Source organism: Bradyrhizobium sp. IC3123, assembly GCF_020193625.1.
Classification (GTDB): domain Bacteria; phylum Pseudomonadota; class Alphaproteobacteria; order Rhizobiales; family Xanthobacteraceae; genus Bradyrhizobium; species Bradyrhizobium yuanmingense.
On the sequence record NZ_JADYVF010000002.1, the window covers coordinates 228,225 to 280,724 of the forward strand.

The 52,500-nt window shown below is 64.2% G+C and carries 65 protein-coding genes, 1 tRNA gene and 1 pseudogene (1 of these 67 cut by a window edge); 29 read left to right on the forward strand and 38 right to left on the reverse strand.

From position 1 onward, the window contains the following. Positions 1–578 precede the first annotated feature (578 nt). Positions 579–791 (reverse strand): DUF2934 domain-containing protein, encoded by a 213-nt coding sequence (locus I6F20_RS06445; protein WP_225125486.1) that lies wholly within the window; start codon positions 789–791, stop codon positions 579–581. A gap of 129 nt (positions 792–920) precedes the next feature. Continuing rightward, entirely contained in the window at positions 921–1,490 is a 570-nt protein-coding gene (locus I6F20_RS06450; protein WP_225125488.1) for a DUF1236 domain-containing protein, read from the reverse strand. A 138-nt stretch (positions 1,491–1,628) separates the two neighbouring features. Between I6F20_RS06450 and I6F20_RS06455 the strand changes: the two genes are divergently transcribed. Then, on the forward strand, positions 1,629–1,889 hold the full coding sequence (locus I6F20_RS06455) for a hypothetical protein (RefSeq protein ID WP_036022977.1): 261 nt from the start codon (positions 1,629–1,631) through the stop codon (positions 1,887–1,889). Between the two features lie 111 nt (positions 1,890–2,000). Here I6F20_RS06455 and I6F20_RS06460 read toward each other — a convergent pair whose 3' ends face one another. After that, positions 2,001–2,225, reverse strand: a complete 225-nt coding sequence (locus I6F20_RS06460; protein WP_085974320.1) for a hypothetical protein — start codon at positions 2,223–2,225, stop codon at positions 2,001–2,003. Continuing rightward, the gene (locus I6F20_RS06465; protein ID WP_225125489.1) at positions 2,222–2,455 is read right to left on the reverse strand and encodes a hypothetical protein; all 234 of its coding nucleotides are present in this window, start codon (positions 2,453–2,455) and stop codon (positions 2,222–2,224) included. The genes I6F20_RS06460 and I6F20_RS06465 overlap by 4 nt, the downstream gene beginning before the upstream one ends. Positions 2,456–2,553: 98 nt before the next feature. Between I6F20_RS06465 and I6F20_RS06470 the strand changes: the two genes are divergently transcribed. Beyond that, the gene (locus I6F20_RS06470) at positions 2,554–2,745 is read left to right on the forward strand and encodes a DUF3072 domain-containing protein (RefSeq protein ID WP_225125490.1); all 192 of its coding nucleotides are present in this window, start codon (positions 2,554–2,556) and stop codon (positions 2,743–2,745) included. 58 nt (positions 2,746–2,803) lie between these two features. Then, a complete protein-coding gene (locus I6F20_RS06475; RefSeq protein WP_225125491.1) occupies positions 2,804–2,956 on the forward strand; it encodes a hypothetical protein in 153 nt (50 codons plus the stop codon). Positions 2,957–2,960: 4 nt separating this feature from the next. Here the strand turns inward: I6F20_RS06475 and I6F20_RS06480 are convergent, their stop codons facing one another. Beyond that, entirely contained in the window at positions 2,961–3,224 is a 264-nt protein-coding gene (locus tag I6F20_RS06480) for a hypothetical protein (RefSeq protein ID WP_225125492.1), read from the reverse strand. After that, a complete protein-coding gene (locus tag I6F20_RS06485; protein WP_036033381.1) occupies positions 3,224–3,424 on the reverse strand; it encodes a hypothetical protein in 201 nt (66 codons plus the stop codon). Before I6F20_RS06485 ends, I6F20_RS06480 begins: the two co-directional genes overlap by 1 nt. 187 nt (positions 3,425–3,611) lie before the next feature. On the opposite strand from I6F20_RS06485, the gene I6F20_RS06490 reads away from it, so the two are divergent. From I6F20_RS06490 to I6F20_RS06510, 5 genes and pseudogenes are all read left to right on the forward strand, one after another. Beyond that, complete coding sequence (locus I6F20_RS06490) at positions 3,612–3,920, forward strand: type II toxin-antitoxin system RelB/DinJ family antitoxin (protein ID WP_225113584.1); 309 nt, start codon at positions 3,612–3,614, stop codon at positions 3,918–3,920. Continuing rightward, positions 3,917–4,203 (forward strand): annotated as a pseudogene (locus I6F20_RS06495) (type II toxin-antitoxin system RelE/ParE family toxin). Before I6F20_RS06490 ends, I6F20_RS06495 begins: the two are co-directional and overlap by 4 nt. Positions 4,204–4,405: 202 nt before the next feature. Then, positions 4,406–5,353 (forward strand): NAD-dependent epimerase/dehydratase family protein, encoded by a 948-nt coding sequence (locus I6F20_RS06500; RefSeq protein ID WP_225125493.1) that lies wholly within the window; start codon positions 4,406–4,408, stop codon positions 5,351–5,353. A 275-nt stretch (positions 5,354–5,628) separates the two neighbouring features. Continuing rightward, positions 5,629–5,916 (forward strand): hypothetical protein, encoded by a 288-nt coding sequence (locus I6F20_RS06505; protein WP_225125494.1) that lies wholly within the window; start codon positions 5,629–5,631, stop codon positions 5,914–5,916. Further along, positions 5,807–6,607, forward strand: a complete 801-nt coding sequence (locus I6F20_RS06510) for an abortive infection family protein (RefSeq protein WP_225125495.1) — start codon at positions 5,807–5,809, stop codon at positions 6,605–6,607. The genes I6F20_RS06505 and I6F20_RS06510 overlap by 110 nt, the downstream gene beginning before the upstream one ends. A gap of 40 nt (positions 6,608–6,647) precedes the next feature. Here I6F20_RS06510 and I6F20_RS06515 read toward each other — a convergent pair whose 3' ends face one another. Then, entirely contained in the window at positions 6,648–6,794 is a 147-nt protein-coding gene (locus I6F20_RS06515) for a hypothetical protein (RefSeq protein ID WP_225125497.1), read from the reverse strand. A 600-nt stretch (positions 6,795–7,394) separates the two neighbouring features. Between I6F20_RS06515 and I6F20_RS06520 the strand changes: the two genes are divergently transcribed. Both I6F20_RS06520 and I6F20_RS06525 read left to right on the forward strand, forming a co-directional pair. Further along, the gene (locus tag I6F20_RS06520; RefSeq protein WP_225113580.1) at positions 7,395–7,847 is read left to right on the forward strand and encodes a VOC family protein; all 453 of its coding nucleotides are present in this window, start codon (positions 7,395–7,397) and stop codon (positions 7,845–7,847) included. A 377-nt stretch (positions 7,848–8,224) separates the two neighbouring features. After that, positions 8,225–8,863 carry a glutathione S-transferase family protein gene (locus I6F20_RS06525; RefSeq protein WP_225125498.1) on the forward strand — a complete coding sequence of 213 codons (639 nt, stop codon included), beginning with the start codon at positions 8,225–8,227 and terminating at the stop codon, positions 8,861–8,863. Between the two features lie 128 nt (positions 8,864–8,991). Here the strand turns inward: I6F20_RS06525 and I6F20_RS06530 are convergent, their stop codons facing one another. The 3 genes from I6F20_RS06530 to I6F20_RS06540 are packed head-to-tail and all read right to left on the reverse strand — an operon-like array spanning position 8,992 to position 9,718. Beyond that, positions 8,992–9,159, reverse strand: coding sequence for a hypothetical protein (locus tag I6F20_RS06530; RefSeq protein ID WP_036022969.1), 168 nt, complete (start codon positions 9,157–9,159; stop codon positions 8,992–8,994). A 5-nt stretch (positions 9,160–9,164) separates the two neighbouring features. Beyond that, positions 9,165–9,413, reverse strand: coding sequence for a hypothetical protein (locus tag I6F20_RS06535; protein ID WP_225126000.1), 249 nt, complete (start codon positions 9,411–9,413; stop codon positions 9,165–9,167). 50 nt (positions 9,414–9,463) lie between these two features. Beyond that, positions 9,464–9,718, reverse strand: coding sequence for a PilZ domain-containing protein (locus I6F20_RS06540; RefSeq protein ID WP_057029117.1), 255 nt, complete (start codon positions 9,716–9,718; stop codon positions 9,464–9,466). Between the two features lie 224 nt (positions 9,719–9,942). On the opposite strand from I6F20_RS06540, the gene I6F20_RS06545 reads away from it, so the two are divergent. Further along, positions 9,943–10,017, forward strand: a tRNA-Glu gene (locus tag I6F20_RS06545). Positions 10,018–10,668: 651 nt separating this feature from the next. Here the strand turns inward: I6F20_RS06545 and I6F20_RS06550 are convergent. Further along, positions 10,669–11,118, reverse strand: a complete 450-nt coding sequence (locus I6F20_RS06550) for a hypothetical protein (protein WP_225125499.1) — start codon at positions 11,116–11,118, stop codon at positions 10,669–10,671. A gap of 117 nt (positions 11,119–11,235) precedes the next feature. On the opposite strand from I6F20_RS06550, the gene I6F20_RS06555 reads away from it, so the two are divergent. From I6F20_RS06555 to I6F20_RS06580, 6 genes are all read left to right on the forward strand, one after another. Then, positions 11,236–11,892 carry a hypothetical protein gene (locus I6F20_RS06555; protein WP_225125500.1) on the forward strand — a complete coding sequence of 219 codons (657 nt, stop codon included), beginning with the start codon at positions 11,236–11,238 and terminating at the stop codon, positions 11,890–11,892. Between the two features lie 149 nt (positions 11,893–12,041). Then, positions 12,042–12,668: a PilZ domain-containing protein gene (locus tag I6F20_RS06560; RefSeq protein ID WP_225125501.1), complete on the forward strand. Its 627-nt coding sequence runs from the start codon at positions 12,042–12,044 to the stop codon at positions 12,666–12,668. A gap of 98 nt (positions 12,669–12,766) precedes the next feature. Further along, the gene (locus tag I6F20_RS06565) at positions 12,767–13,009 is read left to right on the forward strand and encodes a hypothetical protein (protein ID WP_036022964.1); all 243 of its coding nucleotides are present in this window, start codon (positions 12,767–12,769) and stop codon (positions 13,007–13,009) included. Positions 13,010–13,303: 294 nt separating this feature from the next. After that, positions 13,304–14,344, forward strand: a complete 1,041-nt coding sequence (locus tag I6F20_RS06570) for a PrsW family glutamic-type intramembrane protease (protein WP_035999770.1) — start codon at positions 13,304–13,306, stop codon at positions 14,342–14,344. 70 nt (positions 14,345–14,414) lie between these two features. After that, positions 14,415–14,993, forward strand: a complete 579-nt coding sequence (locus I6F20_RS06575; protein ID WP_035999772.1) for an HdeD family acid-resistance protein — start codon at positions 14,415–14,417, stop codon at positions 14,991–14,993. A 234-nt stretch (positions 14,994–15,227) separates the two neighbouring features. Beyond that, positions 15,228–16,313, forward strand: a complete 1,086-nt coding sequence (locus tag I6F20_RS06580; RefSeq protein WP_035999789.1) for a 3-deoxy-7-phosphoheptulonate synthase — start codon at positions 15,228–15,230, stop codon at positions 16,311–16,313. A gap of 62 nt (positions 16,314–16,375) precedes the next feature. Here I6F20_RS06580 and I6F20_RS06585 read toward each other — a convergent pair whose 3' ends face one another. The 3 genes from I6F20_RS06585 to epmA all read right to left on the reverse strand — a co-directional run bounded on the left by I6F20_RS06585 (position 16,376) and on the right by epmA (position 18,842). Continuing rightward, on the reverse strand, positions 16,376–16,630 hold the full coding sequence (locus I6F20_RS06585) for a hypothetical protein (RefSeq protein WP_035999808.1): 255 nt from the start codon (positions 16,628–16,630) through the stop codon (positions 16,376–16,378). A 68-nt stretch (positions 16,631–16,698) separates the two neighbouring features. Continuing rightward, complete coding sequence (locus I6F20_RS06590; RefSeq protein WP_035999791.1) at positions 16,699–17,793, reverse strand: lysine-2,3-aminomutase-like protein; 1,095 nt, start codon at positions 17,791–17,793, stop codon at positions 16,699–16,701. Next, positions 17,790–18,842: an EF-P lysine aminoacylase EpmA gene (gene epmA / locus I6F20_RS06595; RefSeq protein WP_109143874.1), complete on the reverse strand. Its 1,053-nt coding sequence runs from the start codon at positions 18,840–18,842 to the stop codon at positions 17,790–17,792. The genes I6F20_RS06590 and epmA overlap by 4 nt, the downstream gene beginning before the upstream one ends. A gap of 162 nt (positions 18,843–19,004) precedes the next feature. Here epmA and efp point away from each other — a divergent pair, with 162 nt between their 5' ends. From efp to I6F20_RS06610, 3 genes are all read left to right on the forward strand, one after another. Continuing rightward, positions 19,005–19,571, forward strand: a complete 567-nt coding sequence (efp, locus tag I6F20_RS06600) for an elongation factor P (RefSeq protein ID WP_028136595.1) — start codon at positions 19,005–19,007, stop codon at positions 19,569–19,571. A gap of 45 nt (positions 19,572–19,616) precedes the next feature. Further along, positions 19,617–21,218, forward strand: a complete 1,602-nt coding sequence (locus I6F20_RS06605) for a M23 family peptidase (protein WP_225113574.1) — start codon at positions 19,617–19,619, stop codon at positions 21,216–21,218. Positions 21,219–21,298: 80 nt separating this feature from the next. Beyond that, entirely contained in the window at positions 21,299–22,285 is a 987-nt protein-coding gene (locus tag I6F20_RS06610) for a DUF808 domain-containing protein (RefSeq protein ID WP_035999800.1), read from the forward strand. Between the two features lie 29 nt (positions 22,286–22,314). Here I6F20_RS06610 and I6F20_RS06615 read toward each other — a convergent pair whose 3' ends face one another. Further along, entirely contained in the window at positions 22,315–22,818 is a 504-nt protein-coding gene (locus tag I6F20_RS06615; protein ID WP_036022958.1) for a cupin domain-containing protein, read from the reverse strand. A gap of 21 nt (positions 22,819–22,839) precedes the next feature. Then, positions 22,840–23,325: a carboxymuconolactone decarboxylase family protein gene (locus I6F20_RS06620; protein ID WP_225113573.1), complete on the reverse strand. Its 486-nt coding sequence runs from the start codon at positions 23,323–23,325 to the stop codon at positions 22,840–22,842. 54 nt (positions 23,326–23,379) lie between these two features. Between I6F20_RS06620 and I6F20_RS06625 the strand changes: the two genes are divergently transcribed. Beyond that, complete coding sequence (locus I6F20_RS06625) at positions 23,380–23,898, forward strand: MarR family winged helix-turn-helix transcriptional regulator (RefSeq protein WP_109143878.1); 519 nt, start codon at positions 23,380–23,382, stop codon at positions 23,896–23,898. Positions 23,899–23,933: 35 nt separating this feature from the next. Here the strand turns inward: I6F20_RS06625 and I6F20_RS06630 are convergent, their stop codons facing one another. Continuing rightward, complete coding sequence (locus I6F20_RS06630) at positions 23,934–24,185, reverse strand: hypothetical protein (protein ID WP_128261814.1); 252 nt, start codon at positions 24,183–24,185, stop codon at positions 23,934–23,936. Between the two features lie 192 nt (positions 24,186–24,377). Here I6F20_RS06630 and I6F20_RS06635 point away from each other — a divergent pair, with 192 nt between their 5' ends. Further along, on the forward strand, positions 24,378–25,607 hold the full coding sequence (locus tag I6F20_RS06635) for a lytic murein transglycosylase (protein WP_225125502.1): 1,230 nt from the start codon (positions 24,378–24,380) through the stop codon (positions 25,605–25,607). Between the two features lie 50 nt (positions 25,608–25,657). On the opposite strand, the gene I6F20_RS06640 is transcribed toward I6F20_RS06635, so the two are convergent. Beyond that, entirely contained in the window at positions 25,658–26,347 is a 690-nt protein-coding gene (locus tag I6F20_RS06640) for an FMN-dependent NADH-azoreductase (protein ID WP_225125503.1), read from the reverse strand. Between the two features lie 106 nt (positions 26,348–26,453). On the opposite strand from I6F20_RS06640, the gene I6F20_RS06650 reads away from it, so the two are divergent. Continuing rightward, positions 26,454–27,338: a LysR substrate-binding domain-containing protein gene (locus tag I6F20_RS06650; protein ID WP_275945374.1), complete on the forward strand. Its 885-nt coding sequence runs from the start codon at positions 26,454–26,456 to the stop codon at positions 27,336–27,338. A 39-nt stretch (positions 27,339–27,377) separates the two neighbouring features. On the opposite strand, the gene I6F20_RS06655 is transcribed toward I6F20_RS06650, so the two are convergent. The 3 genes from I6F20_RS06655 to recJ all read right to left on the reverse strand — a co-directional run bounded on the left by I6F20_RS06655 (position 27,378) and on the right by recJ (position 31,005). After that, positions 27,378–28,175 (reverse strand): aldolase, encoded by a 798-nt coding sequence (locus tag I6F20_RS06655; protein WP_225125504.1) that lies wholly within the window; start codon positions 28,173–28,175, stop codon positions 27,378–27,380. Positions 28,176–28,271: 96 nt separating this feature from the next. Then, a complete protein-coding gene (locus I6F20_RS06660; protein ID WP_225125505.1) occupies positions 28,272–29,081 on the reverse strand; it encodes an SDR family NAD(P)-dependent oxidoreductase in 810 nt (269 codons plus the stop codon). Positions 29,082–29,163: 82 nt separating this feature from the next. Continuing rightward, on the reverse strand, positions 29,164–31,005 hold the full coding sequence (recJ, locus tag I6F20_RS06665; protein ID WP_225125506.1) for a single-stranded-DNA-specific exonuclease RecJ: 1,842 nt from the start codon (positions 31,003–31,005) through the stop codon (positions 29,164–29,166). 286 nt (positions 31,006–31,291) lie between these two features. Here recJ and I6F20_RS06670 point away from each other — a divergent pair, with 286 nt between their 5' ends. Next, entirely contained in the window at positions 31,292–32,368 is a 1,077-nt protein-coding gene (locus I6F20_RS06670; RefSeq protein WP_035999854.1) for a methyl-accepting chemotaxis protein, read from the forward strand. Between the two features lie 188 nt (positions 32,369–32,556). Here I6F20_RS06670 and I6F20_RS06675 read toward each other — a convergent pair whose 3' ends face one another. From I6F20_RS06675 to I6F20_RS06710, 8 genes are all read right to left on the reverse strand, one after another. Beyond that, positions 32,557–33,618 carry a glycosyltransferase family 4 protein gene (locus I6F20_RS06675; protein ID WP_225125508.1) on the reverse strand — a complete coding sequence of 354 codons (1,062 nt, stop codon included), beginning with the start codon at positions 33,616–33,618 and terminating at the stop codon, positions 32,557–32,559. A gap of 131 nt (positions 33,619–33,749) precedes the next feature. Continuing rightward, positions 33,750–33,965 carry a hypothetical protein gene (locus I6F20_RS06680; protein WP_074447910.1) on the reverse strand — a complete coding sequence of 72 codons (216 nt, stop codon included), beginning with the start codon at positions 33,963–33,965 and terminating at the stop codon, positions 33,750–33,752. Positions 33,966–34,101: 136 nt separating this feature from the next. Next, on the reverse strand, positions 34,102–35,106 hold the full coding sequence (locus tag I6F20_RS06685; protein ID WP_225125509.1) for a 4-hydroxythreonine-4-phosphate dehydrogenase PdxA: 1,005 nt from the start codon (positions 35,104–35,106) through the stop codon (positions 34,102–34,104). Next, the gene (locus tag I6F20_RS06690) at positions 35,103–36,641 is read right to left on the reverse strand and encodes a tripartite tricarboxylate transporter permease (protein ID WP_225125511.1); all 1,539 of its coding nucleotides are present in this window, start codon (positions 36,639–36,641) and stop codon (positions 35,103–35,105) included. Before I6F20_RS06690 ends, I6F20_RS06685 begins: the two co-directional genes overlap by 4 nt. 12 nt (positions 36,642–36,653) lie before the next feature. Then, positions 36,654–37,136, reverse strand: a complete 483-nt coding sequence (locus I6F20_RS06695; RefSeq protein WP_225125514.1) for a tripartite tricarboxylate transporter TctB family protein — start codon at positions 37,134–37,136, stop codon at positions 36,654–36,656. A 177-nt stretch (positions 37,137–37,313) separates the two neighbouring features. Then, the gene (locus I6F20_RS06700; protein ID WP_225125516.1) at positions 37,314–38,306 is read right to left on the reverse strand and encodes a tripartite tricarboxylate transporter substrate binding protein; all 993 of its coding nucleotides are present in this window, start codon (positions 38,304–38,306) and stop codon (positions 37,314–37,316) included. Positions 38,307–38,357: 51 nt separating this feature from the next. Beyond that, on the reverse strand, positions 38,358–39,617 hold the full coding sequence (locus I6F20_RS06705) for a CaiB/BaiF CoA transferase family protein (RefSeq protein WP_074447908.1): 1,260 nt from the start codon (positions 39,615–39,617) through the stop codon (positions 38,358–38,360). A gap of 9 nt (positions 39,618–39,626) precedes the next feature. After that, complete coding sequence (locus tag I6F20_RS06710) at positions 39,627–40,421, reverse strand: enoyl-CoA hydratase/isomerase family protein (RefSeq protein ID WP_225125518.1); 795 nt, start codon at positions 40,419–40,421, stop codon at positions 39,627–39,629. A 117-nt stretch (positions 40,422–40,538) separates the two neighbouring features. On the opposite strand from I6F20_RS06710, the gene I6F20_RS06715 reads away from it, so the two are divergent. Beyond that, on the forward strand, positions 40,539–41,204 hold the full coding sequence (locus I6F20_RS06715) for a GntR family transcriptional regulator (protein ID WP_036022947.1): 666 nt from the start codon (positions 40,539–40,541) through the stop codon (positions 41,202–41,204). Between the two features lie 218 nt (positions 41,205–41,422). Beyond that, positions 41,423–42,394 (forward strand): MBL fold metallo-hydrolase, encoded by a 972-nt coding sequence (locus I6F20_RS06720; protein ID WP_225125520.1) that lies wholly within the window; start codon positions 41,423–41,425, stop codon positions 42,392–42,394. A gap of 62 nt (positions 42,395–42,456) precedes the next feature. On the opposite strand, the gene I6F20_RS06725 is transcribed toward I6F20_RS06720, so the two are convergent. From I6F20_RS06725 to I6F20_RS06735, 3 genes are read right to left on the reverse strand one after another with little or no spacing between them, the layout of a single operon-like run. Next, positions 42,457–42,981: a DUF4269 domain-containing protein gene (locus tag I6F20_RS06725; RefSeq protein WP_225125521.1), complete on the reverse strand. Its 525-nt coding sequence runs from the start codon at positions 42,979–42,981 to the stop codon at positions 42,457–42,459. After that, on the reverse strand, positions 42,962–43,375 hold the full coding sequence (locus I6F20_RS06730; RefSeq protein ID WP_225125523.1) for an ASCH domain-containing protein: 414 nt from the start codon (positions 43,373–43,375) through the stop codon (positions 42,962–42,964). The genes I6F20_RS06725 and I6F20_RS06730 overlap by 20 nt, the downstream gene beginning before the upstream one ends. Then, on the reverse strand, positions 43,376–44,104 hold the full coding sequence (locus I6F20_RS06735; RefSeq protein ID WP_225125525.1) for a haloacid dehalogenase type II: 729 nt from the start codon (positions 44,102–44,104) through the stop codon (positions 43,376–43,378). 337 nt (positions 44,105–44,441) lie between these two features. Between I6F20_RS06735 and I6F20_RS06740 the strand changes: the two genes are divergently transcribed. Continuing rightward, complete coding sequence (locus I6F20_RS06740; RefSeq protein ID WP_225113557.1) at positions 44,442–45,464, forward strand: hypothetical protein; 1,023 nt, start codon at positions 44,442–44,444, stop codon at positions 45,462–45,464. A 64-nt stretch (positions 45,465–45,528) separates the two neighbouring features. Here I6F20_RS06740 and glpX read toward each other — a convergent pair whose 3' ends face one another. From glpX to I6F20_RS06765, 5 genes are all read right to left on the reverse strand, one after another. Beyond that, positions 45,529–46,530 (reverse strand): class II fructose-bisphosphatase, encoded by a 1,002-nt coding sequence (gene glpX, locus I6F20_RS06745; RefSeq protein ID WP_036022942.1) that lies wholly within the window; start codon positions 46,528–46,530, stop codon positions 45,529–45,531. Positions 46,531–46,617: 87 nt separating this feature from the next. Further along, positions 46,618–47,934, reverse strand: a complete 1,317-nt coding sequence (locus I6F20_RS06750) for a homoserine dehydrogenase (protein ID WP_036022941.1) — start codon at positions 47,932–47,934, stop codon at positions 46,618–46,620. A 28-nt stretch (positions 47,935–47,962) separates the two neighbouring features. After that, entirely contained in the window at positions 47,963–49,183 is a 1,221-nt protein-coding gene (locus I6F20_RS06755) for an LL-diaminopimelate aminotransferase (RefSeq protein ID WP_035999902.1), read from the reverse strand. 228 nt (positions 49,184–49,411) lie between these two features. Next, positions 49,412–49,687: a hypothetical protein gene (locus I6F20_RS06760; protein WP_036022940.1), complete on the reverse strand. Its 276-nt coding sequence runs from the start codon at positions 49,685–49,687 to the stop codon at positions 49,412–49,414. 12 nt (positions 49,688–49,699) lie between these two features. Further along, positions 49,700–49,954: a hypothetical protein gene (locus I6F20_RS06765; RefSeq protein WP_085972048.1), complete on the reverse strand. Its 255-nt coding sequence runs from the start codon at positions 49,952–49,954 to the stop codon at positions 49,700–49,702. Here I6F20_RS06765 and I6F20_RS06770 point away from each other — a divergent pair. After that, positions 49,941–51,749: a PHA/PHB synthase family protein gene (locus I6F20_RS06770; protein ID WP_225125527.1), complete on the forward strand. Its 1,809-nt coding sequence runs from the start codon at positions 49,941–49,943 to the stop codon at positions 51,747–51,749. The genes I6F20_RS06765 and I6F20_RS06770 overlap by 14 nt on opposite strands. Before the next feature lie 121 nt (positions 51,750–51,870). Further along, positions 51,871–52,269 carry an MAPEG family protein gene (locus tag I6F20_RS06775; RefSeq protein ID WP_225125529.1) on the forward strand — a complete coding sequence of 133 codons (399 nt, stop codon included), beginning with the start codon at positions 51,871–51,873 and terminating at the stop codon, positions 52,267–52,269. Between the two features lie 116 nt (positions 52,270–52,385). On the opposite strand, the gene argC is transcribed toward I6F20_RS06775, so the two are convergent. Then, on the reverse strand, positions 52,386–52,500 hold the final stretch of the coding sequence (gene argC / locus I6F20_RS06780; protein WP_036022938.1) for an N-acetyl-gamma-glutamyl-phosphate reductase. The gene runs 869 nt beyond the window's last position; only the last 115 of its 984 coding nucleotides appear in the window; its start codon lies beyond the right edge, outside the window — the gene reads right to left on this strand; its stop codon occupies positions 52,386–52,388.

The window sequence follows — 52,500 nt, forward strand, 5'->3', positions numbered from 1 at the left end:
AACCGACTTACGGATTTGTAATGGCCCGGCGCGAGCGCCTCCCCACTCCAGCGAAGCTGGCGCATGTTCTTTTGAACTTTCTTGCCGCTCGCGCGTCTTACAGTTGAAGCGTCCCTAAGCTTCACCTCGACAGAGAACCCCGCTCCTGAAAGGGCGGGGTTTTCGCTTTTGGCGCTGCATCAGCTTGCCCGGGATTTCAAGCGCTCTTTGCCGTTGACCCGGCGGCCGTCCGGCCGCACTTTTTGCGACGGGCAGGGTTTTGAGGAGCCGTGATGCCGAAAACCCTTGTGGAATTCAGAGCGCAGAACCTTCGTTTGCTCGAGCGGCTTTGTCCCGACGACCCGCGATACATCGCGGCCTGGCTGAAGCAGTTCGACGAGCAGAACGGGATCACACCAAGAACTGGTCCGAAGTCCGGCAAGAGCCGTGCGGCTGCCTCGCCGCGAAGCAGGACCGCTTCGCCCGGGCGTGCGAGGTCAGCGCCCTCCTCCGTCTCACCCCGCTAGTCCGGGGCGACGACAACGCGCGTGCTTATGGCTTGCATGCGCGCGCGTGTCACGACCGAGCGACTGCACGCGTCAGGCGGCGCGGCGCTTCTTTCGCGCACCTGCCGGCTTCGCCTTCGGCTTTTCGGCGCCGACTTTCGAGACGCGCGCGACTGCGGCAAGCGAGGCGGAAAGAACCTCGCGCTGGGCTTCGAGCCAATGCCTCTCGGCGTGGCCGTCCGCCCCACCGCTCTCCATCCAAATCTGGTATGCGCGCTCGCGGATCGCTTGTTCCAGGTCTGACATCGATGTCCCTCCAATTCGGAGCGGCATCCTGGGCGCGGTCGGTTAACAAGCTCTCAAGCGACCAACGTTCCCCGAGCCGGAACATCGCAACGAGCCTGCGGGCCCTGACGTCTTCGCGAAACGCGGACGTCATCGCACGTCGGCAATGATCGCAGCGACGCGGCGGGAATGATGATCGACGATCACGAGGGACTTCCCCGCGATCAGGTACTGATCTCCCCAGAACCCGTTGAGGATCTGCGTCACCTCCGGCGGCAGGTCCGCCGTCTCGGTCTGCCGCGGGACCGAGGTGCCGATCATCATCTCGAAATTCGGCCGATCCATTGCGGGGCTTTGCGATGTCGAAAGGACTGAGCGCAGCTGCTCGCGTTGTTGCGCGGTGAGGTTTGCCGGCTGGCTACTCTCCTTGATCTGGCGAGCGCGAGCGCCGCTCGAATCCTCATTTGCAGCGGGATCTTGTTTGGCAGCGGTGCTGACTGCGTCGCGTTGTGTTGGAACTCCCGTGCCGACCGTGGTCGCAGGCGCGCTGTTGTCCGCGCCGGTCGAGGGGCGTCCAACGTAGTCGGTCACGCCGAACATTTGGGGAGCCGCAAACCACAGCCCGAAGCCCACAAAGAGGATTGCAGCGGCCGCCGATCCCCACATCATCAGCTTGCGTGTGCCTTCTCGCTCTTCGTCCCGAGGAAGATCCTTGACCATCGTGAGATGCCTCCAGTTGCTTCGGGCCAACCCGGGCCTTGCTTCTCCGTTCCTACAGCTTCAGCGACGGCTCTGAATGGAGCACGTCCTTGAAATTGGAACGTTGCGTCCGCACCGGCGTACCGACAGCAACCGCAATTGCGCAACGGCCGGCTGAAGGGCGGTGAGTCAATCGCCCGCCTCGCGCCGCGAACGCTCGCGCTCGAACCAAGTCAGGCAGAAGCAATGCAGAGCAACTCGGAAACCAGGCTGCAGTCGATCCCGGCGGATGCCTCGGCCGAACGCAGGCCACACCCTGCCGGTCCGCACGCCACGCCGGAGCTGACCGACACGGAGAAGACACCCGGTTGCGGCGTGTTGCCTGAACCGGATGATCCGAACATCAGTCCCACGGGCTAGTCGGCACGACGCTCTGCGGCCACGTCGATCCGGCGACGGAGTGCGCATGGCTGCAGCCCAACTTGCATCGACGGCTCCGCCCGACGTCAGCAGCAGAGACCGCAGCGCCAGTCACGGAATGTCCGCGGCCTTGCGGTTGTCCCCGATCGAAACCGGCTTGTTCAGGAAATACTCGCGGTTGCCCGTCGCCGCTTCCGCGTATTGGTCGATGGCGACGATGATGGCCTGGACGTGGGCATAGCACCACCCTTCCCGCGTCGCTCTGCGGCGAACGTCCTCGAGCGCGGTCAGGAAGGGCGACAGGTCTCGCTCGTCATCGAACCACCGCCTGCTCACCACGTCCTCCCGCCGAGCACCCTGCCCTTGGTCTGGCGCGGCTCTGCCGCCTTCAGCGCGTCGCGTTCGGTGCACAGGCTCTCGACCTTCGCCTCCATCCGCGACAGCAGCGCTTGCGCCGAAGCCGTGCCGATCCCCGCCCGTTGCAGCTGGAGGATCTCCTTCCGCTGCCTGCCCATCTGGATGCGCATCCGTTCGATCTCCCGCCTGAGATAGTCCAGGTCCGGCATTGTTCCGCCTCGCGAATTCTAGAGAGGGCCCATGAGAACAAAAACGGAACGAAGAGTCGAGTCCGACGTTCTACGGAAAGCGGAATAGGAGATGTGCGATGGCTGATAACACTCAAAAGGACCCGAAGGACTGGGTTTCCGGCGACGATCCGATGACCGGAGCCCAGGAATCCTATCTCAAGACCCTCGCCGAGCAGGCGCACGAGAGCCCGCCCGCGGACGAGCTGACCAAGGCCGAGGCCTCCGAGCTGATCGACAAGATGCGGCAAAAGGCTGGGCTGGACGAGTGAGCCGTCCGGTTGCGGGAACCCGGCTCGATGCGTATGCAAACGAAATTGGGAATCGAGAATGCCTTATTTCGTTTGTGCCCGCGATGGAGCGGGCCAGATCATCCTGAAGCGAGACACAAAGGAAGCGGCCGAGAAGAAAGCCGCCGAGCTCCGCGACATGGGCTATTTCGAAGTCGAGATCGTCGCGAAGGATGACCAGGAGACGGCGTGAGGGATCATGCGTCCCTCAACACCCTAAAGGCGCTGAGAATGACGAAAGCACCGAAACCATAGGTCAGCGCATTCACGACCCAGGCAATGCCGATGCCGAGCAGGTTCGATCCTCCGACCGCTCCCCGGAAAAAATACGCTGCGCTGATGCCCGGCCACTCCAGCCAAAGCAACGCGAAGTCGGTCAGCGGCTCTAGGACGAGGAGCACCGTCGAGACGAGCGCCCCCACGGCCAATGCGATGACGAGATATGTCCTCAGCCAGGGCATCAAAGACCCAGCAGGCCAGCGATAACAGGAATGAGGAAAAAGGCGGCGATCCCGAGTAGCCCGCCCACGACAAAGCGTGCCGCGCGGCCGTGAATCTTCGTATCGAGCCACGCACAGATGGCCACCGCAGCCTGTCTCAGCCAGCTACCCACCAGGGTTCTGACGAGATCGAACAGGAGTTCTGCAACGAGTGCGGCCATGGCGTTTGGTCGGCGCCAGCTCTGGCGGGGTTCACGAGCAGTCATCGCGGTGGCTGATCGGCCGAACGCGAGCCGATAGGCGATGACACAGCACGCTTACCGCGCCGCGCTCCCGCGGGCGCCTTGCACTCGTCATTCAATTGAATTACCTTGGACGTATCGCTTCGGAGAAAGTAAAGAAAGTAACATGGCCGCAAATGCCCTTGTTCAGACCCGCATCGACGCCGAAGTCCGTGATCGCGCCTCGGCCGTCCTTGAGGAGATGGGGCTAACGGTGTCGGACGCGGTCCGCATCCTGCTCACCCGGACTGCCAATGAGGGCGCGCTACCGCTCGAGCTCCTCACGAACGGCAAGGCTCATGACGCCTGGTTTCGCGCGAAGGTTCTGGAGGCGCTGAACGATACCCGGCCCGATACCTCCGACGAACAGGCTGAAGCGCATTTCGCAAAGCGGCGGGCGGCGGCTCGGCGCAGGGCGGATGAACCAAAGTCGTGAAGCTCGTCTGGTCCGCGTTCGCGCTGTCGGACCGCGACGGCATCTTCACCCACATCGTCGCTGAAAATCCTCGGGCAGCCATAGCGCTCGACGAGAGGATCGCTGCCGCTGCGCATCGACTTGTCGAGTTTCCCGAAAGTGGGCGCCTGGCCGTGTCGCCGGCACACGCGAGCTCGTCATTGTCGGCACTCCCTACGTCGCGGCCTATACCGTAACGGAAAGCTCGATCCGGATATTGCGCGTCCTGCACGGCGCCCAGAAGTGGCCCGATGAGCTTCCCTAAGATTGAGGCTGCGGAAAGCTGTCAGGGCTCCATGAACTGACAGCGCGTAGGATGGAGCGAAACCCATCGAGCGCCTCGTTACGAAACATGATGGGTTTCGCAAGTGCTCTACCCATCCCACGAGCTAATCCAAGTTGCCTTGGGCCTCCTGATCTGCATTCATCAACTTGCATTGGTCTCTCAACGCAAACCGGTGGCTTGAATGAAAACCGCACTTGTCTTCGGCGCATCCGGCTTCATCGGCTCGCATTTGCTGCGCGATCTCTTGGACAGTCCGGACTATTCGCGGGTTGTGGCGGTGGCCCGCAAGCCGCTGGCGGTGAGCGATGCGAAGCTCACGGTGCTGATCGGCGATCTCGCTTCCCTGCCCGCACTTAAATCCCAATTGGTTGCGGACGAGATCTTCATCGCGCTGGGGACGACGCGCAAGCACACGCCTGACGAGGCCGAGTACTACAAGATCGATCATGATTATCCGGTGTTGGCAGCCGAGATTGCCAGGGCGAATGGCGCGCGGTCGGTGTTTCTGGTCACAGCCGTTGGCGCCAACGCCGCTTCCAGCGTGTTCTATCTCAGGACCAAGGGCGAAGTTGAACGGGACATTCTCTCGCTCGATTTCGAGCACACGCATATTTTCCGCCCCTCAATGATCCTCGGCGCGCGCGACGAGGATCGCCCGCGTGAACGCCTCATCGCCGCGATATGGGGCGTGCTCAATCCGCTGCTCCTCGGTCCCGCCGACCGGTATCGCGGGCTCACCGGCAACGACATCGCGCACGCCATCGCCCAAGCCGCGCGGGGCATCAAACCGGGAAGGTGCGCATCTATCATTGGAAAGAGATGGCGGAGCTGCTTCGAACGTGATGCAGATCAAGCCCAACCGGCGCGCTTTGCGCCGCAATATTCAACGCGGTCAGTGGATTCACAACGCTGCTCGGCTGCTGGCGCACGCAGTCAGCTAGGTGTTGGACTGAAGACAGTCTCAGGCGCCGTATGGATCCTTCGTAGCCAGCTGATGCCTGGATTTGGGATTCTCCACCTGCGATCAGTTCGATGTATGGGGCCCACCGCCAATGAAGCCCTCTCAGGAGGGCTTCTATTTTGGTTGCAGCTTTGGAATACTACACCCTTCCATTTGATTCATTTGTAGGTTGAACATGAACGCGCACGAGATGCCTCCAGAGGAAAATCCCGACGCACTTGAAGTTCTACAAGAACCAAGGTATCGCCGCTTGTTCACTGTCGTAAACAGTGGAGCATTCCTGGCGATAATCTCTGCCGCAATAGCCGCAGGAGGTTGGTATCTCAAATCTTATAAGGAATGCACGTTGTCAGCCACTACGCTGACAGACGGGATCGTTGATAAGGCCAACAAGATTGTGACCCAACTTACTCGTCTCAAGGTTCTTTCTCACGAGTACGACGATGTCGAAAAAATATACGCCGATGCCAGTCTACGACCTCTATTCAAAACGCAAGGCGCGCGAAAGCCGCAGCCAGCCGGACGTCTATAAATACGATCATATCCCATACGGCCTGAAAATTCAGATCAAACATATTTGGGACGATGCAATCGGTGTGCCCTACCATACACGCGGACGCCGTGGCGACGATCAGATTTTTCAATGCTATTACGGTATCGCTCAGGTCCTACGCCGCGAATTCAGCGTCATGGACACTGACCCCGAACGTCGATCGGTTTTCGAAGAGTGACTCATATCAAGACGTTCGGGATTGGTTTGAACGTGAAACCGATACAGATCGTCTTCTCGATGCGGTCGAGCTCTCCTTTCGTCTTATCGACGGCCATACGCGTAAATTCGAATACCTTAATCGGCAGAGGTCGGACCAGATCGCCACCGAGGCTATCGAAGAACTCAATATCCGCTTTAAGGAGCACGGCGTCGGCTATCAATTTGTCAATCGTCAGATCATTCGGATGGACTCTGAGTTTGTCCATGCCGAGGCAGTGGTCCCCTCGCTGGCCGTTCTGCGAGGAGCGGAATTCAGAAACGCGCAGGATGAATTTCTCAGTGCCTTCGATCATTACCGGCATGGAAAATATGAAGAAGCTTTGGTTGACTGTGCAAAGTCCTTCGAGAGCACGATGAAGGTCATCTGTCATAAGCGCGGATGGCCCTTTGACCCCAATCGCTCCACCGCGTCCGAGCTTGTTCGGACCTGTCTTGATAATGGTTTGATCCCCTCATATTGGGAGAACCATTTCACCGGCGTGAGAAACATCCTTTCATCGGGCATTCCCACCGCTCGCAACCGTCAAGGGGGCCATGGGGCGGGAACACTGCCGGATAATGAACCGCCCGAGGAGTTGGTGTCCTACGTGCTGCACATGACTGCTTCAACTATTCTCTTCCTCAGCGAGGCTGAAAAGAAATTGCCTTAGTAGCGGCGCCCTTACTTCGGACCCTGACCGAGCAAGCAGGCTAATGCCCTCCGTGGAAGATCGCTGCAATCGCCAACCCGATACGAACGATGAAATACCAAGGGCCTCGCTCGCGACCGCTGGGCGGCCGCGCCGAGGGCATTACCTCGACTTCCTCGATAATGGTGATCTTGCGGGTACGTTTCATCAGGGCACACCTTTTGGTAGCGAGAACCGATGTCTCGCGGGATTGACAGGGCGCCTGGGGGGAGCGAGAACCTCAGTTGTTCAGGCGGAGAGTCCTTCGGGATCTCCACCCCAGGCGTCAGGCGATTCACCTCGCCTGGCGCCATTTTAATGTTTTCGGATTCGGTACGAAGCCGGGCCTATACGGATGCCGGTCACGTCCCGGTGAGACAGCGCAAACTCACGGCCAACCAATATCACTGGGTTCGCGTGCGCGCGTAGCTGCGTCTGAGTTATCCGGGATATTCGTCCTGTCCACAGCTAAGGGAATGCGGTGGTTTTCCCCACTCATTCTCGACCACTCTCTTGACAGTTACCGAACGCCCCGCCTTCGGCGCCATGCCTCCCCCCGCCCGAGGGCTCAAGAGGGGTGCGGCCACAGTCAGGGGCTCGACTAACTACCGCCTCCAAACTCCGCAATAGCGCCATCAAAACAAAGCGAGTTTTACCCGCACGTCAGCGGCACGTATGGCAGTGCCCCCGCTGCATTTTCCTGCTATTTCCTACCCCCGCCGTCCCGGCCCAACACAAAACCCTCCGTCCGTTCCAGGGAGCAACAACCATGCGATACCTCCACACTATGCTGCGCGTGCGCAATCTCGATGTCGCGCTGAAGTTTTACCAGGATGCGCTGGGCTTGAAGGAGGTGCGGCGGATCGAGAACGACAAGGGGCGGTTCACGCTGGTGTTCCTGTGCTCGGCGGACGATCTCGAGGCACTGAAGAAACAGCCGCCGACGCGCGGGGCGCCGCTGGTCGAGCTCACCTACAATTGGGACGAGGAGAAGTATGGCGAGGATCGCTTCTTCGGCCATCTCGCCTACGAGGTCGACGACATCTACGCCACCTGCGAGAAGCTGATGAAGGCGGGCGTCACCATCAACCGTCCGCCGCGCGACGGCAACATGGCCTTTGTCCGCTCGCCGGACCTGCACTCGATCGAGCTGCTGCAGAAGGGCGATCCGAAGCCGCCGCAGGAGCCGTGGGCGTCGATGCCGAACACCGGCCACTGGTAACGGCGCCGGCCGGAACAAGGCCCCTCGCCCGGCGTTCTCCTTTCACGAAACCGATTTGGAGGAGGATGCGATGGCGAGAGGGCTGTTGCTTTGGATGCTTGGCGTGCCGATCCCGGTGATCATTCTGTTGTGGCTGTTCTTCGGCCGCTGAGCGTCGGTTTGAACTTTGCAAGGAAAGCTCCGCCGCGTGCGGAGCTTTTTGCATGACGGACGCGATGCAATCGCGCATCGCTCCGCGCGCCGAATTCCGCTATCACTCGCAGCGAGGTGGATCTGTAGCCCGGATGGAGCGCAAGCGTAATCCGGGACTGTCAGCCCTGGATTGCGCTTCGCTCCATCCAGGCTACGACACCGAACAATGCCGCGGGAGACGCTTCATGGCCGATACCAAGCTGACGATCTGGGGCCGCGCCAATTCGGTCAACGTGCAGAAGGTGCTGTGGTGCTGCACCGAGCTTGGCCTGGCTTACGAGCGCATCGATGCCGGCATGCAATACGGCAAGACGCGCGAGGCCGAATATCTGGCGATGAATCCGAACGCGCGGATTCCGACGCTGGTCGAGGGCGACTTCGTGCTGTGGGAATCCAATTCGATCATGCGCTACCTCTGCATGGCGCATGGCCGCGGCACGCCGATCTATCCCGAGGCGCCGAAGCAGCGCGCCTCGGTCGACCGCTGGCTCGACTGGACGCTGGCGACGGTGCAGCCGGTCGACCGCCCGGTATTCTGGGGCATCGTGCGCACCGCGCCCGCCGAGCGCGATATGATCCAGGTGCAGCGCGATGCCGATGCTGCCGCCGAGGTCTGGGCCATCGCCGACCGCCTGCTCGCCACGCGCCGCTTCATCGAGGGCGATGCGTTCACGCTCGCCGACATCGCGGTCGGATCCTATGCGCGGCGCTGGCTCGGGGTCGAAGGCATCAGCCGGCCGGCCCAGCCGCACCTGACGCGCTGGCTCGCCGAGCTCGGCAAGCGGCCCGGATTTGCGCAATTCGTCGCACCGCCGATGTCGTGAACCCCTCGCGCGCCTTAAGCTGCGGCGATCGCGCGGGGAATCCTCGTTCCGGCGCGCTTCCCGCGGCGTCACCGCCGCGCTTGACGGCTACTGTGCATGGGGTTGTTTTCGCGGTTTTGTTTCAGGCTTTAGCGCCAGCCGCGCTCGACCAGCAGCACGACGACGATCAGCACCAGAGTCACGGCAGCCGTGGCGAGCCGCGCGGTCCAGCTGAGGCCGCGGCCGACCCACCACAGCAGCGCGCAATACATCAGCACGGGAACGATGATGTCGAGCCGCACCAGATCCGCGGGCATGGGCTTCAGCGCCGGATGCCAGCGTCGACGCTGGTCGAGCCACCGAGCTTGACGCAGGTCCCGGTGCCCTCGGCCATCACGAAGCCCCGGCCGTAGGCGGCGCAGGCGCCTGCCCTCACCTTGCCGGCCGTGCTGCCGTTCAGCGGCAGCACCTTGCCCGCCTGTGGCGGCTCGGCAGGCGGCAGGCGCAGGCTCTCAGCCGCAGTCGCGGACGTGGCCAGCAAGGAGAGCAGGATGAGGAGCTGCGTGCGCATCGCCGCCTTGTAGCCCGGACCGGACCCGCGCGCCATCGGACCGTCCGCAGCTAGAGGAACTTGACGCCGGCCGACTTGCCGCGGCGCCAGACCACTTGGCAGCTCCGCCCGGTGCGCGCATCGCGTGCGAAGGCCATCCGGATCACGCCGGGAAGCTGGCTCGCGTCCTCGTCGAGGGTGATCCTGGCGCCCGAATCCGAGATGTCCTGAACCAGGCAGTGCCGCGCGGCAAAGCCGCCGTCCAGCGTGATCCAGGCGTGCTGCGACAGCAGCTTGCGGGCTGCGCGCTTCTTCGGCGGTGGCATCGGCAAAATCTCCCCGTCCAGCGCTACGTAGGGAACGCTAACAAACCGTTGAAATCGCCTCCGAATGATCCCGCGCCCCGGGGCTATCCACCGGGCCGGAAAGACCGTTCCCGAACGGCTTGCCCGGGAGCGCAAAGGCCACTATACGTTCGCCCGCTGCAAGCCGCCGGGCCCTGTTCGGCCGGCCAGCGGCCGTGCCGGGAAAACGGCAGGGCCCTGCGTTTGCTCCCTTCGTCTATCGGTTAGGACGCCACCCTTTCACGGTGGAGAGAGCGGTTCGATTCCGCTAGGGAGCGCCAGCAAAATCAATCACTCAAAGATCCACTCTGCCGCCGTGTCCAACGTGTGGCCAATAAACCCGTGCGAACACCCATGGACGTGGGGCTCGATCGCCGCCCCGCTTCGCGAGCGTGAACCGGCGGGCCATCGTGCTTACCGCCTGAGCCCGGGGCGGTGCGTCATCAGCCGCGGCCGGTCGCGCCTCCTGTGCAACCTGCGGTCGCCGCGAGGCAAGCCGCCGGCATCGCTCATTTATTTTTGTCGAAGCAGCCAGCGGCTACCCTGTTGCCGATTGAGTAGCAATCAGGAGGATTGGGCTTTGTGACCACGTGCTGGGGCGTTTCAACTCGTGGGCTCGACCACCCCCAAAGCACAGCAAGCAGGGCCAGACCCCCGAGGATCGCGAGTGCAACCATTTCAGGCGTGACGAGAGCGGGGCGCCGACAGAGCCCCTGGGGTGCAATCTGCTTCAACGAACACAACTCTGAACTGTAATAATCTAAACTGTAATAAAAATATCATATGTTAATTCCGGTTCCATTGCAAATGGCAGTTGTTCCACGCAGAAATGCCTGAAACGAACGGCCCGCCAGCGTGAACCGGCGGGCCCTGCTCAATGGTGCTTCATTGGTCGCGCTCCGCCAGGATGCGGTTGATCTCGGCCGTCACGATCAGCTGGTGCTCAGGCGTGAGCTGGGCATACCTCGCGAAAGGGCTCGCTCAGCCCTCTGGTGCCCTCGGCGTTCGTCGATCATCCTCTTGAGGCCCCTTAGATCGCCGTCGAGTATCCAGTCGACGTTGATCCCGTGCTTCCGGCAGTAGTCGCACAGCTCGGCGCCGACCTTCGGAGCTCGTTCCAATCCCCATTCGATCGCGAGCCACAACAGGCGCCGGTTGTTGTTCTGCGCTGACGACGCGCCGTCGGCGTCGAGCCGCCCCCAACGGTGTCCGGAGGCGTAGCCGCCGACGCTTGGCGGCGTTGCGGCGCCGCGTGATGCCAGCGCGGGTGATGGGCTTCTCCTTTGCCACTGCGCGCGGATCTTCCTGAGCTTCGTTTGTGCCTTGTCGATGTCTATTTTTACGGAGGTGGACGGCCATGGACCTATTCTCATCTCTTTCACGGTGGAGTGAGCGGTTCGATTCCGCTAGGGAGCGCCAGAGGCGCAAGCCGCCGCGGCAGCATGAACCTCCTCGCCCCTCGTCTCCGACCAATGTCAGGTCGAAACCGGTCGAGGCCCATGCCGCAGCTCAAAGCCGACATTGCAGACGCATCGCAGATGCCGGCGCTTCCCACATGGCTGCGCCACCCGCGCCAGCATGCGCCGGACCGGCGCGCCAAGATGCTGGCGCACATGGCCCACCTCCAATCACTGCCCGAGCGCCAAGCGGCGTTGACGCCGCCCTCGCCGGAGCGGTCAGGCCAGGCCGTCGCTGACATTCTCGGCGATGCCTTCGGCTACATCGTGCTGTTCGGTGTCATCGCCCTGCTCTTCCATTCGCGCGTTCCGCTCTACCTCGGTGCCTTTCTCTTCCTGACCGATGGCGAGCGCATCGAAAGCGCGCTGGCAAGCATCGGTATCCGCCTCGAGCCCGAAATGATCGGCCAAGACCTCGTCAAGCGCTTTGTATTCTGGTTCGGATGGTTCGCGTTGCTCGGCCCCCTGAATGCCTCGGTTCCCGCCTGGCTCGCGTCTTGGCTGCCTCCGACCCAGTCATGGTCTTCCCTGGCCGGCATTGCCATTCTGCTCGCCCTCGTCGAAGCATTGACCGGGCTCGCGCTGCGGCGCGCATTGCCGCGCCTGCGATGGGAGATCCGTCCGAACGGACTGATATGGACGATGATCCAGTTCGCCTTTGCCGCATTGGCTATCCTGGTGCTGTTCGGACCTCGCTAGCCGTCGCTTATGCCGCGCTTCCCGCTGCTCTGCCGACCCGCGCCATTTACCGAAAATTCACCCCAGCTATTAGGCAGCAGTATCATTTGCTTAGAATTTGCTCGCTACCGTGGAACTACGGCAATCACCCGAACCCCCGGTCAGCGCTCATGTCCGTCGCAGACTTCCTGAGGCAGCGAGCAGTGGACGTTGCGGTCAGCGGCAGCTACTCGCTGCCGCGCTGGTATGATTGCGAGGGCAAGCTCCGCAGCTTCGCCTGCCGGACCAAGCGCGTCTCGCCGTTCCGGATGATCGTGGATGTGCCGGTGGTCGGCAAGGTCGGCGAGCGCTTGACCTCCTACTTCGAGGATTTCGGCGAATTCCAGGGCACCATCAGCGCGACGCTGAAGGCTGGCTTCCTGATGGAGCTCGAGATGACGCGGGCGCGGCGCGTCTGGATGTCGGAAAAGCTGACATGGCTCGAGAAGAAGCAGAAGGATGCCAGCGTTCGGGAGCTGCGGCGTGACGCGCGTTTCGTTCCGCAAGTCTCGCACACCGTGCTGACCCTCGCGGACGGCAGCTGCCATCCGTGCTTCATCATCGACGTCTCGACGGCCGGCGTCGCGGTGTCCTCCGAGTATGATCCGGTGGTCGGAACCCCGCTTGCGGTCGGCGCCTGTGTCGGGCGGGTGATCCGCAAGTTCGAGCACGGCTTTGCGGTCAAATTCGCCGAAAAGCTGGACCGGGACGACCTCGTCCGCCTGATCGTCCGCGCGCCCTTGCTGAAGTCGGCCTGAATTTCGCCGCCCTATAGCGGCCCCAATGCCGGATCAGCTTTTGCAGGTCTGTGCCTCGGGCCGGACGTCATTTTGCAGACTTGCGATCGGGGGACCGAATGGCAGTCGACAAGATCACCTGGGACAGGGTCGGCCGGGTCACCGAGCCCGGACGCTACATGTACACGTTCGGTTGGCTCACCATCACCGCCGGCGATCTCGAAATCTGGAAACGATACCCGCGCGCCGCGTTCACGCTGCTGGCGCAGCGTTCCGGGTCACATGAGTCCGCTGGCGAGGAATTCCATCTCGGCGCCTTCGACGTCGCACCCGACGCGCCGCCCGCGATCACGACGCACTGACTAGACAAGGCCAGCAGCCGGCACGCTGCGCAGATGCGCCAGGAATCGAGGAATCCCGCGCATTTCCTTGAGCTCGCTTGCAAATCTCGATCCGCAGCGCACCGGGCAATCGTTGCGGTGACTGGCGAGCTTCTGCCATCATGCGATTGATTGCGCTCGTATTCTACTCCCCACAATGAGCCCGGATGAACGGCAGCTGTCGCGCACCTTCAGGGAGCCGACAGCCGGCGCATGACACATGGTCGCATCGGAGAACGTAGATAAGCGGATCAAGGGAACTTATTTTCGGCGCCAATGTACCTGATCGAAGCGCTCCCCACCGTCGTTGGAACTGCCGCTATCGCCCCGGCGCTGCTGTTGCTCTGGCTCGTCATCGCTGCCGAGGAACGCCCGGGGCCGCCGGCCCAGGTCTGGACCGCATTCCTGTTAGGGGCGGCGAGCATTTCGCTCCTGGGCCTCGCCCGCGCCCCCTTCGCCAAGATGATCGCCGCCCCCGACGATCCCTGGGCGGCGCTGGCGATGCATTCGATCTTCGGCGTCGCGCTGCCCGAGGAAGCCGTCAAGGTGCTCGCCATCGTGCTGGTCTCCTCGACCAAGCGACGCACCTTTGCCAATCCGATGGACACCGTGGTCTACGGCGCCGCGGTCGGCCTCGGCTTCGCCGCCTACGAGAATCTCGCCTATCTGGTCCAGCACGCCGACATGTGGCGCTCGCTTGCCGCGCTGCGCAGCGTCCTGACCGTGCCGTTCCACGGCGCGCTCGGCATCATCGCCGGCGCCTACCTGACCATCGCGCGCGCCGGCACGGCGCTTGGCGCAAACCGCCACCATCGCGATTGGGCCCGTCTTTCCAGCCGGCTGTTGATCTTCGGTGGCCCGCTCGCGCTTCATACGGCCTTCGACTTCCCGCTGCTGACGCTCCAGCGCATGCCCGATCTCGATCCGACACTCCGCATGTGGTTGGGCGCTGCAAGCCTGTTGATCGGCTTCGGCTCGATCGCCTTCGCCATCCGCCTGGTCCGGCGCGTCGCGCGCCACCACGCGCCGCGAACCGATGTCGCGCGCGAGCGGCTCAGCCAGCTGCGCCGGATGTGGGCGCTGCTGCTCGCCGGCGGCGGCATCGGGTTCGTCGGGCTCGCCTTCGTCCTGACCTCGATCCATCACTGGCTGATCAACCCCGAGCGCAACCTGACGCTGGCGCTGATTCCGATCGGTTTCGTCTCGATCCTGCTCGGCCTTGCGCTTCTGATTGTCACATCGGCTATCTACATTCTCGGCCGCAACCGCATTCGCACCAACGCGGAAGGCTTTTCGTCGGCGCCCGGCGGCACTTGATCCAACGCATGGCGAACGCGCGACAGGCCCACTAGATTGGGACGCAATCCTCTCGTTCCGGAGCCAGACGATGACATCGCCCGAGGAATTTGCCCGCCTCCAATCCGAGATGAACCAGGCGGTCAAGGCGCACTGGAAGGCTTTTCTGTTCGAAGGGATCCTGCTTGCCGTCCTCGGCATTGCCGCGCTCGTCCTGCCGCCGCTCGCCAGCCTTGCGACCGCGATCTTCCTCGGCTGGATGTTCCTGATCGGCGGCATCGGCGGACTGATCGCGACCTATTGGGCGCGCAGCACGCCGGGCTTCTGGTGGTCGCTGATCTCGGCTGCGCTCGCTGTGCTCACCGGCCTGCTGCTGCTGGCCCGGCCGATGCAGGCCGTGCTGACGCTGACCATCGTGCTCGGCGCCTATTTCCTCGCCGAGGGCGTCGCCACCATCATGTACGCGCTAGAGCACCGCCGTGAGCTCAGCGGCCGCTGGTCGTGGCTGCTGATCTCGGGCCTCGTCGACATCGCGATCTCGTTCATGGTGATCACGGGACTGCCGAGCTCGGCGGAGTGGGCCATTGGCGTCCTCGTCGGCATCAACCTGCTGTTCGGCGGCGCCACCCTGATCGGCATGGCGCTGGCGGCACGCAATGGCAACACCTGAGGCGCCTCGTCGCTCCACATTCTGATTGGGGGGTGACAAGGCGCCAGCGGCACGCTATATGGCCTTTCCATGATCACCGTCGCCACCAGCTATTTTTGGTACTTTAGCTACGACAGCTCGCTGGCGGTGGGAGGATCGCGCTCAATCTGAAACATTGCAGCAAACGTCCGAACAGCCGCCCGACCTGGCGGCTTTTTTATTGCCGGCAGGTTCTAGAACAGACAGGAGCCCGCCGTGCTGAGCACGACCGACGATCTTCGTATCCGCGAACTGAAAGAGCTGAGCACGCCGGAAGAGGTGATGCGGGAAGTCCCGCGCACGCTCACCGCGACGCGTGTGGTGATGGCCGCGCGCAACGCCATCCATGCCATCCTGAGCAATCAGGACGACCGCCTTCTGGTCGTCGTCGGCCCCTGCTCGGTGCATGATCCCAAGGCGGCGCTCGACTATGCCGAGCGGCTAGCAAAGCTTCGCGAGGATCTCGCCGATCAGCTCGAGCTCGTGATGCGGGTCTATTTCGAGAAGCCCCGCACCACGGTCGGGTGGAAGGGCCTCATCAACGATCCCGACCTCGACGGCAGCTTCGACATCAACAAGGGGCTGCGGCTCGCGCGCAACGTGCTCGCGGCGGTGAACAATCTCGGCCTGCCCGCCGGCACCGAGTTCCTCGACATGACGACGCCGCAATACATCGCCGACCTCGTCTCCTGGGCCGCGATCGGCGCGCGCACAACCGAGAGCCAGATCCATCGCGAGCTGGCGTCGGGGCTGTCCTGCCCGGTCGGCTTCAAGAACGGCACCGACGGCAATGTGCGGATCGCGGCCGACGCGGTGAAATCAGCCTCGCATCCCCATCATTTCATGGCTGTCACGAAGCTCGGCCGCTCGGCGATCGCCTCGACCGCCGGCAACGAGGACTGCCACATCATCCTGCGCGGCGGAGCTGAACCGAACTACGACGCGGCAAGCGTTGCGGCGGCCTGCAACGAATTGACCAAATCCGGCGTTGCCCCGCTGGTGATGGTCGATGCCAGCCATGCCAATTCGAGCAAGAAGCCGGAGAACCAGCCGCTGGTGATGGCCGATATCGCCCGTCAGATCTCGGGCGGCGAGAGCCGCATCATGGGCGTGATGATCGAGAGCAATCTCGTCGCCGGCCGGCAGGATGTCGTACCGGGCAAGCCGCTCACTTATGGGCAGAGCATCACGGACGGTTGCATTGACTGGGCAACGACGTCGAAGACGCTCGAGCAGCTCGCCGACGCGGTCGAAATCCGCCGCAACATCCGGCGCGCCGGACTGCACGAGCGATCAGCCTGACGGATGGCCGAGCTTGGGATGGCTCATTCCTCACCTCTCCCCGACGGGGAGAGGTGAAAGCCTCAGCAGCCGCGGCAGATGCTCTTGATCTTCTTGTCGAGCGCCTGGTTTTCCTTGCTGAGCGGATCGTTGGGATCGCTCAGATTCTTCTCGCTAGGCACATCGCTGGCACGCGGCTGGCGATGACCGACCGGCGCCGGCAACACCGACCCGGACGATGCGCCGCTTGAGGTCGATCCCTTGGAGCCGCCGGTCTGCGCAACAGCCGCGCCGCCAAGCAAGACCACGAGCGATACTGCCAGCATGATCTTCGTCATGTCCATTTCTCCATTCTCAAATCAGCGTCCAAGCCCAGCACTCAAGTCAGCGTCGATGCCATCGCCACTCATGCCTCGGGCGGATAGAGATGAACGTCGCCGCAATAGTCGACGATACGATAGCGCGTTTCTGATTCCGCTTCACTTGTCTCGTTTGCGGTATTTTTCACCGCCGACACGTAATTCGGACCCACCGGCGACTTGCCGGCACCGCCGGGAATGTCGATGACATAGTCCGGCTGACACAGGCCCGACACCCGCCCGCGCAACTGCCGCATCAAGGCCTGCCCCTCTGCCAACGTCGTGCGCAGATGCGCCGTTCCCGGGGCGAGATCGCCGTGGTGCAGATAATAGGGCTTGATCCGGCATTCGACGAAAGCTCGCATTAAATCCGAGAGAGCGGCGATGTCGTCATTGACGCCGCGCAAAAGCACGGACTGGCTCACCAGGGGAATTCCAGCATCGACGAGCCGCGCGCAGGCATCGCGCGCGGCCCCCGTCAGTTCGCGCGCGTGATTGGCGTGTACCGCGACCCAGGTGGCCGCGCCCGCAACCTTCAGGGCTGCAACCATCTCCGCGCTGACGCGCGCTGGTTCGGCCACCGGGACACGGGTGTGGAGACGGATGATCTTGACGTGATCGATGGCCGCAAGGTCAGCCATGATCTCGCTCATCCGCCGGGGCGACAGCATCAGGGGATCGCCGCCGGTCAGGATCACTTCCCAGATCTCGTCATGCGACCGGATGTAGTCGATCGCGGTGCGATAGGCGCTCTCCGACAGCGCATTCTCCTTGCCGGGCCCGACCATCTCGCGGCGGAAGCAGAAGCGGCAATAGACCGCGCAGACGTGCACGAGCTTGAACAACACCCGGTCGGGATAGCGGTGCACGATTCCCGCCACCGGCGAATGCGGGTGATCGCCGATCGGATCGGCATTCTCGCCCGGCTGCGCCTCGAGCTCGGCCGAAACAGGAACGAACTGCCGCGCGATGGGATCGTCGGGATCCGTCGCGTCGATCAGCCCGACCAGATCCGGCGTGATCGCCACGGCATAGCGCGCGGCGACGCGTTCGAGCGCCGGCAGCGCCGATGCGGGGACCAGGCCCTCGGCTACCAGCTCGGCAGGTTCGCGCAGAGTGCGTGCAAGGTTCGTCTTTGTCATCTCTCATCCGCAGGCGGTGTCCACACCACCTGATCAATTCGTGTGGCGCCGCTCGCCAGCATCACCAGCCGGTCGAAGCCGAGCGCGACACCGCTCGCCTCCGGCATTGCGGCGACCGCCGCCAGAAAATCCTCGTCGAGCGGATAGGCTTCGCCGTAGCGGCGCTGCTTCTCCGTCATGGATTCCGTGAAGCGTTTGCGCTGCTCCCCGGCATCGGTCAGCTCTCCAAAGCCGTTGGCGAGCTCGACGCCGCAGGCATAGACCTCGAAACGTTCGGCGACCCTCGGATCGTCCGTCTTCACCCGCGCCAGCGCCGCCTCTGGAGATGGGTATTCGAACAGGATGGTCAAACGCCCCTGCCCCAGCTGCGGCTCGACGTGTTCGACCAGCACCTTGCTGAAGATGTCGGACCAGGTGTCATCCTCGGCGACACGGACCTTCCCGGCTGCCGCCTCGGCGAGCGCCGCACGGTTACCCTCGCCGCCCGAGATTGTCGACAACAGGTCGACGCCGGCGAACTGCGCGAAGGCGCCCGCGACCGTCAGGAGCTCCGGCTCGGCGAAGGGATCGGCGGTTCGGCCGCGGAAGGAGAAGGTCCCGATCGCGGTCGCCTGCGCCGCCCGGGCGATCACGACGACGCAATCGGCCATGATGGCATCATAGGGCGCTCCCGCCCGGTACCATTCCAGCATGGTGAACTCGGGCAGATGCAGGTCGCCGCGCTCGCGGTCCCGGAACACTCGTGCGAACTCGAAAATCCGCGTCTCGCCCGCCGCCAGCAGTTTCTTGCAGGCGAACTCGGGCGAGGTGCGCAGGTATCGGCTGGCCCGGCTGCCGTCGGGCCGCATGATCTCGGTCCTGGGGGCGTGCAGATGGGTCTCGTTGCCCGGAGAGACCTGGAGAACGGAGGTTTCGACCTCCACAAACCCCTGTTCGGCGAAAAAACCCCGCAAAGCTCCGGTCACGGCGGCCCTGGCCTGGAGGAACGGCCGTCGGTCGAGGTGGCGCGCGGGCGACCAGGACGGCGACATCGGCTTGTCCCCAGCCATCAACCGACCGCCCCAGCCGGCAGCAAAATGCTGGCATCCAACGGCAAAATCAGTATGTTGCGGCCCGAAACGGGTGCCGAGGTCCGGTTTGAGGCCCCAAGTCCCCCAGCAATTCGACCACGTCCTGGCTGGTGCCGGGCCAAGCAAGCAGGAAATACAGCTTTGAGAGTCATCGCCAGTTCTATTCGCAAGGGCAACGTGATCGAGCAAGACGGCAAGCTCTATGTCGTCGTGAGCGCCGAGAACATCCATCCCGGCAAGGGAACCCCGGTCAGCCAGATCGAAATGCGCCGAATCTCGGACGGGGTAAAGATCTCGGAACGCTACAAGACCACCGACCAGGTCGAAAAGGCCACCATCGAAGAGCGCAACTACACCTTCCTTTACGAAGATGGCGATGGCTACCACTTCATGAACCCGGAGACCTACGACCAGGTTCAGGTTTCCAAGGACGTCGTCGGCGACGCGGCCGCGTATCTCCAGCCGGACATGACCGTCAAACTGTCGATGCATGACACCAATCCGGTGTCGATCGCACTGCCGCAGCGCGTGACGCTGGAAGTGGTGGAGACCGAGCCGGTGACCAAGGGCCAGACCGCCTCCTCCTCCTACAAGCCGGCGGTGCTGTCCAACGGCGTGCGCACCACCGTGCCGCCGCACATCTCGGTCGGCACGCGCATTGTGGTGATGACCGAAGACGGCTCCTACTCCGAGCGTGCTAAGGACTAAACGAGCCATCGAGGATCGGAACAGGTACCGCCGGGGGGCGAAGCAGTGGGCAGGAACAGTCTCCGCTTCGTCTCGCTTCTCCTGGCGTTGCCGTCGCTCCTCGTTGCTGCACCGATCGCTGCGGACGAGTTCCGCAGTCCCTCGCTGACGGCCCTGCGCATCGAGTGGCGCGCGGCGCTCGATCAGCTTCGCAGCGAGATCAACAGCCGTCCGCAAATTGCGGGCGACTTCATCTTCGCACCGCGCCGTTCGGTGCCGCGCTACGATCCGCGCGCGATGCCGGCACTGGTGCAGCTCAACGCGGTCTCCTCGCGCTTCTTCACCGGCATTACCCGAAGTCCCGTCCCCGTGCTGCTGCCGTTCGACGCCGCCGCGTATCTCGATGCGCAGCGCAGCGGCGCGCCGGCGACGCTCGCGCTGTCGCGCTACCAGGCCGACTTCAATCCCGTCGACATGTTCGATGCCGGTCCTGCCGGCTACAGCGCGACCTTCTCGCTCGAGCCCGGCGCCGGTGACGGCATGCCGAGCCGGGTGTACGCAAAGCCCGTCGAGGTGCAGATCACGGGCTCGGCGCTGATCTACGACATCGCCGATCCGGCCGGGGGCAAGGGCGAGCCAGTCAAGCCGCTCGCCGCAACCTACCCGGATCTGCGTAGGTTCATCCGGGAAGGCTATGTGCGCTACGCCTTCACCCGCTTCGGCGCCACCTATGTGGTCTCGATCCAGTGCCTCGACAGTGTCGCGAGGCCACGGCGGCTCGCCTGCAAGGAGGCCTATCCGGTCGCCGAGCGCTTCCTGAAGGCGCTGCGCGTCGCAGGCGGCCAGCGCATGCGGCCGCTGGCGGACGTTGCCTCCAACATCATCGATCGCCCCGCAGTGCGTTCACCGGATTTCAGCTACCGGCCGAGCGGCGACATCATTCCGAACACCGGTTACCGCAAGCAGGGCGGTCATCCCGACGCCATGGCTTATGCCCAGATCCGCTTTCCCTTGGAGAAGGCGCCCGCCTTCGTGCGCTCCCAATCCTTCGGCAAGCGCGACAAGAGCGAAGGCCCGACCGCTTATCCCTGGCGCGACAATTTCTGCGAGTCGCGTAGTTTCGAGGTGTGGCAATGCGGCGGAGGTTACGGCCACCAGGGCGAGGACATCCGCGCCGCCGACTGCCCGCCGCCCGGCGAAGGCCGCGAGCCCTGCGATTCCAAGCGGCGCGGCGTCGTCGCCGTGCGTGACGCAATCGTCATCCGTGGCGCCAAGGACCAGGCCGCAACGCTTCAGGTCAATAGCCGCACCGAGCACATCCGTTTCCGCTACATGCACATGAATCCGCATGCGATGAACGCCGATGGCGTCATCAACGGCCGCATCGTCACCGAAGGCGAGAAGATCGGCGTGATCTCGAACTACCTCGACCGTCCCGCCGGCACCTCGATGCACCTGCATTTCGACGTCCAGGTGTTCACCCGCGATGGCTGGATCTGGGTCAGCCCCTACGCGACGCTGGTCTCGGCCTATGAACGGCTGATCCGCGCGCGCGGCCGCGAGATCGGCCCGGAGATCGCGGTCACGGCGCAGCCGGTGGCCCATGCGCTGCCGGAAGACGTGCTCAAGCCTGACTTGCGCGAGGGAGCGGGCGGCGAGGAGAACTGACAGCGTGCTGGTTCGTTGCTGGAGCGGGCAGGACGCATCTGGTCGCGCACTCCCCCGCTCGAACGAAGAAGGATGGGTTGATGAGTGTCGGACTAATCGGTCTTCTCGACGATATCGCGGGGATCGCAAAGGTGGCTGCAGCCTCGCTCGACGATGTCGCTAGCCAGGCAGCCAAGGCAGGCACAAAGGCGGCTGGCGTGGTCATCGACGATGCGGCGGTCACGCCGAACTACGTCATCGGTTTCGCTTCGAAACGCGAGCTGCCGATCGTCGGCAAGATCGCGGTCGGATCGCTACGCAACAAACTGCTGATCTTGCTGCCGATTGCCCTGCTGCTCGGCTATTTCCTTCCCGCTGCGGTCACGCCGCTGCTGATGCTGGGCGGCGCCTTTCTCTGCTATGAAGGCGCCGAAAAGGTGCTCGAAGCCGTGATGCCGCATCATGCGCACCAGCACGAAGCTCAGCTCGAGCCGATTGCGTTGAATGCCCAGTCGGTCGAGGACGAGAAGGTCGCTGGCGCCATCAAGACGGATTTCATCCTGTCGGCGGAGATCATGGCGATCACGCTGGCGGCCCTCCCGGCGGGCAGCATCTGGACGCAGGCGCTGGTGCTGGCGCTGGTCGGTCTCTTCATCACCGTTGGTGTCTATGGCGTGGTGGCCCTGATCGTGAAAGCGGACGATGCCGGCATCGCCCTCGCGCGGTTCGACGGCGCCTCGCTCGCCGGCGGCGCGATCCGATTGCTTGGGCGCGCGCTCGTCCGCGGCATGCCCGTTTTCCTGGCGGTGCTGAGCACGATCGGCACCGCCGCCATGATCTGGGTCGGCGGTGGCATCATCCTGCACGGCATCGAGAAATACGGCCCACCCGCGATCGGCCACACGGTCCATGCCATAACCGAGGCTGCCGCACATCTCCTTCCATCCGTTGCCGGCATCGTCGAATGGTCGGTCGAGGCAGCCATCTCGGGTGCGCTTGGACTGCTCGTCGGCGCAGTCGCCATTCCGGTCGTCCAATACGGACTCGCGCCGGCCTGGAAGCGGTTGAGGCGATCGCGATCGGCCTGAGCACAGCCATTGCGGATGACGCGCGCAGCCTATTCCAGGAACGTCGTCAGTTGCGCGCCCTCATCCGCCACGAACACCGCGATCAGTTCCGCCGGCTCGGTCATGCTGGCATTGGCCGAGACCAGATGCGTCGAGCCCGGCGGTTCGAAGAAGGACTGGCCGACACCGAACGTCTCGACCGGGCCGCCACCGAGCTGCGAGCGGATCTCGCCCTTGGTGATGTAGGCGGTGACGGAGCCGGAGTGACGATGCGGCCGCGAAAACCCGCCCGGACCGTAGGACACGCGCACGATGGTAACGCGTTTGCCGGGCACGTTCGGAAGCGCGTAGGAGCCGATCGGCTCAACCTTGTCGAGCGGCGAGCCTTCCGCCGCCGTCGCGCAGAGCGGCGCGAGGGCGCTGGACACGCTGTCGATCGTCACCGGCAGAGCTTTGCCGATTGCCAGCGCGCAGACTAATCCTGCGATGACGGCGAACGCTGTCGAACGTGACGGCAACGGGTACTGCAGGGCCGAAAGGCTCATGACTGTCATCGTGATCCTCCCCTCTCTCCGTCAGGACGAAGCTGCAGCGGCGGCCGCTGCGACCGGCCGCTTTGCAGGCGTCCAGCGAAACGCCGCACCAAAACGGTTCCAGACGTTGATCGAGGCGACCGCCGAGGTCAGATACGTCAGTTCAGTCTCGGAGAATTCGCGGGACGCCTCGGCGTAAACCTCCTCGCTGACCCCGTCAGGCAGACAGGTCAGCGCCTCGGCCCAGGCGAGCGCGGCCCGCTCGCGCGGCGAAAAGATCGGCGCCTCGCGCCAGACCGCGAGCAGATGAAGCTTGTCGAGGGGAACGCCGATCCGTTCCGACAGCAGGACGTGGTGTTGCACGCAGAACGCGCAGCCGTTGATCTGCGAGGCGCGCAGCTTGACCAGCTCGAGCAGCTGCTTGTCGAGGCCGGCCTTGGCCGCAAGCTGGCCCAGCGCCAGCACCAGATCAAACGCATCGGGCGCGATCCGCTTGAAATCTTCATATTCGCTGCGGGCGTGTGACATTGCCATTCACCTCGGCACATTATAAGAGCACGGACATCTTATAAGAGCTCTTATATGTCGCGCAAGACGAATGTCACGAAATCGCAATCGGGACCCAAGGCCGTTGCAGCCGGTGCGGTGCACGTTCCAGCACCGGGCGAAGGCAAGCGCGGCGAGCAAGGCTATCTCGGTTACCTGCTGCGCCAAGCCCACGCCGCCGTTCGGCTCACGATGGAACGCACGCTCGCCGATCTCGGCGTGACCTCGCCGCAATTCGCGGTGCTGACGATGCTGAACGCCTATCCGGGCCTGTCGGGAGCCGATGTCGCCCGTCTCACCTTCCTGACGCCCCAGACCGTCGGCGTCATCATCCGCAATCTCGAACGCGACGGCGCGATTGCGATGACGCCTCATCCCGTTCACGGCCGCATCCAGCAATGGACGCTGACGCCGCGCGGCGCGACGCTTCTGAAGGCGTGCCGGCAGCGTGTGCTCGAATTGGAGAAGCGCCTCGCTCGCAATTTGGATTCAAAGGCGGAAACCACGATCCGGCGTTGGCTTTCCGGAATCGCGGCTGAGCTTCAGGAGGACTAGGCGGCCGGCATTCGCGGCTGTCGTGGCCGCTGGTGCTACCCGCCTTTCAAGGCGTTCTTGACTGCGCCGTCCGGCCAGCTCTCGTCGGCCGCGATCACCCGCACGCGGGTCTGGTCGGCGGGATTGACCAGCACGTGCGAATTCACCCGCTCATCGCTCGGCTCAAGACGCAGATCGGTTTCGGGCTTCCAGCTCAGCGTCGTCGCGAGGTCGCCGGGAAAGATCTTCCATTGCGATCCGTCGTCGAGTTCGACGATATGGCTTTCGGCATGCGTGCGTATCTTCATTCCACCCCGACGATTCGATGAACCAGGAAGGCCGGCCGTACCAGGACCGACTCTTCTCCTCCTGGCGTGGGAGGAATGCGGGAGTGCGGCACTTGTTCCGGTGGGAACGACCGACGGGGTCGGGCCGAGTTGCCGCACGCGGCCGTTTCGGAACCGACTCACGCGTGCCATGTTTCCGGCTAGAATGTGCCCATGAAGCACACTGATTCCTCGCCCCGTCACACACGCCGCGCCCTGCTCCAGTCGACGCTCGGTGCAGCCGCTTTGCTCGCGCTTCCCACCCGCGCTTTCGCCGCGCCTCCCGGCTTCGACGAATGGCGGGAGAGCTTTCGTGCGCGCGCGATGGCAAAAGGTATTTCCGCCGCGACATGGCAGCGCGCGATGGAACGGGTCGAACCGGACATGAGCGTGTTCGCGCAGATGCGCAACCAGCCCGAATTCCGCGAGCAGGTCTGGCAGTACATCAACCGCCGCGTCTCGGACTGGCGCATCATCAACGGCAAGATCGCGCTGAAGAACAACGAGGCGCTGTTCGCCCGCATCGAGCGCGATTTCGGGGTCGAGCGCGGCACGCTGCTGGCGCTTTGGGGCGTCGAGTCCGCCTATGGCGATCCGCTGGTGCAGCAGAACCACATGAGGCCGGTGTTTCCCTCGCTCGCCGCGCTCGCCTGGAACGAGCCGCGCCGCAAGGCCTATTGGGAGACCGAGCTGATCAATGCACTGCGCATCGTCGACAAGGGCTGGTCCACGCCTGAGGACATGCGGGGATCATGGGCCGGCGCGATGGGCCATTCGCAATGGATGCCGGAGGTCTGGCTCAATGTCGGCATCGACTATGATGGCAACGGCAAGGTCTCGCCATTCGGCAAGCCCGACGACGCGCTGGGCTCGACGGCAAAGTATCTCGTCAATCGTGGCAAGTGGCATCGCGGCGAGCACTGGGGCTACGAGGTGCGCGCGCCCGCCAACATGAGCGGCAGCCGGACCTATGCGGCCTGGCAGGCGGCCGGCGTGACGCGTGCCGACGGCCAACCATTTCCGCAGCCCAACGCATCCGCGCAGATGTGGACGCCGGTTGCGGGCGGGCCGACCTTCCTGCTCGGGCCGAATTTCTACTCGGTGAAGAGCTACAACCCTTCCATGAACTACGCGCTGGCGATCTGCCATCTCGGGGATCGCTGCCTGGGAGCTCCGCCCTTCATCCAGCCCTTCCCGGGCTCCGAGCGTGCGTTGACGCTCGCCGAAGTGCAGGAGATGCAGACGCGCCTGACCAAGGCCGGCTTCGACACGGGCGGCACCGACGGCCGGGTCGGCAACGACACCATGAAGGCAGTCAAGGAGTTTCAGCAGAAAGTCGGGATCGCGCCAGCCGATGGCTACGGCGGGCTGAAGGTGCTGGCCAAGCTGCGGCAAACCAACTAGCACGGCCGGAAGCGCCGGCGCTGGCGCCTCGCCGCAGCTGCAGCCGACCCTTAAGCCGCGTTTCGCTGTTCTGTCAGCTTCAGCAGTTCGTCGACGAGGTCATCCACGGTACGCTCGGCCGCGGCAATCGACGCCTGCAACCGTTCGTCGGCGAATTCGTCGTACTCGACTGCGATGCTGTGGAAGGCCGTGATCCCGATGAAGGCAAACACGTCCCGGACGGCTCCTTCGACATGATTGACGGCGGCCATGCGCCCGCCCGGATCGTACCCGTAGTCTCCGCGCGAGCCGAGCAGGACAAGACGCTTGTCCATGCCCGCAAGCAGCGCCGAATATGGATTGTCCGGACATGATCGGTCGAAGCCGAATGTGCGTCCGACCCGAACAACGTTGTCTATGTATGCCTTGAACTGCGCTGGCACACCGAAGTTGTACATTGGCACGCCCGCGACGATCAGATCAGCTGTGAGCAACTCGTCGACCAGCGCATCGCTTTCCGCCAAAGCCTCTCTCATCCATGGCTCGCGCCGATCGGGCTTCGCGAAGGCCGCCTTGACCCAGTCGTCCGTCACCGGACTCGGTGCGAAGCGACCGAGGTCGCGGCTGACGACGCGATCCCCCGGCCGCGACTGTAGCCATCGTTGGACGAAACGCTGAGTCAGACGCCTGGTGTGCGAACCGCGCGGATTTGCATCTGAAGGCTCTAACCGCGCGCTTGAATCGATTTGTAGCAGTTGCATTGCAGAACTCCTCTCATCTGTTCTCAATAGATCGGTTCAGGCCCCGTCGTTGACAAACGAAAGTTGCTCAGCTTATGGATGAACTGCATTCATCCTTGAGTTCGCGATGAGAAGGCTTCCTCCGCTGGCGGGATTGCGTGCATTTGAAGCGGCGGCACGTCACCTCAGCTTCAAGCGCGCCGCCGATGAGCTTCACGTCACGCCGACCGCGATCAGCCATCAGGTGCGACAGCTGGAGCAGACGGTCGGGGTCAGGCTGTTCGAGCGCCGGACGCGGCAGGTTCTGCTCACCGCGGAAGGTCAGGTCCTGCTTCCGGTCCTGCGCGACGGCTTTGATGCGTTTGCGCGTGTTCTGGAGGGATTGAGCCGGAAGCGACGCCGGGCGGTGGTCACACTTTCGGCGACGCCGGCTTTCACAGCCAAATGGCTGGTGCCGCGTCTTGCTGGGCTCCGAAAGAGCAGAGCCGACATTGATCTCACATTGCTTGCGAGCTTGGAGGTGGCCGATCTCAATTCGACCGCGGACCTCGCACTTCGCTACGGTTCCGGTCCTTATCCCGATCTGATTGCCGAGCCGCTCACGGTCGATCGTTTCGCGCCGGTGGTCAGTCCGCGCCTGGGCATCCGAAGACCGAGCGACCTGCGCTCAGCAACGCTGCTACATTTCGACTGGCACCGTCGTGATGCCAGAAATCCGACCTGGCGGCGCTGGCTCAAGACGGCCGGCATTAACGACGTTGATGCGCGCGCCGGCGTGCGTTTCAGCGATGAAACCCATGCCATCCAGGCAACCGTCGCCGGCGCTGGTGTCGCTTTGCACAGTCTTGTGCTCGTCGCCGACGAACTTTCGCAGGGAACGCTGGTCGCACCATTCGGGCCGGAGCTGGAAGGCTTTTCGCTGCACTTGGTCCGCAGCCGCGACCGGCCGCTCACCGAGCCGGTCGAGGCTGTACGACACTGGCTGAAGTCAGAGTTCGACGCGGCCCGCTGATGCGCAGCGCAGCTCGCGCGCCGCGGAATGACATCGTGGTCAGTGCCGATATTGCGGCTCCTCCGCATCGAGCTGCCGCCGGATCGCGGCGAGATGCAGCCGAGCGGATTCGGAATCGCCTTCGCGCATCTGCCTGTAGGTCTCCGCCGCAACGGCGGGATCGACCGGCAGCACCTTCCGCCCCGTCGACATCGCCAGCACCTGCACCTCGGCGGCGCGCTCGAGATAATAGAGATCGTCCCAGGCCTCCGCGATGGTCTGGGCCAGCACCATGACGCCGTGATGCTTCATGAAGACGATGTCGGCATCGCCGACCGCGGCGGCGATACGGGCGCCTTCGCGGCTGTCGAGCGCGAGACCGTTGTAGTCGCGGTCGACCGCGGTGCGGCCGTAGAATTTCAGCGCGGTCTGGCCGGCCCAGATCAGGGGATCACCCTCGGTCATCGACAGCGCCGTCGCGTAGGGCATGTGGGTGTGGAACGCGACCTTGGCGCGCGGCAGGCGCTTGTGCATCTCGGCATGGATGTAGAACGCGGTCGCCTCGGGCACGCCCTCGCCGTCGAGGACGTTGCCGTGGAAGTCGCAGATCAACAGCTTCGACGCGGTCAGCTCGCGGAAAGCGTAGCCGTAGGGGTTGACGAGGAACAGATCGTCATGGCCCGGCACGACCGCCGAGAAGTGATTGCAAATCCCCTCCTCAAAACCGTTGCGCGCGGCCATGCGGAAGCAGGCGGCGAGATCCTCGCGCGCGGTGCGGATCGCGTCGGAGGCGAGATCCGGCCGGTTCGAGCGGAATGTCGCGGGCGCGGGTGAGGACCCGAGAAGGCTGTGCGCCATGGCGAGGAATACCTCTGTCGGTTGGCTATTGCCCATCTTGTACAGGGGCTGCGCGTGCGCGTCAGCCCCTGCGGCAGCCACCCTGCCCTGCGCAGCTCAAGCGCGCCGCGGCACGCCGCCGGCATTCATGCCGCCGTCGATGACGAGTTCGCTGCCGGTGACGTAGCGCGAGGCATCGGAGGCGAGATACAGCACGCCCGAGGCGATCTCCGCGGCCTGGCCCGCGCGACCGAGCGGCGTCACCACCTTGGCGCGCTCCTCCGGATCGATCGGGGCGTTCTGGCCGGCGCCGGCCGCCCCCGTCGGGATCTTGCCCCAGATCGGGGTATCGATGATGCCGGGGTGAACCGAGTTGACCCGGATGCCGTCGCCCGCCGCCGCGCACTCCATCGCAATGGATTTGGCGAACAGCCGCACGCCGCCCTTGGTCGCCGAATAGGCCGACAATCCGGGCGAGCCGCGCAGTCCCGCCAGCGAGGACATCATGACGATCGAGCCGCCCCCGATCTTGCGCATCAAAGGCAGGCAATGCTTGACCGAGAGGAACACGCCATCGAGGTTGATCGCGTTCTGCTTGCGCCAGTCGGCGAGGGTCATGTCGACGATCGAAGGCACGGAGATGCCGATCCCGGCATTTGAGACGAGCACGTCGAGCCGGCCATATCGCTTTGCGATCTCGGCGACGATCTCGATCCAGCGCTCTTCGCTCGTGACATCCTGCTCCAGGAAGATCGCCTTGCCGCCCACGTTTGTTACGCGCCTGGCGAGCTCCGGGCCGCGCAGCTCGTCGATATCGGTGATGACGACAGTCGCGCCCTCGCGCGCGAACAGCTCGACGATGGCCTCGCCTATGCCGGAGGCGCCACCCGTCACCAGCGCGACCTTGCCCTTAACCTGCCCTGCCATGCTCACTCCCTTTTTTTGTTGTTTAAAACCGTTGTCTTTGATCGTTGTCGGAAAACCGCTTCGCACTTTTCCGGATCATGCATCATCTAATCACGGATGGCCCCTGATCCGGTAGCGCGACGTCGACGACACGGAATTGCACGCGCTCGGCGCCCTGGTAGCGATCGACCGACAACGAGCCCGCGACATGCATCTGCTGGCCGCGATTGGCGAGCAGCGCATTGCCGAGCTTTTGGCCGACTGAACGGAACGCGATGCCGTTGACGATGGCGCCGTCGCCCGCCTTGAAGCGCAGGCGCAGATGCGACTGGCCGACCTCGTCGGCAAACACGAGCTGGTGCGCCGGCAGCGCCAGCACCGGCTCCGGATTGCCGCTGCCGAAGGGACCGGCGCGATTGAGCGTCGCCGCAAGCTCCGGCGTCACCGCACGGGCGGTGACTGCGCCGTCGATATAGAGCTCGTTGACGTGGCGCGCCTCGGCGACGTCGCGCGCCAGCGCGGTCTCGAGATAGGCGCGGAATTCGGCGAGCTTCTCCTTGCGCAGCGTCACGCCCGCGGCCATGGCGTGGCCGCCGCCCTTGAGCAGGATGCCGTCGGCGACCGCCTGCCGCACCGCCTTGCCGAGATCGACGCCGGCGATCGAGCGACCGGAGCCGGTGCCGATGCCGCCCGGCTCCAGCGCAATGGCAAAGGCCGGCCGCGAGAACTTCTCCTTCAGGCGGGAGGCAACGAGGCCGACCACGCCGGGATGCCACCCTTCCGAGGCCGTGACGATCACGGCGAGCTTGTCCTCCAACCCGATCGAGGCCAGCGCCTCGGCTTCGGCCTGGGCTTCTGCCGCCTGCTCGATGACGCGACGTTCGCTGTTGAGACGGTCGAGCTCGGCCGCGATCCGCGCTGCCTCGACGCTGTCGCCTTCGAGCAGCAGCCGCACCCCGAGATCGGCGCGGCCGATGCGGCCGCCGGCATTGACGCGCGGCCCCAGCATGAAGCCGAGATGCCAGGCCTCCGGCGGGCCGTTGAGCCGCGCCACGTCCATCAGCGCGGTGTGGCCGACATGGTCGCGCCGACGCATCGCGATCAGCCCCTTGGCCACGAAGGCGCGGTTGAGACCTATCAGCGGCGCGACGTCGGCGACAGTGCCGAGCGCGACGTGATGCAGCATGCCCAGGAGATCGGGCTCGGGCATCTCGCTGGTCCAGAAGCCGCGCTGGCGCAGCTCGCGGTTGACCGCCACCAGCGTCACCAGCACGAGGCCGACGGCGGCGAGATGACCGAGGCCGGAGAGGTCATCGGGGCGGTTCGGATTGACCAGCGCGTCGACCTCGGGGAGATCGAGGCCGCATTGGTGGTGGTCGATCACGACCACGGACATGCCGAGGCGCTTCGCCTCGGCGAGCGGCTCTATGCTGGTGGTGCCGCAATCGACTGTGATCAGCAGCGTGGCGCCCTTGGCTGCGAGCGCGCGCACCGCTTCCGTGTTGGGGCCATAGCCCTCAAAAATCCGGTCGGGAATATGGATCAGCGGATCGAGCCCGCAATGGCGCAGATGCCAGGCCAGCAGCGCCGCCGAGGTCGCGCCGTCGACGTCGTAGTCGCCGAAGATCGCAACCCTCTCGCCCTTGGTCGCGGCATCCGCGATGCGTTTGGCGGCGGCCTCCATCTCCGTCACCGTGAACGGGTCCGGCAGCAGCTTTCGGATGGTCGGATCGAGAAAGTCGGACACCGCGTCGATGTCGACACCGCGGCCCGCCAGTACCCGCGCCAGCAGTTCCGGCAATTGGTGCCGCTGCACGATGGCGAGCGCCTGGGCTGCCCCGCGGGCATCAAGCCGGTCGCGCCACAGCTTGTCGGTGAGCGAGCGCGCCACGCCCAGGAAGGCCTGGGGCGCTTCGATAGGCAAGGCGGTGGCTGGCGGCGTCATGACAGAGGCAGATGTTGGGGAACTCGAAGGGCCAGGCGGTCACGCGAACGCAGAGTCACTGGCTTCAGGGGATTGGTCGGCATCCGGGACGGATTTGCAACGGTCCGGCCGCACAAAGCGGTGGATGGCCGCCCCGACGGGCGCACTGACTATCATTTAGGCATCCCGTCAAACAGCAAATTAAGCAGGCGTTAGGCGGAATCCTCGAAAAAGAATCGTATTCGATCTGTAAGTCGTTGTTCCGGGTTCATTGCAGATCAGACCTCATTGCCAAGGGAAGTCCCCGATGTCTGCTGCGCTGGGTCTGAAAGCCAAGCCGATCGCCACCGAGCCCGCGGACGATGATTCCGACATCTCCGCGCTGATCAACCGCCTCACCGCGGAGGTCAACCAGATCGCGGTCGACAAGACCAAGTCGATCCAGCAGATCACCAACCAGATGAAGATGCTGGCGCTGAACGCGCTGATCGAGAGCTCGCGCGCCGGCGCGCAAGGCGCGGGCTTTGCGGTGGTGGCGCAGGAGGTGCGCGGCGTCGGCCAGCAGGTCGAGACCATCGCCCGCGAGCTCGAGACCCAATTGACGAAACGCACCGGCGATCTCGTCGCCTCGATCGACCGCATGAGCCAGCGCTCCCGCGGCGAGCGGATGGTCGACCTGTCGCTCAACGCGATCGAGCTGATCGACCGCAATCTCTACGAACGCACCTGCGACGTGCGCTGGTGGGCGACCGATTCCGCCGTGGTCGATTGCGCGGCCTCGCCCAGTGCTGCGGCCGTCTCCCATGCCTCGCAGCGCCTCGGCGTGATCCTCGGGGCCTACACCGTCTATCTCGATCTCTGGCTCTGCGACCTCGACGGCAACGTCATCGCCAACGGCCGCGCCGACCGCTTCCGCGTCGTCGGCCAGAACGTCGCCCACACCAGATGGTTTCGCGACGCGAAAGGCCTTCGCTCCGGCGACGATTATGTCGCCGGCGACGTCGAGAACCAGCCGCTGCTCGGCAACGCGCAGGTCGCGACCTATTGCGCCAGCGTCCGCGCCGGCGGGCAGGCCAACGGCGCGCCGATCGGGGTGCTCGCCATCCATTTCGACTGGGAGCCGCAGGCCCGCGCCATCGTGCAGGGCGTGCGCGTCGGCGACGGCGACAAGGCGCGCGTGCTGCTGGTCGATTCCAATTTTCGCGTGATCGCGGCCTCCGACGGCCAGGGCATCCTCAGCGAACGCATCTCGCTGTCGCTGAACGGCCAGCGCTCCGGCTTCTATCAGGAACGCACGGGCACACTGGTCGCGTTCCATGCCACCCCAGGCTACGAGACCTATCGCGGGCTCGGCTGGTACGGCGTGATCGTCTGCGGCGCGTGAGGCGAGCGGGCCCGCCTCGATCAAAACTCGCGAAAACAACCCCATGCACAGTAGCCAAGGGGTTGTCTTACCTCGCTGTTTTTGCACGCGCGAAGATTCTTTGACACGTCGGGCAAAACAGAAGGAATCCGGCTCGGCGACACCTCATTGGGCGCGGCGATCTAGCACAGCGACATCGCCGCCTCCCTTCACCTTTCCGACATTTGCGTGTTGACCTTCCGAGCTGCCGCGGCAGCCAGCTTGCGGTACTGATCTTCGTACTGGCGCGCCATTCGGTATGCGGTGAAGCGTTCCTCGAAGCGGGCGCGCACTCTCCTTCGATCCAGCTTGCCCAATTCGCCGACCGCCTTGACCGCCTGCTCCTCGTTCTCGACGATGAAACCGGTTAGGCCGTGCTCGATGACCTCAGGGACAGAGCCGGAGCGATAGGCGATCACGGGCGTTCCGCACGCCATCGCCTCGATCATGACCAGCCCGAAAGGCTCCGGCCAAGCGATCGGAAATAGCAGAGCGGCTGCTCCGCCAAGGAATGATTGCTTCTTCACGTCGTCGACTTCGCCGATAAGCTGGATCATCTCGCCGTCGATCCGGGGCGCAAGGTGTTTCCTGAAGTAGGCAGTCTCGGCGCGTGGAATCTTCGCGGCGATGCGAAGAGGCATTCGGGCTGCGTGCGCGATGCGGATGGCGTCCTCCGGACCCTTGTCCTCCGTTAGACGGCCAAGAAACGCCAGATAGGATCCCTCCTCATAGGATGGATCCAACAGCTCCGACGACAGCCCGTGCTGGATCGTTCCAATCCATTTCGCATCCGGAAGCGGCAGGCGCTGGTGATCCGAGATCGACACGAAGCTTGCTTCTGGGAACTGCCGAACCACGTCAGGCAAGCCAGGCAAGTCAAGGCGGCCGTGCATGGTCGTCAGGAACGGTACGCCAAGGCGACTGAGCAACGGCAGCGGAAGCCAGTCGATATGGGCGTGGATCACGTCGAAGTCGTTGGCTCGTCTCGCGATCGCTTCCAGCAGCATCGCGCAGGCTGCGTTCGGATCGGCGCCCTTCCAGCCGAGACGCAGCGCGCGTGGCCATACCGGGTGGAGTTTGCCTCTCGTTCGGGAGTCACCGGTGGCAAACAGCGTGACGTCGTGACCGAGCTCGACAAGCTCATCCACAAGCCAGGCTACCACCCGCTCGGTGCCGCCGTAGAGCTTCGGAGGGACGCTTTCGGCAAGCGGAGCCAGCTGGGCGATACGCATTGGAGCTCGCTATATCGCTGAACGCACGATCAGCACGATGGCCGCAGATAGAAGGTTCGAAATCGCGAGCAAGGTCCAATCCGGCCTTGCGCTCGCGCTAGCCAGCCGACAGATACCGCCCTCGATGAGCCTCAACATTCGTCATCGGAAAGCCGCTCGAGATAGGCAAGCCCGAATGCTGCGAGTTCCTGGGCATCACCGTTACTCTCGCGCGCTTCCCGCCTCCCTTGCAGATGACGCTCGAGCAGGCAACGACGGCCATCCGCTGCATCGACGCTGCGATGCCGGGCAAGGTACACGCACCAAGCGGTGTCCACCGCTGTTCGTAGCGGGCTGTCGTCGACCATGTTCCAGCTCCGACGTGGAAGATGTTCATGGGGCGCCAACTCCTCGCGACGGCGGAAGTTTCCAGTTTTTCCCTAAAGTCTAAGTCTGCGCGCAAGGCGAGCGCAATCAGCGGTCGCTCCCTTCGCGCGTGCAAGTTCAGCCGAGACGACGCGCCGCCATCTCCGCGGCGAGCAGCAACGCCGCGCGGCTGGCGCCAATCGATGCGATACCTTGACCCGCGATGTCGTAGGCGGTGCCGTGCGCGGGCGTGCAGATCGGGAACGGGAAGCCGCCGAGCAAGGTCACGCCGCGATCGAAATCCATCAGCTTCATCGCGATCTGGCCCTGGTCGTGATACATCGTCAGCACGGCATCGAAGGCGCCGGCCTTGGCGCGCAGGAACACGGTGTCGGCCGGAAACGGTCCCTCCGCGGCAATGCCCTCGCTCTGGCTTGCTGCGACCACCGGCGCAATCACGTCGATCTCCTCGCGGCCGAAATTGCCGCCGTCGCCGGCATGGGGGTTGAGGCCTGCGACCGCGATGCGTGGCCGCGCAAAGCCGGCGTTGCGCATGCAGGAATCGGTTAGTCTGAGCGCGCGATGGATGCGTTCGCCGGATAGCTTCGCAGCGACGTCCCTGAGCGGGATGTGCGAGGTGACCCGTGCGTTCCAGAGCCGGTCCAGCACGTTGAATTCGCTTGCCGGCGTCTTGAGACCGACGACCTCGGCGGAGAACGCGATCTCGTCGTCGTACTCGGCACGGGCAAGGCGCATCGCCTGCTTGTTAAAGGGGGTGAAGCAGACCGCGTCGACATGGCCGTCGCGGCCGAGCTCGAGCGCATGCCTGTAATTGGCCAGCGCAAATTTTCCGCCGGCAAGGGTCGCTTTCTTCGGCTCGACCTCTCTGGGGTCGAGGTGGCGGAGATCGACGAACAGCGCATCTTCCTGCGCTGCGCGAAGATCGGCGCCCTGCTCTAGCATCTTCAGCTCCGGCTTGACGCCGGCAATGCGCGCGCCCTCGTCGAAAATGCGGCGGTCGCCGATGACGACGAGCCGGCAGCGCGCGCGGATGTCGTCCTGCGCCACGAGCTTGGCCGTCAGCTCCGGGCTGATGCCGGCTGGATCTCCCATGGCCAGCGCAATCAGCGGCTTTGCGGTCATATGATCGCCCTTTCCTGGACTGGCGCATCGGTCGCGGGCGACGCAGGTTTGCGCCAGAGCCGCGGCAGCTGCAACAGAAGCGGAAGCAGCAGCAGCGCGATGCCGCCCACGATCAGGCACGTCACCAGCTTGTTCGCAAAGAAAATGCCGAGAGATCCCTTGGAGATCAGCATCGACTGCCGGAAGGCGTCCTCGGCCTTGTCGCCGATGACGATCGCGAGCACGAGCGGCGCCAGCGGATAGAACAGCTTCTTGAAGAGATAGCCGACGACCCCGAAGCCGAGCATCATGACGACGTCGAGATAGGAGTTCGACACCGAATAGGCGCCGACGACGCAGATGATCACGATCAGCGGCGCGATCACCACGAAGGGAATCCGCATCAGGGCGGCGAACACCGGGACCGTCAGCAGCACTAGGGCCACGGCGACGATGTTGCCGACATACATCGAGGCGATCAGGCCCCAGACAAAATCCTTTTGATCCACGAACAGCATAGGCCCGGGATTGAGGCCCCAGATCATCAGCCCGCCCATCATCACGGCCGCGGTCGCCGAGCCCGGAATGCCGAGCGAAAGCATCGGCAGCAGCGCGCTGGTCCCGGCGGCATGATCGGCCGTCTCCGGCGAGACGATGCCTTCGACCTCGCCCGTGCCGAAATGTCGGCCGCGCCGTGAAAAGCGGCGCGCGATGCCGTAGCTCATGAAGGAGGCCGCGGTCGGGCCGCCCGGCGTGATGCCCATCCAGCAGCCGATCGCGGCGCTGCGCAGCAGGGCGATGCCGTGCCGCGGCAGGCGGCCGACGGCGCGAAACACCTCGCGCCAATCGATTTTGGATGAGACGGCGCGGGCGTGAAATTCCTCCTCGACGGCCACCAGCAGCTCGCCGATGCCGAACAGGCCCATCACCGCGACGACGAAGCTGACGCCCTTGACCAGCTCATCCACGCCCATGGTGAGGCGTACGCTGCCGGAGACCGTGTCGATGCCGATGGCGGCGATGGCGAAGCCGAGCGCCAGCGCCACGACGGTCTTGATCGGCGCCGCACCGCCCATGCCGACGAAGCTGGCAAAGGCGAGAAAATAGACGGCAAAATACTCGGCCGGCCCGAACGCGAGCGCAGCCTGCGCCACCCAGGAGGCGAGGAAGGTGATCAGGATGACGCCGACCAGCGCGCCGAACGCCGCCGAACCGAAGGCGGTCGCGAGCGCGGTGGTCGGCCTGCCGTCGCGCGCCATCGGATAGCCGTCGAAGGTGGTCGCCACCGACGACGGCTCCCCCGGGATATTGAACAGGATGGAGGTCACCGATCCCCCGAATAGCGCGCCCCAATACATGCTGGAGAGCAGGATGATGGCCGAGACCGGCTGCATGCCGAAGGTGAGCGGCAGGAGCAGCGACACGCCGTTCGGCGCGCCCAGCCCCGGCAGCACGCCGACGAGAATGCCGAGCAGCACGCCGACCACCATCAGGACCAGATGCGGCACCGTGACCGCGATGGTGAAGCCGTGCAGGAGCTCCTGGAGATTGTCCATCCCGCTGCTCCCTCAGAACCCGAGCGCGGAAGCCAGTGCGCCGCGCGGCAGACTGACCTGGAACATGCGCTCGAACACGAGGTAGAGCGCGAGCGCCGTAGCTCCTGCCATAGCCAGCGCGCGCGGCACGGATTGGTGTCGGGGAATCGCCAGCACCGCGAAGACATAGAGAGCGGAGGCGACATACATCCCGGCGAGCGGGATCGCAGCGACGAAGATGGCAGCCGGCACGAACAGGCCGACGAGCCGGCGCAGCTCGATCGACGTGATCGCGATGGGAACGTTTGCGAGCGTCGCGGCCGGCACCACGCCTCGCACCAGATTGTAGAGGCTGCCGAGCACGACGATGATCCCGGTCAGGAACGGGAATGTGCCGGCGTCCACGCCTGCGCTCGACCAGCCGATGCCGTTGTCGAGGCTGGAGACGACGACGGCTACGCCGAAGCTGCCGGTGAGCACGGCGGTCGCAAGTTCAAGCGCGCGACGGGAGATCATGGGCAGCTCCGGCGAAACAGTCCTCGTCCTGAGGAGCGCGCTTTTTCGCGCGTGTCGAAGGACGGCTCCAGGCGACATCGCATCCGCGGCCATCCTTCGAGACGCCCGCCTCCGGCGGGCCCTCAGGATGAGGACCAGGGCTACAGTTGGCGGCGCGATCGAAGCCCATCCTCGGCCTCACTTGACCAGCCAGCCCTGCTCGCCCGCGACCTGCTTGATGCGCTCGAGGTCCTCCTTGATGAATTTTTCGAGCTCGGCACCGGTGAGGAACGTGTCGACCTGGGAGGTCTTCTCGATGTAGTCCTTCCACTCCGGCGTCGCCTGCACCTTCTTCATGAGGTCGACATAGAACGCGGCCTGCTCCGGCGTGACCTTGCCGGGCAGCCACACGGTACGCGGCTGCTCATATTGGTTGATGTCGAGGCCCTGCTCGACGCAGGTTGGAACGTCGCCCCAGCCTTCCGTCGCGGTGACCTTCGGCCCCTGGGGCAGCCGCTTCGGGCTGAACACGCAGAGCGGGCGCTGCGTGCTGCCGCGCCATTGCCCGAGGCTTTCGCTGGGGTTGTTGACGTGGGAATCGAGGTGTCCGCCGGCGAGCTGCACGGCGGTCTCGGCGCCGCTCTTGAACGGGATATAGGTCAGCTTGACCTTGCCGGCCTTCTCGATCATGCGCGTCAGCACCTCGTCGGTGTCCTTGGACTGCGCGCCGCCCATCTTGAATTCGCCCGATGCGGCCGCCTTCAGATAATCGCTCGCAGTCTTGTACGGCGCGTCCTGCTTGACCCAGAGCAGGAACTCGTCCTGCGCCATCGCCGCGATCGGCGTGAGATCGGTGTAGTTGAAGGCGACCTTGGAGACGAGCGGCTGCTGCCAGGCATTCGAGGTGCCGAAGATCACCTTGTAGGGATCACCGGCGGAGGCCTTGCCGTAGACATAGCCTTCAGCGCCACTGCCGCCCCCCTTGTTGACGACGACGATCGGCTGCTCGATCAGCTTGTGCTTGGTGATGATGTTCTGCACCGCGCGCGCGAGATTGTCGGTGCCGCCGCCGGGGCCGGCGGTGGCCACGAACTCGATCGGCTTTTGCGGTTGCCAGGCGCTGAGCGCCGGCATGGTGCCGGCGAGCACGGCTGCGGCTGCGGAGAGCAGAAATGTTGGCGTCCGACCCATGATTTCCTCCAGCTGATCTTTATCTTTTGTTGTTGTCGTATCGACGTCCGGTCAGGCGACGTGTTCCTCGCGTCGTTCCCGGGCCGAGACGATTGCGCCTTCTTTTTCGAGCGCTTCGATTCGTGACTGGTCGAACCCATGCTCGGCCAGAACCTCTTTCGTGTGCTCTCCATAGACCGGTGCGCCTGATCGCACTTTGCCCGGGGTCTCCGAAAACTTGATGGGAAGCCCGATCGTCTTGACGGACCCGAGCGTGGAGTGCTCGACCTCGACGACCATCTCGCGCGCCAGCGTCTGCGGATCGCTCAGCGCCTCCAGCATGTCGTGCACGGGGCCGCACGGCACGCCCTTCTCGTCCAGCGCCGCGAGCCAATGCGCCCGCGATTGCTTGCGGAAGCGTTCGCTGAGGACGGCTTCGAGCTCCTTCAGGTTGGCCATGCGATCGGCACCGGTGACGAAGCGCGGATCGTCGGCGAGCTCGCTCGCGCCGAGCGCTTCCAGCATCAACAGCCAATGCTTCTTGTTGGCGCCGCCGACCACGAGCCAGCCGTCCGAGGCTTCAAACGCCTGGTACGGCGCGTTGAGCGGATGCGCCGAGCCCATCGCGCGCGGCGCGGTGCCCGCGGCGAGCGCGATGGTCGACTGCCAATAGGTCTGCACCAAGGCGGCTTCATAAAGCGAGGTCTCGACCCATTGGCCTTCACCGGTCTTGAGGCGATGGGTGTAGGCGGCCAGGATGCCCATGCTCGCGAGCAGGCCGGCGGTGATGTCCGACAGCGGCGGGCCGCACTTGACGGGCGGACCGTCGGGCCGCTCGCCGGTAAAACTCATGATGCCGCTCATGGCTTGCGCGACGAGATCGAACCCCCTGCGATGCTTGTAGGGGCCGGTGCGGCCGAAGCCCGACAGCGAGCAATAGATCAGCGCCGGGAATTCCGCGTGCAGCGCCTCATAGCCGAAGCCGAGGCGCTCCATCGCGCCCGGCGCAAAGTTCTCGACCAGCACGTCGGCATCGGCGATCAGCCGGCGCAGCACCTCTTTGCCGCCGTCGGTCTTCAGGTCCAGCACGATGCCGCGCTTGTTGCGGTTCATCATCAGGAAGGAGGCCGCCTCGTCCCCGATCTTCGGCGGCACCGAATGACGGGTGTCGTCGCCGTTCGGCCATTTCTCGATCTTGATCACGTCGGCGCCCATGTCGGCGAGCATCAAGGTGCAGGTCGGTCCCGCCATGACGTGAGTGAGATCAATGACCTTGAGGCCGGCCAGCGGTCCCGAACGGCGGGAGGTGGATTGCGATGGATCGCTTTGCATCGGCTCGTCCTATTGGCCGCGCCATTGCGGCGCGCGCTTGTTGAGGAAAGCATCGAGCCCTTCGCGAAAATCCTGGCTCGTGTAGCACATCAGGATGAGGTCTTCGCCCTCGTCCTGCGTCAGCCGGCGCTGCAGACGGCTGACAGCCTGCTTGGTCGCGTTCAGCGTCAGCGGCGCATGGCTCGCGACGAGCCGGGCCACCTCGTCGGCGCGTCGTTCAAGGGCGGCAAGATCGTCGACGACCTCACCGAGCAGCCCGACACTTGCGGCTTCCGCGGCGTCGACGAGGCGCGCAGTGAAGATGAGATCCTTGACGCGCGCAGCGCCGATCAGCGCGGTGAGACGGCTGACATTGGACATCGACAGGCAATTGCCGAGCGTCCTGGCGATGGGGAATCCGATCTTCGCAGCTTTTGTGCCGATGCGGAGGTCGCAGGCCGCGGCAATGCCCGCCCCGCCGCCGGTACAGAACCCGTTGATCGCCGCGATCGTGGGGACCCGGCATTGCTCGAGTGTGGTCAGAACGCGGTCGATACGGTTCTCGTAGTCGATGGCGTCCTGCGGCGTCCTGAATTCGCGAAACTGATTGATGTCGGTGCCCGAGGCGAAGGCCTTGTCGCCGGCCCCGCGCAGCACCAGCACCTTGATGTCATGGTCGCGGTTGGCCTCCTCGCAGATCGCGGCGAGCCGCTCGTACATGGCGAAGGTGAAGGCGTTGCGGGCCTGCGGGCGGTTGAAGGTGATCCGCCCGATGCCGCCGTCGCGCTCGAACACGAGGTCTTCTGCCTCCACTTGCAGATCCATTTCCTCATACCTTTCTGTTTTTTACATTTTTGAATGCAAAACTTTGGATTTTCAAGCTGGAACTTGGCCATATGGGCGTATAAGTTCATTTTTGCATTCAAAACTGAGCTCAGAGCCATGCTTCACGACGAGGTCGTCAACCGCATCCGCGCCATCCTCCTCGACGGCGAAATCCCGCCGGGCGCGCGGATTCCCGAGCGCGAGCTGTGCGAGCGGCTCGAGATCTCGCGGACGCCGCTGCGCGAGGCGCTCAAGGTGCTGGCGGCGGAAGGGCTCGTGCAGCTGCTGCCGCATCGCGGCTCGCGGGCAGCAAAGCTGACCGACAAGGACATGCGCGACCTGTTCGAGGTCTGCCAAGGCTTGGAGGCTCTCGCGGGCGAACTCGCCTGCGAGCGCATCAGCGACGCGGAGATCGATGCGATCGCCGCCGCGCACGCGGACATGGTGCAGCACTATCGCGAGCGCGACCTGATCCAGTACTACCGCGGCAACCGTGCGATTCACGAAGCCATCGTGACCGCAGCGGGAAATCCTGTGCTCGCCGGGCTTTACGCCTCGGTGACCGCGCGCATCCGGCGCGCGCGCTATGTCACGCCGATGACGGCGCAGCGCTGGGCGCTCGCCGTGAAGGAGCACGAGGCAATCCTGAACGCGCTTCAGCGCCGCGACGGTGTCGGGCTCGCCCACATCCTGCGTGCGCATCTGCGTCACAAGCGCGAGGAAGTGCTGCAGGCGGGCTTTGCCGAGACGGAAGGCAATGACGTCACGTTGAGAATTGCGTAACGCGCAATTCCGCGCCTTGGCGCAGCCTGCCTTTGCACGTCGCTTTCGCGCTCCGGCTATCGTTCTCGTTCAGCGTGCCGTACCGGGTAATTCCACTTGCTAGCTTGTCGCAACCGGCGCAGCATGCTTTCCGCCGCCCTCCGGCCACGTGGCCGATCGGGCGGCCGCTTACCGCGCCAACGATTGCGCAAAACAAAAGACGAAAGCGGAGGAAAAGAATGACATTCGATGTCTCGCGTCGGTCCCTACTCGCACTCGGGGCCGGTCTCAGCGCCAGCGCCATGCTCGGCAGCAGCGCGATGGCGCGGGCGCCCAAGCTCGGCACCCAGACGCCCTACTGGCACCGCTTCATTCTCGGCGATGCCGAGGTGACCGTGGTATCCGACGGACCGCTTCCGCTCGGCGATCCCTCCGGGACCTTCACCGGCGTTCCCAAGGAAGAGGTCAAGAAGATGCTGACCGACAATTTCCTGTCGCCGGACAATGTCGTGCTCGAACAGAACTCTCCGATCGTGAACACCGGTGACAAGCTCATCCTGTTCGACACGGGCATGGGCTCATCGAAGATGTTTGGCGCCAGCACCGGACGGCAGCAGAAGAGCATGACGGAGGCCGGCATCAAGCCGGGCGACATCGATGCCGTCGTATGCTCGCATGCCCATATCGATCATATCGGCGGCATCGTCGACGACGGCGGCAAGCCGCTGTTCCCCAACGCGCAAGTCTACATTGCCCAGAGCGATTTCGACTTCTGGACCGACGAAGGCAAGCTCGGCAGCGCGGCCAAGGATTTCGTCATCCACGCCCGCAAGAACCTGCTGCCGGTCCGGGATCGGATCAAATTCTTCAAGGATGGAGAGGAATTCCTGCCCGGCGTGCAGGCGATCGCGGCCCCCGGCCACACCGTCGGCCACACCATCTTCATGGTGACGTCGGCCGGCAAGTCGTTCGCCTTCCTCGGCGATCTCTCGCACCATTCGGTGCTGCTGCTGGAGAAGCCACGGATGGAGTTCTCCTACGATTCCGACCCGAAGCAGGCGGCGGAGTCGCGCGTCAAGCTGCTGACGATGCTGGCCGCCAACAAGATCCCGGTGATGTCCTATCACTTCGCCTGGCCAGGCTATGGCCATGTCGCCAAAGCCGGAGATGGTTTCCGCTACTATCCGCAACCGATGCAGATGACGTTGTAGCCGTCAGTTCAGATCCGGGCGGCGCGAGCCGCCCGGATCTGTGCGGTCCCACGCGGCGAACCTTACAGGCACTCCAGGCGGGCCCGCAGCTGGGCGTCGCTCTCACGGCCCACTGCAAGCAATGCGGAATACGGGTCCCCGGCAATGCCGAGCGCGGCGGCAAACGCGGGCTCGGTCTTCATCCCGCGCGCCCTATGGTCGGCCACGGCTTTGCGCAGACGCCCGTCGTCGAGCGCGAGCAATCTCCGCTCGATTTCGAAGTGCAGCCAGCCTTCCTGCTGATCGACCGGCCTGGGATCGCCGAATAGCTCGAACGGCCAGCCGTCCCACTCGAAGCGGGCGACCACCGGCCGTCGGCGGGAGCACCATTGGTAGAGCGCAAACCCGTCACAGGAGCGGTATCGTCGCCAGACCACTTCGGCGAAAGCTGCCGCGTCGAGAACATGGCAGACGACATCGATGTCGCTCGTCGTCGTCGCGAGCCCCAAGGGCAGCGTCCCGACCACGCGTGGATCGAACTCCCGCAGCTCGTCGAGCAATCCCGAACTGCCGATTGCGGCTTCGTAGCTATCGATCGGTCTCGGCATCGCCGAAGACCTCGACCAGGCGAAAACGCTCGCACATCAGCATCATGTCGTCGCTATAGCGCCCGAGCCTGCCGAAATAGGATTGATGGGCACGGCGCCAATGAGCCAGGCTCCGGTCGCCTTCTCCCTCGTCATGTGCAAAGGCTGCATCGACCTCGTTGAAGCGCCGGTATGTCACCTCGATGGTTTCGATGACGCAGCGCGGCTCTCCTCGCCCGTCGAGCACGACCCAGCGCTCACCGGGCGTAGAGGTGTTCGGCTCGTCCTCGGTGCTGCACGTCGCGGTCTTGATGCCCTTGACGACGAGCTCGACTAGTTCGTCGGCCAGCGCGGGACTGTCGCCGAACGCGAAGGTTCGCAGATGCTGATACGGCTCGGGAATCCCCTTGCCCACCTAACAGCCGAGCCTATCCGCGATGCCGCCAAAATCCTTCGCGACGATGTCCCACTTGCCGGTTGCTTCGAAATCGACCTTCTGAAGCGGGCCGTATTCGGTCGGCCGCGCCACGAAGGCGGTCTTCAATCCGTTCTTCTGGGCGGCAGCGAGATCGCCATTGTGGGCCGCGACCATCATCACCTCTTCCGGCTTGAGGCAGAGCAGCTTTGCTGCGCCGAGATAGGTTTCCGGATCGGGCTTGTAGTGCTCGAACAGCTCGGCCGACATAATGAGGTCCCACGGCAGGCCGGCGAACTTCGCCATGTTGGTGAGCAGCGCGACGTTGCCGTTCGAGAGCGGCGAGATCACGAACTTTGATTTCAGCCGCGTCAAGCCGGTGACGCTGTCGGGCCAGGGATGCAGGCGGTGCCAGCCTTTGGTGAGGTAATCGAGATCGGCGTCGGTGAGGCCCTTGATCGCGAATTGATCGACCAGCTGCTCCAGCGAGCGGCGGTGCAGGTCATCGAGCATGACGTAGCCGCGCTCGGGATGTTGGCGCACGTCGTCCATCGAGGCCATGTACATGCCGCGCCAGCCGTCGACCAGCGCGGTCCAATCCGCGCTGATGCCGCGCTGCTTTCCCCACCACATGAAGTCGGTGATCAGGCTGGTGCGCCAGTCCACGACCGTGCCGAATACGTCGAAGACGAGGGCTTTGATGACGGAGAGATTGGATGGTGTGGTCATGCTTCGCTCCGCTGATTTTGTTTTGGCCCGGCTAGCCGGCCGAGATCGAGGGCTTTAAAGCATGATCCGTTCCATGCAACAATAGCGCTAGTTCGGCGCATCAAGCACGTGAGGGACGAGTTTGGTCGCCTACCTCAACTCGTCGGGGTGAAGCGCACCGGCCATGACAACCGTCTCTGTCGCATACATATTGCTCGAGGATGCCCGCCTCCCGGACGAGGAGGCTTTGATCCAGTTCTTACGCGTTCGTCATGCCGACATACGCTGGAACCGTAGCACCTTCGCACCGAGCGACGGTGCTGACGGTCCCCTGTTCATCCGCGCAGGAGATCATCTCATGACGATCCTCCTGATGCCTGCGCCGATACCTTTCGATCAGCAATTGTGGGAGCGGGCTTCCTGGCTGTGGCCGGAAGCTTTCCACGCCGCTCGACGCCATCGTGCGCACCTCGTGGTCGCGCCGATGGGCTCTGCCGAAGGCAATACGGAAACGAAAGCGCTGGATTTTGCCGAGAATACGTACCTCACGACCGCCTTTGTGGGTGCCGTGGTTGCGGCACTGCCTAATGTTGTCGCCGTCATCTGGGACGGAAAAATCGGCCGTTCCCCCGAGATGTGGCTGGAGCAGTCAAGCCGCGCGTTCGAGGCGTATCCAGATCAGCCGTTCGGATTGTGGATGGACATCGTCCCCTTCCGTTCCGGCAAGACCCTGGGAGCTTATACGCTCGGATTGTCCGCGTTCGCTGGACGAGAGATCGAGTTTGAGGTGGACGGGCTTGACGAACGCACCGTCACCGGCCGGGTTGCCCAGCTCTCGGCATTTCTCATCGCTGCCGACCCCGACGCGAGCTTCAAGAACGGTGAGGTGTTCAAACCGGACTCCGAGATCGACCATCGCGTTGCTGTGCTCCATCGCAAGTCGCGCTTCAACCTTGGGCCGGTCATCTCCTTCTCATCTCTTGATGATCGATCGGGGAGAATCAGGACCTATCCGATCATTCCTCCTTCCATCGCCGGAAATCATCCTCTGCTGATCATGCTGGCAAAGGTTGGGCATTTCGATCCGGCGCATCCAAGAAACAAAATCGGTCTCAAGCCTGATCACTACGTCTCCGAAGTACGCCTGGAGAGCTTCGATGAAGGCCTCGCGCAGGCGCTGTCCCGTATGATTGCAACTGACACCTATGCCGAGGCCGACATAAACGCGCGCAGCGCGCTCGCGCGCGGAGACATGGCGACCGCGAAGTCCATTCTTCAGCCCTGGGCCGATGAGGTTGGGCAGCTCCAGGGGGCCGTCATGCTGGCTCTGATGTTGCGCGACCTGCACATGTTCGCCCCGGCACCGCATCGCAGCCCATAGCAGACAGACGACGGATCCGTCTGCGACCAAAGCGCCGAGCAATCGCGCGCGGATGACCGCGGCCTCAATCCAGATGGAACTTTGCCAGCTCGCGATGCTCGGCCTTGATGTAGCGCACGGTGCCGGTGACGGAGCGCATCACCACCGTCTCGGTCTCGATCACACCGTCCTTGCGGAACTTGACGCCTGAGAGCAGCGAGCCCGTGGTGACGCCGGTGGCGGCGAACAGGCAGTCGCCGCGTGCCATGTCCTCGATGCCGTAGATCATCTTGGGATCGTTGACGCCCATCTTGGCGGCGCGCTCGCGCTTCTCCTCGGAATCGAGGATGAGGCGGCACTGCATCTGGCCGCCGATGCAGCGCAGCGCCACGGCGGCGAGCACGCCTTCCGGTGCACCGCCGGTGCCGAGATACATGTCGACGCCGGTGTTGTCGGGGTCGGCGCAATGGATGACGCCGGCAACGTCGCCGTCGGTGATCAGGCGTACGGCCGCACCGGTCGAGCGCACGCTCGAAATGATGTCGGCATGGCGCGGACGGTCGAGCACGAGAACGGTGATGCCCTCGGGCTTCACGCCCTTGGCCTTGGCGAGGCGGCGGACATTGTCGGCCGGCGAGGCATCGAGATCGACGACGCCCTTGTCGTAGCCGGGGCCGATCGCGAGCTTCTGCATGTAGACGTCGGGGGCGTGCAGCAGCGTGCCGCCGTCAGCCATCGCCATGGTGGCGATCGAGCCCGGCATGTTCTTGGCGCACAGCGTGGTGCCTTCGAGCGGGTCGACCGCGATATCGACCTCGGGACCTGCCTTGAGGCCGACCTGCTCGCCGATATAGAGCATCGGCGCCTCGTCGCGTTCGCCCTCGCCGATCACGATGGTGCCCTGGATCGGCAGCTTGTTGAGCTCGCGCCTCATGGCGTCGACGGCGGCCTGGTCGGCCGCCTTCTCGTTGCCGTGGCCGCGCAACCGCGCCGACGACACCGCCGCCCGCTCCGTCACCCGCACGATCTCCAGCGTGAGAATGCGCTCGAGCAAGGCGTGCGGGGGGACTTCAATATGGGTCGACATCGGCTTACTCCTTCGAAACGTTTGGGACGGAAATCTCCGCCCGCATCAACTCACAACGCCCGGTGTTCGTTCGAACGAACGACCGCCTCAGTTCTTCTCGATCCGGATCACCTGCGGCCGTCCGCTGATCACCTTGTCCTTCTGCACGGCGGCGAGCGCACGGCGCACGGCATCCTCGTGAGTGGCATAGGTGATCAGGATGACGGGCACCGGGACAGCCTTGCCGTCAGTGGGCGCAGCGCCGCCATTGGGATGACGCTGCACGATCGACTCGATCGAAATCTTCTGCTCGGCAAGCCGCGTCGCGATCGCGGCCGCAGTGCCGGGGAAATCGCGGGCGAGCAGGCGAATGTAATAGCCGCCCTCGTGGCGCTCCATCGGCGCCTTCTTGGTGTCGCGCAGCTGCCCGATCGGCCGGCCGAACGGATTGGCGCGGATGCCGCGCGCGACGTCGGCGATGTCGGCGACGACGGCGGATGCGGTCGCGGCACCGCCCGCGCCGGGGCCGACCAGCGTGATCGGCGGAATGCCTTCGCCATCGATCGTGACCGCATTGGTGACACCCATCACCTGCGCGATCGAGGAGGATTTCGGCACCATGGTCGGATGCACGCGCTGCTCGATGCCCTTGGCGGTGCGAACGGCAACACCGAGCAGTTTGAGCCGATAACCGAGATCGTCGGCGGCGCGAAGATCTTCCGGCGCGATGGAGGAGATGCCTTCGACATACACCGCACTTTGAGCAACTTTCGTGCCGAAAGCGAGGCTGGCGAGAATGGCGAGCTTCTGCGCGGTGTCGTGGCCGTCGACGTCGAAGGACGGATTGGCCTCGGCATAGCCGAGCCGCTGGGCATCCTTGAGGCATTCGGCGAAGGACAGGCCCTCCTGCTCCATCCGGGTCAGGATGTAATTGCAGGTGCCGTTGAGGATGCCGTAGACGCGGTTGACGCCGGTTCCGGCAAGCCCTTCGCGCAACGTCTTGATGACGGGGATCGCGGCGCCGACCGCTGCCTCGAAATTCAGCGCACCGCCGTGCTTTTCAGCCGCCTTGGCCAGCTTGAGGCCGTGCTTGGCGAGCAGCGCCTTGTTTGCTGTGACGACCGACTTGCCGGCACCGAGCGCAGCGTCCACCGCCGACAGCGCGGGATCGCCGGCGCCGCCCATCAGCTCGACGAAGCAATCGACCTCCGGATGCGTGGCGAGCGCGATCGGGTCCTTCGCCCAATCGAAGCCGCGCAGGTCGATGCCGCGCTTCTTCGCCTTCGAACGCGCGGTGACCGCAACCACGCGGATGCCCCGGCCGCTGCGCCCTGCGAGCACGCGCGCCTGTGTTTCGATCAAACGGATAACCTCGGCACCCACGGTGCCGAGCCCCGCTATGCCCACTTTCAGCGGTGCGACCATGATACTTCAGAAAACCTGCAGAAGAGAATTACCGCCGATTGGCGAGAGGAACCACGTTGTGCAACGTTTCGATGCCGCTTTCAAGGAAGCGGCGGACGCCGCGCGCGGCCTGCCTGATCCGTTGCTCGTTTTCCACCATGGCGATGCGGACATATCCTTCACCATGCTCGCCGAAGCCGACGCCGGGCGAGACCGCGACGCCGGATTTCTCCACCAACAGGGTCGCGAACTGCATGCTGCCGACGCTGCGGAAGGCTTCCGGCAGCGGCACCCAGGCGAACATCGAGGCCTCCGGCGCCGGGATTTCCCACCCAGCCCGGCCGAACGATTCCACCAGCGCGTCGCGGCGCTTGCGGTAGGTGTCGCGCATCTCCTTGATGCAATCGTCGGGGCCGTTCAGCGCGGCGGTCGCCGCGACCTGCACCGGCGTGAACGCGCCGTAATCGAGATAGGATTTGACGCGGGCGAGCGCGGCGATCACGCGCTCATTGCCGACTGCAAAGCCCATGCGCCAGCCGGCCATCGAATAGGTCTTCGACATCGAGGTGAACTCGACGGTGCAGTCCATCGCGCCCGGCACCTCCAGCACCGAGGGCGGCGGGTTGCTCTCGTCGAAATAGACCTCGGCATAAGCGAGATCGGACAGGATCAGGATCTCGTGCTTCTTCGCGAAGGCGACGAGGTCCTTGTAGAAGTCGAGGCTCGCGACATAGGCGGTCGGGTTCGAGGGATAGCAGACGACGAGCGCGAGCGGCTTGGGGATCGAATGCACGATCGCCCGCTCCGCCGCCTCGAAGAATTGCGGCGTCGGCTCCGACGGCACCGAGCGGATGACGCCGCCCGCCATCAAGAAACCGAAGGCGTGAATCGGGTAGCTCGGGTTCGGACAGAGGATGACGTCGCCCGGCGCGGTGATCGCCTGCGCCACATTGGCGAAACCTTCCTTCGAACCCAGCGTCGCCACGACCTGGGTGTCGGGGTTCAGCTTCACGCCGAAGCGGCGGGCGTAATAGGCGGCCTGGGCCCGGCGCAGCCCGGGGATGCCGCGCGAGGCCGAGTAGCGGTCGGTGCGCGGCTTGCCGAGCGTCTCCTTCAGCTTGTCCAGCACATGCGCCGGCGCCGGCAGGTCCGGATTGCCCATGCCGAGGTCGATGATGTCGGCGCCGGCATTGCGCGCAGCCGCCTTGGCCCGGTTGACCTGCTCGAACACGTAAGGCGGAAGGCGGCGAATGCGGTAAAATTCTTCCATGGCTCTCTGGGCTCCGGGCAACCGGTCAGGACAGAATCGACAGGCCGCGAGGGCCGGCACGAAAGCACTCAGGCTCCATCGCGAAAATTACTCAGAATCAAATACTTAGAGCAATCGTCGGCAACGAAGATTGAAGTCGTTCGCCCTGACTCCAGGCTGAACCGAGGTCTTTTACCACGGCAAAGCGGAGGCGCCAGCGATTACGTTGGCAGTCTCGCGGCCACGGGCCTATTTGGCGTCCTTGGCGGCAGCGGCCTGGCGATCGCGCGCGGCGGCGAGCTCGGCCTCGATCTTGGCGCGCTGCTCCAGCGGGATGATCGCCTGATCGCGATCCGGGGGCAGATCGTGCACGGGCAGATAGCTCCCGGGCTCCCTGGTACGCGGCGGCGCATCCGCGGGCGCCAGATCCGCGAGTTGACTCGAACACCCGCCCAGGGCGAGCGCCGCCATCAGCACCGCGCCGCAGATCGGCAGCGTCTTTTGCAGGTCCCATAACGCCAACACTTGGGAAATCCCCTACTCGTCCCAAAGCACGGCCCGGGCAAGCTTACCCAAGACCGTGCCCAAGCTCAAACCATTGCTGCCCAAAATGGTTAGAGCAAGAAAACAGCCGATGCCCAACAAACCGAGCCGTGCGGCCCGATTGTGACGGAACCAAGAAGATTTGTCGCAGTGCAACACATCTTCGAGAGCGTTTAACGTCAAACCTGCGAGCTTCGCGGTGACGAATACGGAATGAATCGTTACTGTTCTGCCCATGAGTATGGCCACGACCGATACGCCGAAACCCGAGACGAAGTTCGACGCCGAAGCCTTTGCGATGAACGTCGCGCGGGCGATGGAGAGCGGCGGCAAGGCGCTCGCCGCCTATCTCAAGCCGCGCGAGAGCGGCGAGGTGCAGGACCGCCCGCCGGCCGAGCTTGCCGAGGTCGTCAAGACGTTCACGTCGGTCGCCGAATATTGGCTGTCGGACACGTCCCGCTCGTCCGATCTCCAGACCAAGCTTGCCAAGGACTATCTCGACCTGTGGGGCTCGGCGGTGCGTCGCATGGCCGGTCAGGACGCCGAGCCCGCGATCGCCCCCTCGCCCCGCGACAAGCGCTTTGCCGATCCGGAATGGAAGTCGAACCAGTTCTTCGACTTCGTCATGCAGCTCTATCTGCTCACGACCAAATGGGCGCAGGAGCTGGTGCGCGACGCCGAAGGGCTCGATCCGCACACGCGCCGCAAGGCCGAGTTCTACGTCCAGCAGGTCACCAACGCGCTCTCGCCGTCGAACTTCGTGCTGACCAACCCCGAAGTGCTGCGCGAGACGGTGGCGTCCAGCGGCGAGAACCTCGCGCGCGGCCTGAAGATGCTGGCCGAGGACATCGCCGCCGGCAAGGGCATGCTGAAGATCCGCCAGTCCAATCCGGACAATCTCGTCGTCGGCGTCAACATGGCGACGACGCCGGGCAAGGTGATCTACCAGAACGAGATGATGCAGCTGATCCAGTATTCGCCGACGACGGAGAAGGTGCTGCGCACCCCGCTCCTGATCGTGCCGCCCTGGATCAACAAGTTCTACATCCTCGATCTGAAGCCGGAGAAATCCTACATCAAGTGGTGCGTCGACCAGGGCATCACCGTCTTCGTGATCTCATGGGTCAATCCCGACAAGCGGCTCGGCAACAAGGGCTGGGAAGACTACATGAAGGAAGGCCCGCTCACGGCGATGGACGTGATCGAGAAGATCACCGGCGAGATGAAGGTGCACACCGCCGGCTATTGCGTCGGCGGCACGATGCTCGCGACCACGCTGGCCTGGCTCGCCGAGAAGCGCCGCCAGCGCGTGTCGTCCGCGACGTTCTTCGCGGCCCAGGTCGACTTCACTCATGCCGGTGATCTGCTCGTGTTCGTCGACGAGGAGCAGATCGCGGCGCTCGAGCAGGACATGAAAACGGTCGGCGTGCTCGAAGGCTCGAAGATGGCCATGGCCTTCAACATGCTGCGGTCCAACGACCTGATCTGGTCCTACGTGGTCAGCAACTATCTGAAGGGCCAGCAGCCGAGCGCGTTCGACCTGTTGCACTGGAACTCCGATGCGACACGGATGACCCAGGCCAACCATTCCTATTACCTGCGCAATTGCTACCTGGAGAACCGGCTCTCCACCGGCACGATGGCGCTCGACAACACCCTGCTCGATCTCTCCAAGGTGAAGGTGCCGGTCTACAATCTCGCCACCCGCGAGGACCACATCGCGCCCGCAGAATCGGTGCTCTACGGCTCGCAGTTCTTCGGCGGCCCCGTGAAATACGTGCTGTCCGGCTCGGGCCACATCGCGGGCGTGGTCAATCCGCCTGCCGCGAACAAGTACCAGTATTGGACCAACGACAACATCAAGAACGTCAGCGTCGCGCAGTGGATGAAGGGCGCCACCGAGCACAAGGGCTCGTGGTGGCCGGACTGGCGGGAGTGGCTGGGCGAGCTCGACCCCGAGGAAGTCCCGGCGCGCGCGGTCGGCAGCGACGCATTCCCGCCGATCGAGGACGCGCCCGGCAGCTATGTCAGAGTTCGCGCGTAGCGGAATGCGGCGCGCTTTCGTATAGACTAATTGTTTGAGCATGATCTTTTCGGAAAACCGCTACTCACTTTTCCGGATCATGCTCTAGCCTCAATCCAGCGACGACACAGGGACCGGCACTATGACACGCGAATTGTTCTGGCTGACACTGACGGTGATCCTGACGGGAGTTCTGTGGGTTCCCTACATCATCAACCGCTGCCAGGTTCGCGGGTTGAGCGGCGCCATGGCCAACCCCTCGCGCGGCGACAAGCCGCAGGCGGAGTGGGCCAACCGGCTGATGTTCGCCCATGACAACGCGGTCGAGAACCTCGTCATCTTCGCCCCGCTGGTGCTGATCCTGAACGCGATCGACTATTCCACGAAATGGACGGTGCTCGCCTGCGCCGTCTATTTCTGGTCGCGCATCGCGCACATCATCGTCTATGCGCTCGGAATTCCGGTGTTCCGCACCCTCGCCTTCACCGTCGGCTTCTTCGCCCAGGCCGTGCTGGTGCTGGCGATCTTCGGGGTGGTTTGAAGCACTTTCCACGTCATTGCGAGGAGCCCTCGCGACGAAGCAATCCAGACTATTTCCGCGGTGGAAGCTCTGGATTGCTTCGCTTCGCTCGCAATGACGGAGGATAGAGGCCTGCCTCACTCCTCCGGCAGGCCGAGCATCAGCCGCATGTTCTGCACGGCTGCGCCGGATGCCCCCTTGCCGAGATTGTCGAGCCGGGCGACCAATAGCGCCTGGTGATATTTGTCGCTG

Bases quoted from the DNA above. Each gene is read 5' to 3' on its own strand.
- I6F20_RS06445 (WP_225125486.1), bottom strand. From the start codon at position 791: ATGTCAGACCTGGAACAAGCGATCCGCGAGCGCGCATACCAGATTTGG.
- I6F20_RS06450 (WP_225125488.1), bottom strand. From the start codon at position 1,490: ATGGTCAAGGATCTTCCTCGGGACGAAGAGCGAGAAGGCACACGCAAG.
- I6F20_RS06465 (WP_225125489.1), bottom strand. From the start codon at position 2,455: ATGCCGGACCTGGACTATCTCAGGCGGGAGATCGAACGGATGCGCATC.
- I6F20_RS06470 (WP_225125490.1), top strand. From the start codon at position 2,554: ATGGCTGATAACACTCAAAAGGACCCGAAGGACTGGGTTTCCGGCGAC.
- I6F20_RS06475 (WP_225125491.1), top strand. From the start codon at position 2,804: ATGCCTTATTTCGTTTGTGCCCGCGATGGAGCGGGCCAGATCATCCTG.
- I6F20_RS06480 (WP_225125492.1), bottom strand. From the start codon at position 3,224: ATGCCCTGGCTGAGGACATATCTCGTCATCGCATTGGCCGTGGGGGCG.
- I6F20_RS06485 (WP_036033381.1), bottom strand. From the start codon at position 3,424: ATGGCCGCACTCGTTGCAGAACTCCTGTTCGATCTCGTCAGAACCCTG.
- I6F20_RS06490 (WP_225113584.1), top strand. From the start codon at position 3,612: ATGGCCGCAAATGCCCTTGTTCAGACCCGCATCGACGCCGAAGTCCGT.
- I6F20_RS06500 (WP_225125493.1), top strand. From the start codon at position 4,406: ATGAAAACCGCACTTGTCTTCGGCGCATCCGGCTTCATCGGCTCGCAT.
- I6F20_RS06505 (WP_225125494.1), top strand. From the start codon at position 5,629: ATGTCGAAAAAATATACGCCGATGCCAGTCTACGACCTCTATTCAAAA.
- I6F20_RS06515 (WP_225125497.1), bottom strand. From the start codon at position 6,794: ATGAAACGTACCCGCAAGATCACCATTATCGAGGAAGTCGAGGTAATG.
- I6F20_RS06520 (WP_225113580.1), top strand. From the start codon at position 7,395: ATGCGATACCTCCACACTATGCTGCGCGTGCGCAATCTCGATGTCGCG.
- I6F20_RS06525 (WP_225125498.1), top strand. From the start codon at position 8,225: ATGGCCGATACCAAGCTGACGATCTGGGGCCGCGCCAATTCGGTCAAC.
- I6F20_RS06530 (WP_036022969.1), bottom strand. From the start codon at position 9,159: ATGCCCGCGGATCTGGTGCGGCTCGACATCATCGTTCCCGTGCTGATG.
- I6F20_RS06535 (WP_225126000.1), bottom strand. From the start codon at position 9,413: ATGCGCACGCAGCTCCTCATCCTGCTCTCCTTGCTGGCCACGTCCGCG.
- I6F20_RS06540 (WP_057029117.1), bottom strand. From the start codon at position 9,718: ATGCCACCGCCGAAGAAGCGCGCAGCCCGCAAGCTGCTGTCGCAGCAC.
- I6F20_RS06555 (WP_225125500.1), top strand. From the start codon at position 11,236: ATGCCGCAGCTCAAAGCCGACATTGCAGACGCATCGCAGATGCCGGCG.
- I6F20_RS06560 (WP_225125501.1), top strand. From the start codon at position 12,042: ATGTCCGTCGCAGACTTCCTGAGGCAGCGAGCAGTGGACGTTGCGGTC.
- I6F20_RS06565 (WP_036022964.1), top strand. From the start codon at position 12,767: ATGGCAGTCGACAAGATCACCTGGGACAGGGTCGGCCGGGTCACCGAG.
- I6F20_RS06570 (WP_035999770.1), top strand. From the start codon at position 13,304: ATGTACCTGATCGAAGCGCTCCCCACCGTCGTTGGAACTGCCGCTATC.
- I6F20_RS06575 (WP_035999772.1), top strand. From the start codon at position 14,415: ATGACATCGCCCGAGGAATTTGCCCGCCTCCAATCCGAGATGAACCAG.
- I6F20_RS06585 (WP_035999808.1), bottom strand. From the start codon at position 16,630: ATGACGAAGATCATGCTGGCAGTATCGCTCGTGGTCTTGCTTGGCGGC.
- I6F20_RS06590 (WP_035999791.1), bottom strand. From the start codon at position 17,793: ATGACAAAGACGAACCTTGCACGCACTCTGCGCGAACCTGCCGAGCTG.
- epmA (WP_109143874.1), bottom strand. From the start codon at position 18,842: ATGGCTGGGGACAAGCCGATGTCGCCGTCCTGGTCGCCCGCGCGCCAC.
- I6F20_RS06610 (WP_035999800.1), top strand. From the start codon at position 21,299: ATGAGTGTCGGACTAATCGGTCTTCTCGACGATATCGCGGGGATCGCA.
- I6F20_RS06615 (WP_036022958.1), bottom strand. From the start codon at position 22,818: ATGACAGTCATGAGCCTTTCGGCCCTGCAGTACCCGTTGCCGTCACGT.
- I6F20_RS06620 (WP_225113573.1), bottom strand. From the start codon at position 23,325: ATGTCACACGCCCGCAGCGAATATGAAGATTTCAAGCGGATCGCGCCC.
- I6F20_RS06625 (WP_109143878.1), top strand. From the start codon at position 23,380: ATGTCGCGCAAGACGAATGTCACGAAATCGCAATCGGGACCCAAGGCC.
- I6F20_RS06630 (WP_128261814.1), bottom strand. From the start codon at position 24,185: ATGAAGATACGCACGCATGCCGAAAGCCATATCGTCGAACTCGACGAC.
- I6F20_RS06635 (WP_225125502.1), top strand. From the start codon at position 24,378: ATGAAGCACACTGATTCCTCGCCCCGTCACACACGCCGCGCCCTGCTC.
- I6F20_RS06640 (WP_225125503.1), bottom strand. From the start codon at position 26,347: ATGCAACTGCTACAAATCGATTCAAGCGCGCGGTTAGAGCCTTCAGAT.
- I6F20_RS06650 (WP_275945374.1), top strand. From the start codon at position 26,454: ATGAGAAGGCTTCCTCCGCTGGCGGGATTGCGTGCATTTGAAGCGGCG.
- I6F20_RS06655 (WP_225125504.1), bottom strand. From the start codon at position 28,175: ATGGCGCACAGCCTTCTCGGGTCCTCACCCGCGCCCGCGACATTCCGC.
- I6F20_RS06660 (WP_225125505.1), bottom strand. From the start codon at position 29,081: ATGGCAGGGCAGGTTAAGGGCAAGGTCGCGCTGGTGACGGGTGGCGCC.
- recJ (WP_225125506.1), bottom strand. From the start codon at position 31,005: ATGACGCCGCCAGCCACCGCCTTGCCTATCGAAGCGCCCCAGGCCTTC.
- I6F20_RS06670 (WP_035999854.1), top strand. From the start codon at position 31,292: ATGTCTGCTGCGCTGGGTCTGAAAGCCAAGCCGATCGCCACCGAGCCC.
- I6F20_RS06675 (WP_225125508.1), bottom strand. From the start codon at position 33,618: ATGCGTATCGCCCAGCTGGCTCCGCTTGCCGAAAGCGTCCCTCCGAAG.
- I6F20_RS06680 (WP_074447910.1), bottom strand. From the start codon at position 33,965: ATGGTCGACGACAGCCCGCTACGAACAGCGGTGGACACCGCTTGGTGC.
- I6F20_RS06685 (WP_225125509.1), bottom strand. From the start codon at position 35,106: ATGACCGCAAAGCCGCTGATTGCGCTGGCCATGGGAGATCCAGCCGGC.
- I6F20_RS06690 (WP_225125511.1), bottom strand. From the start codon at position 36,641: ATGGACAATCTCCAGGAGCTCCTGCACGGCTTCACCATCGCGGTCACG.
- I6F20_RS06695 (WP_225125514.1), bottom strand. From the start codon at position 37,136: ATGATCTCCCGTCGCGCGCTTGAACTTGCGACCGCCGTGCTCACCGGC.
- I6F20_RS06700 (WP_225125516.1), bottom strand. From the start codon at position 38,306: ATGGGTCGGACGCCAACATTTCTGCTCTCCGCAGCCGCAGCCGTGCTC.
- I6F20_RS06705 (WP_074447908.1), bottom strand. From the start codon at position 39,617: ATGCAAAGCGATCCATCGCAATCCACCTCCCGCCGTTCGGGACCGCTG.
- I6F20_RS06710 (WP_225125518.1), bottom strand. From the start codon at position 40,421: ATGGATCTGCAAGTGGAGGCAGAAGACCTCGTGTTCGAGCGCGACGGC.
- I6F20_RS06715 (WP_036022947.1), top strand. From the start codon at position 40,539: ATGCTTCACGACGAGGTCGTCAACCGCATCCGCGCCATCCTCCTCGAC.
- I6F20_RS06720 (WP_225125520.1), top strand. From the start codon at position 41,423: ATGACATTCGATGTCTCGCGTCGGTCCCTACTCGCACTCGGGGCCGGT.
- I6F20_RS06725 (WP_225125521.1), bottom strand. From the start codon at position 42,981: ATGCCGAGACCGATCGATAGCTACGAAGCCGCAATCGGCAGTTCGGGA.
- I6F20_RS06735 (WP_225125525.1), bottom strand. From the start codon at position 44,104: ATGACCACACCATCCAATCTCTCCGTCATCAAAGCCCTCGTCTTCGAC.
- I6F20_RS06740 (WP_225113557.1), top strand. From the start codon at position 44,442: ATGACGATCCTCCTGATGCCTGCGCCGATACCTTTCGATCAGCAATTG.
- glpX (WP_036022942.1), bottom strand. From the start codon at position 46,530: ATGTCGACCCATATTGAAGTCCCCCCGCACGCCTTGCTCGAGCGCATT.
- I6F20_RS06750 (WP_036022941.1), bottom strand. From the start codon at position 47,934: ATGGTCGCACCGCTGAAAGTGGGCATAGCGGGGCTCGGCACCGTGGGT.
- I6F20_RS06755 (WP_035999902.1), bottom strand. From the start codon at position 49,183: ATGGAAGAATTTTACCGCATTCGCCGCCTTCCGCCTTACGTGTTCGAG.
- I6F20_RS06770 (WP_225125527.1), top strand. From the start codon at position 49,941: ATGAGTATGGCCACGACCGATACGCCGAAACCCGAGACGAAGTTCGAC.
- I6F20_RS06775 (WP_225125529.1), top strand. From the start codon at position 51,871: ATGACACGCGAATTGTTCTGGCTGACACTGACGGTGATCCTGACGGGA.